43 protein-coding genes (2 of these 43 only partly in view) are annotated in these 57,671 nt (G+C 41.5%); 15 read left to right on the top strand and 28 right to left on the bottom strand.

Features of this window, described 5'->3' with window-relative positions; genetic code table 11:
- The 12 genes from BGP15_RS07840 to BGP15_RS07895 all read right to left on the bottom strand — a co-directional run.
- Positions 1–268 carry the beginning of a purine-nucleoside phosphorylase gene (locus BGP15_RS07840; RefSeq protein ID WP_286769160.1) on the bottom strand. The gene continues 548 nt to the left of window position 1, outside the view, so the window shows 268 of its 816 coding nt (coding positions 1–268); its start codon is at positions 266–268; the stop codon falls past the left edge of the window.
- Between the two features lie 119 nt (positions 269–387).
- The gene (locus BGP15_RS07845; RefSeq protein WP_115046435.1) at positions 388–1,878 is read right to left on the bottom strand and encodes a sodium:solute symporter; all 1,491 of its coding nucleotides are present in this window, start codon (positions 1,876–1,878) and stop codon (positions 388–390) included.
- 37 nt (positions 1,879–1,915) lie between these two features.
- Entirely contained in the window at positions 1,916–2,728 is an 813-nt protein-coding gene (murQ, locus tag BGP15_RS07850; protein WP_286769161.1) for an N-acetylmuramic acid 6-phosphate etherase, read from the bottom strand.
- A gap of 22 nt (positions 2,729–2,750) precedes the next feature.
- Positions 2,751–3,386, bottom strand: coding sequence for a polysaccharide deacetylase family protein (locus tag BGP15_RS07855; RefSeq protein WP_254667640.1), 636 nt, complete (start codon positions 3,384–3,386; stop codon positions 2,751–2,753).
- A 59-nt stretch (positions 3,387–3,445) separates the two neighbouring features.
- Positions 3,446–5,272, bottom strand: a complete 1,827-nt coding sequence (locus BGP15_RS07860; RefSeq protein ID WP_286769162.1) for a glycoside hydrolase family 9 protein — start codon at positions 5,270–5,272, stop codon at positions 3,446–3,448.
- A gap of 42 nt (positions 5,273–5,314) precedes the next feature.
- On the bottom strand, positions 5,315–7,174 hold the full coding sequence (locus tag BGP15_RS07865) for an outer membrane protein assembly factor BamB family protein (protein WP_286769163.1): 1,860 nt from the start codon (positions 7,172–7,174) through the stop codon (positions 5,315–5,317).
- 143 nt (positions 7,175–7,317) lie between these two features.
- Complete coding sequence (locus BGP15_RS07870) at positions 7,318–9,159, bottom strand: RagB/SusD family nutrient uptake outer membrane protein (RefSeq protein WP_070561302.1); 1,842 nt, start codon at positions 9,157–9,159, stop codon at positions 7,318–7,320.
- A 13-nt stretch (positions 9,160–9,172) separates the two neighbouring features.
- Positions 9,173–12,664, bottom strand: a complete 3,492-nt coding sequence (locus BGP15_RS07875) for a SusC/RagA family TonB-linked outer membrane protein (RefSeq protein ID WP_159333453.1) — start codon at positions 12,662–12,664, stop codon at positions 9,173–9,175.
- 51 nt (positions 12,665–12,715) lie between these two features.
- Entirely contained in the window at positions 12,716–13,960 is a 1,245-nt protein-coding gene (locus tag BGP15_RS07880; RefSeq protein WP_286769164.1) for an exo-beta-N-acetylmuramidase NamZ family protein, read from the bottom strand.
- A gap of 444 nt (positions 13,961–14,404) precedes the next feature.
- On the bottom strand, positions 14,405–15,052 hold the full coding sequence (locus tag BGP15_RS07885) for an N-acetylmuramoyl-L-alanine amidase (protein ID WP_286769165.1): 648 nt from the start codon (positions 15,050–15,052) through the stop codon (positions 14,405–14,407).
- A gap of 54 nt (positions 15,053–15,106) precedes the next feature.
- A complete protein-coding gene (locus tag BGP15_RS07890; RefSeq protein ID WP_286769166.1) occupies positions 15,107–16,879 on the bottom strand; it encodes a SusD/RagB family nutrient-binding outer membrane lipoprotein in 1,773 nt (590 codons plus the stop codon).
- Positions 16,880–16,886: 7 nt separating this feature from the next.
- Complete coding sequence (locus tag BGP15_RS07895; RefSeq protein WP_286769167.1) at positions 16,887–20,045, bottom strand: SusC/RagA family TonB-linked outer membrane protein; 3,159 nt, start codon at positions 20,043–20,045, stop codon at positions 16,887–16,889.
- 526 nt (positions 20,046–20,571) lie between these two features.
- Between BGP15_RS07895 and BGP15_RS07900 the strand changes: the two genes are divergently transcribed.
- The gene (locus BGP15_RS07900) at positions 20,572–20,718 is read left to right on the top strand and encodes a hypothetical protein (protein ID WP_286769168.1); all 147 of its coding nucleotides are present in this window, start codon (positions 20,572–20,574) and stop codon (positions 20,716–20,718) included.
- Between the two features lie 15 nt (positions 20,719–20,733).
- On the opposite strand, the gene BGP15_RS07905 is transcribed toward BGP15_RS07900, so the two are convergent.
- The 3 genes from BGP15_RS07905 to nagA form a co-directional block, all read right to left on the bottom strand.
- Positions 20,734–21,288, bottom strand: a complete 555-nt coding sequence (locus BGP15_RS07905) for an acyl-CoA thioesterase (protein ID WP_046672667.1) — start codon at positions 21,286–21,288, stop codon at positions 20,734–20,736.
- A gap of 180 nt (positions 21,289–21,468) precedes the next feature.
- Positions 21,469–23,094 (bottom strand): glycoside hydrolase family 10-like protein, encoded by a 1,626-nt coding sequence (locus tag BGP15_RS07910; RefSeq protein ID WP_286769169.1) that lies wholly within the window; start codon positions 23,092–23,094, stop codon positions 21,469–21,471.
- Between the two features lie 94 nt (positions 23,095–23,188).
- Positions 23,189–24,295 (bottom strand): N-acetylglucosamine-6-phosphate deacetylase, encoded by a 1,107-nt coding sequence (nagA, locus tag BGP15_RS07915; protein WP_286769170.1) that lies wholly within the window; start codon positions 24,293–24,295, stop codon positions 23,189–23,191.
- A 147-nt stretch (positions 24,296–24,442) separates the two neighbouring features.
- Here nagA and BGP15_RS26930 point away from each other — a divergent pair, with 147 nt between their 5' ends.
- The 9 genes from BGP15_RS26930 to lipB all read left to right on the top strand — a co-directional run bounded on the left by BGP15_RS26930 (position 24,443) and on the right by lipB (position 36,524).
- On the top strand, positions 24,443–24,574 hold the full coding sequence (locus BGP15_RS26930) for a DUF6728 family protein (RefSeq protein WP_312128511.1): 132 nt from the start codon (positions 24,443–24,445) through the stop codon (positions 24,572–24,574).
- 12 nt (positions 24,575–24,586) lie between these two features.
- Positions 24,587–24,973, top strand: coding sequence for a RidA family protein (locus tag BGP15_RS07920; RefSeq protein ID WP_046672670.1), 387 nt, complete (start codon positions 24,587–24,589; stop codon positions 24,971–24,973).
- Between the two features lie 3 nt (positions 24,974–24,976).
- Entirely contained in the window at positions 24,977–25,900 is a 924-nt protein-coding gene (locus BGP15_RS07925; protein ID WP_286769171.1) for an EamA family transporter, read from the top strand.
- 436 nt (positions 25,901–26,336) lie between these two features.
- Positions 26,337–29,396, top strand: coding sequence for a SusC/RagA family TonB-linked outer membrane protein (locus BGP15_RS07930; RefSeq protein WP_286710261.1), 3,060 nt, complete (start codon positions 26,337–26,339; stop codon positions 29,394–29,396).
- 96 nt (positions 29,397–29,492) lie between these two features.
- Entirely contained in the window at positions 29,493–31,163 is a 1,671-nt protein-coding gene (locus BGP15_RS07935; RefSeq protein ID WP_286769172.1) for a RagB/SusD family nutrient uptake outer membrane protein, read from the top strand.
- Between the two features lie 305 nt (positions 31,164–31,468).
- Positions 31,469–31,894, top strand: a complete 426-nt coding sequence (locus BGP15_RS07940; RefSeq protein ID WP_070561326.1) for a hypothetical protein — start codon at positions 31,469–31,471, stop codon at positions 31,892–31,894.
- Positions 31,895–31,958: 64 nt separating this feature from the next.
- On the top strand, positions 31,959–34,064 hold the full coding sequence (gene recG / locus BGP15_RS07945) for an ATP-dependent DNA helicase RecG (RefSeq protein ID WP_286752755.1): 2,106 nt from the start codon (positions 31,959–31,961) through the stop codon (positions 34,062–34,064).
- Between the two features lie 510 nt (positions 34,065–34,574).
- Complete coding sequence (gene hflX, locus BGP15_RS07950) at positions 34,575–35,765, top strand: GTPase HflX (RefSeq protein ID WP_286769173.1); 1,191 nt, start codon at positions 34,575–34,577, stop codon at positions 35,763–35,765.
- Positions 35,766–35,828: 63 nt separating this feature from the next.
- Positions 35,829–36,524, top strand: coding sequence for a lipoyl(octanoyl) transferase LipB (gene lipB / locus BGP15_RS07955; protein WP_286769174.1), 696 nt, complete (start codon positions 35,829–35,831; stop codon positions 36,522–36,524).
- A gap of 183 nt (positions 36,525–36,707) precedes the next feature.
- On the opposite strand, the gene BGP15_RS07960 is transcribed toward lipB, so the two are convergent.
- From BGP15_RS07960 to BGP15_RS07970, 3 genes are all read right to left on the bottom strand, one after another.
- The gene (locus tag BGP15_RS07960) at positions 36,708–37,928 is read right to left on the bottom strand and encodes an SH3 domain-containing protein (protein WP_286769175.1); all 1,221 of its coding nucleotides are present in this window, start codon (positions 37,926–37,928) and stop codon (positions 36,708–36,710) included.
- Positions 37,929–38,145: 217 nt separating this feature from the next.
- The gene (locus tag BGP15_RS07965) at positions 38,146–38,526 is read right to left on the bottom strand and encodes a hypothetical protein (RefSeq protein ID WP_070561333.1); all 381 of its coding nucleotides are present in this window, start codon (positions 38,524–38,526) and stop codon (positions 38,146–38,148) included.
- Between the two features lie 26 nt (positions 38,527–38,552).
- On the bottom strand, positions 38,553–38,969 hold the full coding sequence (locus BGP15_RS07970; protein WP_070561335.1) for a hypothetical protein: 417 nt from the start codon (positions 38,967–38,969) through the stop codon (positions 38,553–38,555).
- A gap of 186 nt (positions 38,970–39,155) precedes the next feature.
- Here BGP15_RS07970 and BGP15_RS07975 point away from each other — a divergent pair, with 186 nt between their 5' ends.
- Entirely contained in the window at positions 39,156–40,391 is a 1,236-nt protein-coding gene (locus BGP15_RS07975) for a hypothetical protein (protein WP_159333465.1), read from the top strand.
- 43 nt (positions 40,392–40,434) lie between these two features.
- On the top strand, positions 40,435–42,126 hold the full coding sequence (locus BGP15_RS07980; RefSeq protein ID WP_286769176.1) for a HEPN domain-containing protein: 1,692 nt from the start codon (positions 40,435–40,437) through the stop codon (positions 42,124–42,126).
- Between the two features lie 99 nt (positions 42,127–42,225).
- Here the strand turns inward: BGP15_RS07980 and BGP15_RS07985 are convergent, their stop codons facing one another.
- Together BGP15_RS07985 and BGP15_RS07990 are read right to left on the bottom strand one after the other, a co-directional pair.
- Entirely contained in the window at positions 42,226–42,864 is a 639-nt protein-coding gene (locus tag BGP15_RS07985; RefSeq protein ID WP_286752761.1) for an NAD-dependent epimerase/dehydratase family protein, read from the bottom strand.
- A gap of 76 nt (positions 42,865–42,940) precedes the next feature.
- The gene (locus BGP15_RS07990) at positions 42,941–44,518 is read right to left on the bottom strand and encodes a Na+/H+ antiporter (RefSeq protein WP_286752762.1); all 1,578 of its coding nucleotides are present in this window, start codon (positions 44,516–44,518) and stop codon (positions 42,941–42,943) included.
- Between the two features lie 174 nt (positions 44,519–44,692).
- Between BGP15_RS07990 and BGP15_RS07995 the strand changes: the two genes are divergently transcribed.
- Together BGP15_RS07995 and BGP15_RS08000 are read left to right on the top strand one after the other, a co-directional pair.
- Positions 44,693–45,064 (top strand): hypothetical protein, encoded by a 372-nt coding sequence (locus BGP15_RS07995; protein WP_286769177.1) that lies wholly within the window; start codon positions 44,693–44,695, stop codon positions 45,062–45,064.
- Between the two features lie 2 nt (positions 45,065–45,066).
- Entirely contained in the window at positions 45,067–46,482 is a 1,416-nt protein-coding gene (locus tag BGP15_RS08000; protein ID WP_286752764.1) for an aminotransferase-like domain-containing protein, read from the top strand.
- 192 nt (positions 46,483–46,674) lie between these two features.
- On the opposite strand, the gene BGP15_RS08005 is transcribed toward BGP15_RS08000, so the two are convergent.
- From BGP15_RS08005 to BGP15_RS08035, 7 genes are all read right to left on the bottom strand, one after another.
- Positions 46,675–48,318, bottom strand: coding sequence for a PepSY-associated TM helix domain-containing protein (locus BGP15_RS08005; protein ID WP_286769178.1), 1,644 nt, complete (start codon positions 48,316–48,318; stop codon positions 46,675–46,677).
- Positions 48,319–48,324: 6 nt separating this feature from the next.
- A complete protein-coding gene (locus tag BGP15_RS08010; RefSeq protein WP_046672687.1) occupies positions 48,325–48,603 on the bottom strand; it encodes a hypothetical protein in 279 nt (92 codons plus the stop codon).
- 10 nt (positions 48,604–48,613) lie between these two features.
- Positions 48,614–48,946, bottom strand: coding sequence for a hypothetical protein (locus BGP15_RS08015; protein WP_075994512.1), 333 nt, complete (start codon positions 48,944–48,946; stop codon positions 48,614–48,616).
- A 29-nt stretch (positions 48,947–48,975) separates the two neighbouring features.
- Positions 48,976–51,390: a TonB-dependent siderophore receptor gene (locus BGP15_RS08020; protein WP_286769179.1), complete on the bottom strand. Its 2,415-nt coding sequence runs from the start codon at positions 51,388–51,390 to the stop codon at positions 48,976–48,978.
- A gap of 121 nt (positions 51,391–51,511) precedes the next feature.
- Entirely contained in the window at positions 51,512–52,228 is a 717-nt protein-coding gene (locus BGP15_RS08025; RefSeq protein WP_286769180.1) for a DUF4198 domain-containing protein, read from the bottom strand.
- 387 nt (positions 52,229–52,615) lie between these two features.
- A complete protein-coding gene (locus BGP15_RS08030; protein ID WP_046672690.1) occupies positions 52,616–53,428 on the bottom strand; it encodes an MBL fold metallo-hydrolase in 813 nt (270 codons plus the stop codon).
- 76 nt (positions 53,429–53,504) lie between these two features.
- On the bottom strand, positions 53,505–54,932 hold the full coding sequence (locus tag BGP15_RS08035; protein WP_286769181.1) for an L-serine ammonia-lyase: 1,428 nt from the start codon (positions 54,930–54,932) through the stop codon (positions 53,505–53,507).
- Between the two features lie 215 nt (positions 54,933–55,147).
- On the opposite strand from BGP15_RS08035, the gene BGP15_RS08040 reads away from it, so the two are divergent.
- Positions 55,148–56,695 carry a glycoside hydrolase family 10-like protein gene (locus BGP15_RS08040; protein ID WP_286769182.1) on the top strand — a complete coding sequence of 516 codons (1,548 nt, stop codon included), beginning with the start codon at positions 55,148–55,150 and terminating at the stop codon, positions 56,693–56,695.
- 95 nt (positions 56,696–56,790) lie between these two features.
- Here the strand turns inward: BGP15_RS08040 and BGP15_RS08045 are convergent, their stop codons facing one another.
- Positions 56,791–57,671, bottom strand: the 3' portion of a protein-coding gene (locus tag BGP15_RS08045) for a glycoside hydrolase family 3 protein (protein ID WP_286769183.1). 826 nt of this gene lie beyond the right edge of the window; 881 of the gene's 1,707 nt are visible here — the last part of the coding sequence; the start codon falls outside the window, past its right edge — the gene reads right to left on this strand; its stop codon occupies positions 56,791–56,793.

The following is a 57,671-nucleotide window of genomic DNA, read 5'->3' on the forward strand; positions in this document are numbered from 1 at the left end:
GCATATCGTAACCTTCATAATAATGCAACCTCCCCTGCATAGCAACCACATTGCGGCCACTCAATTTTCCAAAAATGAGCTTACCAGAATGAAATTCAACAGTCGAAATGGGGAAATTTGGTATATTGGAATACATCAGCTGATACTCGACTTCGATTTCATCCACCAACTTACCTAAACCAGTACCTAGGATGATACCGAACTCTGGAGTAAAATCTCCAATTTTTCTACGGATAAACTCCGTAGTCTCATTTATGCTATGATACATACGTACAGAAAAACTAAGTATATCAAACTTAACTTAATTTTTCTGTACGTACAAATCAAAATCAATACTTGTATTTACATCTTCTCACCAATGGAGAAATTTTTTATAGCCGAAGTGCATTAATTATGGGACAATGCTTTTTCACTCGCTTTACCTGGAGAACTGATCAAAAGCATCACAAACGTGATAAAACCATTAATAATGATCAAATCCAATCCGATAACATAAGGTGTATACACTTCAATAACATAGGTTTTAAGCAAAAATAAGACGGTAGGCGAAAGTACACAGATATAAGGTACAGCGTTATCCCGCACGGCATATTTTGTGAATATTCCGAAAACGAATAAACCCAATAAAGGTCCATAGGTATAACTCGCCGCAGTAAAGATTGCATTGACGACCGAGTCATCATTGATCAGCTTAAAGACCAGAATAACCAACAGCATCACAATGGAGAAACCAAAATGCACATAATTACGCTGCTTGATCAGCGCTGGATCATTGGGATTTTCTTTTTTATTGAAATTTAGAAAGTCCACACAGAAAGATGTTGTCAATGCCGTTAGCGCACTATCTGTCGTTGCAAAAGTAGCAGCCGTTAACCCCATCATAAAGATGATTGCAGGAACAATAGCCAAGTGGTTTAATGCAATTTCTGGGTACAAATAATCGCGTGTTGCTAATTGAGTCACATCAATTCCGTTTTTAGCCGCATAGATATACAGCAAAGCACCGACAGCTAAAAAGAAAATATTAATGACCACAAAAACACTTGTAAAAGTGATCATGTTCTTTTGGGCTTCTTTAATGGTCCCCATCGATAAGTTCTTTTGCATTAGATCCTGATCTAGCCCCGTCATCGCAATGGTCACAAAAATTCCTCCCAAGAATTGTTTCCAAAAATTTGCTTTACTGCCGACAAAATCATCCCAGAAAAAGATCTTGGAATAACTACTTTCTTTTACAGCCTCGAAAGTATCGACGATACCAAAATCTAATCCTTTGGCCATAAAATAGATAGAGAGAATTACTGCGGTCACTAAAAAGGTAGTCTGTAGGGTATCTGTCACAATAATCGTCTTTAAGCCACCCTTGTTTGTATACATCCAGATTAACACCAAACATATAACGACCGTAATCGCGAAAGGCACATTCCAGGCATCAAAAATAAAATGCTGCAATACGATTGCGACCAGATAAAGACGAAACGCCGAACCGATCGTACGGGAAACCAAAAAAATAGCAGCACCGGTCTTGTACGTGGTGTGCCCAAAACGTTCTTCCAAATACGTATAAATGGAAGTCAAGTTCATTCTATAATAGAGCGGAAGCAATACATAGGCAATAATGACAAAACCAACGGCGTTCCCAAGAACAAATTGAAAATAGCTAAATTCAGACGCACCGACTGCGCCGGGAACCGAGATAAAAGTTACGCCGGAGAGCGCGGTACCGATCATCCCAAAGGCGACCATATACCATTTAGAGTTCCGGTTTGCGACAAAAAAGGTAGAGTTATCGGAAGCTCCCTTCGAGGTGAAGTGAGCTACAGCAAGCAGAACTGCAAAATAGATTATTATAAAAGATAATAATATTACTGGTGACATAGTTTGTTTTTAAATAGGTGATTTTAATAGGTTATGCTCAATGGGCATCCTGATAAGCTTCGATTGCCTGTCTTACATTACCAAATTGCTCAAGCAAAGCCGCAGCTTCTTCTTCAAGCGCCCCGGTCTGATCCATAATGATACGTACACCACGACCGACCAGCTTATGGTTTGACAATTGCATATCGACCATCTTGTTCCCCTTTACCCTACCCAATTGGATCATCACTGTGGTACTGAACATATTTAACACAAGTTTCTGTGCTGTACCCGATTTCATTCGCGTAGACCCGGTAACAAATTCTGGCCCAACAATAACTTCAACCGGATACTGCGCTATTTCCGCAATCGGGGACCCTCCGTTACAGACAATACAGCCCGTCACAAGCCCTTTCTCGTTTGCCGTTTTCAATCCGCCGATAACATAAGGTGTGGTTCCAGAAGCCGCAATGCCGATAACAACATCGTTTTCATCAATATCATACGCTTCCATATCTTTCCATGCTTGCTCCAGATCATCTTCTGCAAATTCAACTGCTTTTCTAATTGCAGTATCACCACCAGCAATCAACCCAATGATCCATTCAAATGGAACGCCGTATGTCGGAGGTAATTCAGACGCATCCAGCACGCCCAAACGGCCACTTGTACCAGCGCCGATATAAAAAGTTCGACCACCAGCCTTCATTTTCTCCACAGTGACTTTGACTAATGCTTCAATCTGAGGGATAGCCTGCTCTACAGCAAGTGGCACAGATTTATCCTCATTATTGATATTTGTCAATAACTCATGCACAGACATCTTGTCCAAATCCTGATAATTCGAATCTTTCTCCGTTGTATTTACCATTATTAGTATATATTGTATTTCTTTATTTCAATAAATCGGGTACATCCACAAGTTGATACCCTTTCCCCTTTAATATGCTAATGATATCATCCAAATGATGATACAGCTTATCTTTCCGCCGATCATCAGTTCCCATATGAATCAATATCAAAAATCCATTGAGCCCATATCGAGCTTCGTAAGACCAGAGATTGTCGAGAATCGCTGTCGACGATAAATAACGCCCCCCCATTTCAGGATAGGTATAATCAGCCGCAGTCCGTATTCCTGGTGTATAATTAACCGAATTTAGACCAACTGCCTTTGCCCAGTCGACTGTTTCACTATTATACCATTCATAAGAAGGAATATAATAGGACAGCTGCTCTCTTTTGACACCCGCGCCTTCCAGTGCTTTCAGGTTTGCTTTTAGATCAGCGACAAAAGAGTCACGTTTGACCAAAAGCACCTCCCTACTCCCCCAGTCACTCACCAGAATATGTTTATCGGAATGCCCCGAAATCCAATGGCCATCGCTTAACATCTGACGGACATACGGCTTAAAACCTGGAGTTCTGAGATAATCGCCTGTCAGGAAAAAAGAGCCTTTAATGCCATTATGCTTTAGACTTGCTAATACCTCAGCAGTACCCTCAGATAAATCATGACCGGTAAACACCAGGGCCACCTGCCGTTTTGTCGAGTCGCCCCGGACAATAGCTCCAAAAACATCCCGTGTTACTTTTTTCCGGTAGGCTCCTCCATGGCCTTACCCTCCTTTGAAGCCAACAGATAAATCAACGAAGCGGTACCATCCATTGTCGGCTCATTCGTACTATAATCTCCGTAGTCGTCATGATAGACCGCCAGATCACTTTGAAACTCCGCATAGCTATCCGGATTATTCAACTTGATACCAATCAGATTGCGGTACGTGGATGCCATAATGGGCCCATCAACCAATCCGCCGTCGATCGGATGCTTTCCAAGAAAGGTAAACGCCGAATGCGGATTGACAGGTGTATCGCCTCCAGCCGGAAGACCATATACCATACTCGTGCCCCAAGGGTTCGCCCCGAATAACCAGTCAAAATTAGCTTGGGCTAGCTCATCAAAATGTGTATCTCCTGTCAATTCTTTATACCAGAGACATTGGATCGCAAAGGATACCGTTAAGTTGTTGCTACACCAAATAAAGGGAACTCCCCGAAAAAAAGCGTTTTTCTCAGCTCTCCGATTGACTTGCTCAATCCCCTGTTTATAATACGAAACAATCTCCTCGCGATCTTGTCCTTTTAATCCTTTTGCCAACTCATAATGCCCAAGATTGATAAAAGGATACCACTGATAATGTGCAGCAGTATCGCTATCCATCCAAGGTGTAATCTTTTCTTGCCGGGCGTAGCGTAAGGCTTCTCGTGCAAACTTTTCTTTGTTTGTCATCGAAAACCCCATTGCAGCGGCCAACTGCATATCGTCTACCCAATTATCTTCGGCATAAATATAGGGCGATTTCACAGAAACTGTCTGTGTCACGCCTGGTTTTATATTGGCATAAGCATAGGCTGTTTCCGATTTCTTCGAAAGCAGCGTTGCATATTTCCGATCCTCTTTGTCAAACAACATCGCCCCCAGGCGAAAAGCACTACTAAATTTACCAGCAGTAGAGCTTGTCCCGGTTGTATTGTTCATAAACTTGCCACGCTGCTGTGGCTCGCCATCGATAAAATACACCGGTCTCTCAAATCCACGACCATAGTAAGGATCTTCCTTTGGCATCCGCATGCTGGCATGATCCCGGTCATCACCAATCTGATTGTACATTTGGTTGGCCTTGGGATGCATTTTCAACAGCCAATCCAAGCCCCATTTTGCTTCATCGAGCACATCGGCCCGGCCATTTTTTCCATCAAGACCATTTGCTTGCTTTAAATCACCAAACACCTTTGGAAAATCGCGGTAAGCCGCTAACAGATGAAATGTTGCATTTGCCGAAGTTGTCGCATATTGCAAATAATCAGAAGCATCATGCCAACCGCCCCCCGCATCGATACGGGAGCTATCGGGAATGCCAACCTTTCCTGCATACAGCGCAAAGCCATCGTGTGTATGGCAGCTATCGTTCAGAAAAGGGTTGAACAATGTCCGTTGTTGCCGCATATAACGCAGTACAAAATCTGCCGCTCCTTTATAAACGTCCCGAGCGATTCGGAATGTTGGAGACTTCACATCTCCGGCCTGAACAAAAAAGCGTCCTGTATCCTGCATGGAAGAGAAATCAAAACGAAAGCTCTGAACAAAAGGACCATAAGCCCCATAATCTTTTCCAACAGGATGTACATAGACTGTTTTACCCGTTTGTGCGTTTTTAATTTCAAAAGAACGAAGCTGCCTGATTGTTTTCCCACCCCATACCGCGACCTTCTTGCCCGCTGGAGTATAGCCCAATTGGTTTATTCTAATCCAAGCATTTTGCTGTGCTTTCGCAAAGTTACAAACAAAACATGCAAAAACAAGCAAAAAAGCTTGACGTAAATTTAAGAAGTTTAGACATTTTTTTATCATATCAAGGCATTTATTTTCAAAAAGATCATTTCAATCGATTGCTTAAAACTGTAATGAAACTATTTTGCCATCCATCGTACTCGCTATCACGGTATTTCTCCCATTTAGTGCAACGGGATTAACCATTCCATTGGATATTTTATATTGCCATACTACCGCGCCTGTTTTTGCGTCAACTCCAGATAGCAAACCCGAATGACTCGGCACAAAGACCAACTTGCCATTGGATGTAATTGCAGAAGGTGTCAATTCGTAGGGCAATTTAAGTTTGGACTTCCAGGCAACATCCATACGATCACCAGCAACCGAAATACCTAAAAGATCCCCATCCATCGTCTTCACATAAACCAATTTATGATCTGCAGCCAACCCCATAGACTCGCGCACCCGAATGGTATCTTTCTTTTCCCGCCAGATGACCGCACCGTTCTTCGCATCCAGTGCTGTCATAAAACGATCCGGTGCAACTACAAAAACACGATTGTTTACCCCCACCGGATTGCATGCCGCAGCAGAAAACATCCGATTGGCCTGTCCATTATTCCACTCCCACGAAAGCTTACCCGTTTTGGCATCCAAAGCATAGAATCCATTGCTCCAGGAACCAAAAATTACATTCCCCAAATAATACGTTGGCAGCGTCGATACAAATCCTTTGACCTGGTCAAAACTCCACTTTACAGCTCCCGTCTTGATGTCCAGCGCTCTAAACTTACCATCCGAGCTACCGATAAAAGCCACGCCATCATGTAGCAAGGGTGAACCCAAAACCGCCTTCTCAGTCTCCACCTTCCACAACAACTTGCCATTACCGGCATCTACCGCATAAATTGCATGATCCGATGATCCCGCCACGACAATCCCTTTCCACACAGCAGGCGTAGAATAAACTTTACCGCCGGTACGGTATGCCCATAGCTTTTTGCCAGTTTTTAAGTCAAGCGCAAAGATATCGCCCGCGGTATTTGATGTAATCACGCTATTTTTGTAAACGGCTAGTCCCGCCCCGATATCGCTGGCGTCTTCAAACGTCCAATTAACTTTAACCTGGTCCGCATATTTTGCGTTCACAGCATAACTTGGTCTCAGGTAGCTTATCGTTTCATTTTCATAATGATGGTCGAACATTGGAACAACAACCCAAGGTTTCTCCTGCATTCCTACACCGGGATTACGCTCTTGATAACTGGCTTTGCCATCGGCGATGGTCACGATATTATAACCCCCAACCGCTTTATTCGCACGCAGATTAGACCGTCCCATCACCCCCGGAATTCCTTCCCAATCGTATAATTTATTGGCATGACCATGCCCACAAAGCGCCAACTGGACATTCCGCGTTTTAACTCTTTTCAGTGCGTCAAACCAGTTATTTAACGATGAATCCTGTGGATAATGATTAATATAGATCAATGGTAGCTGTTTATCCGGATTCGCTGCAAAAATGGAATCCATCCAAACCAGGTTTTCCCGAGGAATTTGACCAGGACTCATGCGCATATTGGGCCCTGAATTGGTTCCAATGAATGCGTAGCCTTTATGCTTAAAGAAAAAGGTTTCGCCACCAAAAACGGTGCGAAACGTGTTGGCTCCATTTTCTGACCAATTGCCATCGTGATTTCCCGGAATCACATACCAAGGCAGCTGCAAACTATCTAAGATTCGCTTCGCAAGCTTTAACTCATGATCAGCACCAAACTCGGTGATATCTCCGGAGACTATAACAAAATCAATATCTTTCAATGTATTCAGGTCCTTTACAGTACGTCGCAAATCCTCCTCACCTGTTGCACCACCGACATGCGTGTCTGTTACGTGGGCAAATTTGAAGGACTGCTGTGCTATCGCAACGTTAAAAACGCAGGATAATGCAATAAAAAAGGTGATAATTGGAAACCTCATGCGTAATGTTTTCTTAAAAATAGCGTTTTTATGCATAAAACAGAAATGATATTGCATTTTTATGCATCTTCATGTAAATCAAAATTCATTATGTATTAAAAAGCCTTTCTGAAATTCAGAAAGGCCTTTTAATACAATGCTATCTATTGCCAGCCTGGCGTCTGTGTTAAGATATAGCCCAAATTTGCATATTGTTGAATCTGATTCAGTCCAACAGGAGCCAAGTACGACCGATCGGTAAAACTTACCCTGTTTGCAAATTTCGGAACAACGTAATATCCCACCATAGCATCGGCGTTTTTACCATTGTACGTGATTGTATTTCCTGCTGCGTCACGGACTTTCAAAACACCTTCGTAAGCTTTTGTCAAACGATTTGGAAGGTCCTTTTTGATATTTACCCAGGGACCCAATGAATAATCGACATTGCGTGAAAAGTTCATATAATCCAATTTTTTCCAGCGACGGATATCATTCAATCGCGCATACTCATATACAAATTCCATTCTTCGTTCACGTCTGATTTCCCACATCAACGGCGATACATCCGCATCGCGGCTTGGATCGTTCGGCAGGGAATTTAATGTCAAAGGTGCCGTTTTCTTTACCCCTTTAGCTATGGCATCTGCGTCTAGCGGCCTATTCCGTACCGCATTGATTGATTTATCCAAATCACCTTGGGTAACAGCTGCTCCACCAAAAAACTCCGCAAGAATCTGCCTTGCCTCAATCCAATTCAACACAACCTCACCAAGACGCACAATCGGAGCATCATTTGTATTTGTATTACTACTCCATTTTGCTGGATAAGTTTTTCCAATATACGTCAAGGCTTCTCTAGCAGCAAATTTATGACCGTAAGCAAATGTTGATGAAGCTGTATTAACGGTATCCATCAACGAAGCTTCAAACCGTGGGTCTCTCGTTCTCGCCAAAGATTTCATCGAAAAGTCCGAAGCATTTGTAAGCGCTGAGTTTTGCCAAACCTTTCCATCGTTACAGATAAAAGATTTCAACAAATCCAAGTTAACGCCCTTCTGCCCTTCAGTACCATTACTGTAAGAACCTACGGCGTGCGTTACTTTCAAGGCATCATTATAAGTTCTGAAGAAAATTACCTCTGGATTGCTTGAAAGATCTTCAGATGCAAACAGGCTTTTAAAATCACTTCCAAAAGACCACTTTCCACTATTCATGACAACTTCGGACGCTTTAACCGCAAGCGCGAGATACTTTTTCGCACGATCTTGATCCAAGCCATGGTATTTTTCCCAGGAACCTTCAAACAACATGAGGTTAGAAATAAGTGCCGCTGCTGCATATTTATTTACATAACCTTTTCCGTCATCAGCACGCATATTATCAAGCACATACTCAAAATCTGTATAGACTTTATCCATGACCTCCCCGCGCTTGGTACGTTCCTTATACATTGTAGCCTGATCCATCGGATCAACTTCAACATCAAAATAAGGCACATCACCAAACACAGAAACTAACCTACTATATTCGTAGCCTCTAAAAAAACGAGCTACTGCAGTCCAGTGCTTATACTCAGCCTCTGACAATTTTGACTTGGCCTTTGTTTCAATCCTGGTCAACATCACATTAGCCTTTCTAACCCAGTAAAAATTCCAGGTCGGCCCTGAGTAGGTCGTCAACATATCAGGTGTCACCGTACTCGCACCTCTACTCGTCGGAACAACTGACTCAAAGCCACCTTGCGTTCCTTCAGAAGTAAAGTCATCTGCATAGTTATATCCCACTAAGGGAGCATAGGCCGTACCATAAAAAGTATTATAGCCAACAAAATAATTTAAATAAAAATCATTTGCATACAAACGAACATCAGCTTCATTTCTCCAAAAGTTTTCATCGATTACTTTAGTTTGATCAGGCCTATCCAGCACATCCTTACTACAGCCTACCCCCAATAACATAGCGGAAAGCATGATAGATCCAATTTTTATTCTATTTAATTTCATCTGTCAAATTCGTTTAAAAGTTTAACTGAACACCAAATGAGGCACTCTTAAATGTTGGTGTTCCAACACCTGTACGTCCACCGTTGTAATTCGTTTCATTAAAAATCGAGAAGCCTTCCACCTCTTCCGGATCAATCGGTAAGCCACGAAGCTTATCCCAAGTGAAGAAATTCTCCAACGAAACATAAACACGTAAGTTATTTATCTTAGCTCGTTGCACGATATGCTGAGGAATTGTATACCCTACAGTTAGGTTCTTAATTCTCAAATACGACATATCCAACAGATAGCGGGACTGAACTTGCATATTATTGACATTCGCACTACCGCCGTTGTTGAATGCAGCCGGATAGAATGCTCCTTGATTATCTTTCGTCCAGTAATCGTTTACAAAGCTTGCAGGCATTGCTCCATCTGAAGTGTTAAATCCTGGAATCGCCAAGAATCCTGCTCCCCAAACTTTACGTTGTCCCACACCTTGGAAAAATGCTGAAACATCGAAGCCTTTCCAATCAGCACCAAATCTAAAGCCATACTGATAACGAGGCGTCGAATTACCAATGATCTTCATATCGCCAGGATTATCGATCGTACCGTCACCATTATCGATCTCGCCGTCACCATTCAAATCTTTGAATTTAACATCCCCAGGACCAAAATAGAAATTAGTTGAATTTTGGAATCGTGGCTGATAGACAGGCTTTTCACCATTCGGCCCCTCTTTCAAGAGATAGACGTTATCTGTACTTCCATAATATTTGGTCATATCTGCATTTGGTTTTACCAACTGCGGATTGTTATTTCCATCCAATACAAAATCATTGTATTGGTACAGACGGTCTGTCTCATACCCCCAAATATCACCATATACCCGACCATTATAATTCACACCGGTAGTGCGTAATGACGTATAGCCACTAAAAACAGATTTAGAGTCATCCAAATTAGCCCTAAAATTAATACCCAATCCATTCTCAAATCGGTGATTAAAATCGATGGCCAATTCAAAGCCTTTGGTCGTCAAGGTACCGAAGTTACCCCAAGGCGCCGCAGAACCCAAGGTCAGTGTTGTTCCTTCCAAAGGAGCAAACATATTTTTGGTCTTCTTCTGATACCAGTCAAACGTCAAACCTAATTTATTCTTGAAGAATCTGGCATCCGCACCGAAATCCAGGGTTTCCAGATCTTCCCACGTAACGTTTGGCCAATTCAGTTTTGGCGTGCCCACAGAATTCAACAATGCGCCATTGACGATGTAATTAATCTGACCCGCATCCATGTTTGAAACATAAAGATCAGAAGGTACCGTTTGATTTCCGATAACACCCCATGAACCTCTAAACTTCAACTGATTTAATGTAGCCCTTGACCAGTCCATGAATTTTTCTTCTGAAACTACCCAGCCTGCTGAAAAGGATGGAAACCATCGCCATTTCAAATCTGTTGGAAACTTGGAGGAACCATCATAACGGATATTACCTTCAAATAGATACTTATTCTTATACGCATAGTTCACACGGCCAAAATACCCTAATTGTGATTCCCAATACTCACCACCGCTACCCGTAATTTGGCCCACAGCCAAATCAAACTGAGGATTTGTGATATCCAATAAATCAGCACGCTGTGTCCAATGGTAAGAACCATCGTTTGTTACTCTATTTAAACCAAGGATAAATTTAAAGTTATGATCATCATTCAAGTCGAGCTCATACGTTGTAAATGCATTGACAGTATGCTTATGTTCATTTTGTGAACGCATATAGATATGATCTTGCGCAGAACCATTCGCTGTATACATATCATTGGAAAGATCATAAGCTAAAGTTGCATCAGCATCTCCCTTATTGACAACAGCTCCTTCTTTATTGACATAAACTGGATTTCCTTGTGCATCAAACCGTTGTTTAGCTGCTACCCAAGAATTGGCTGCTGTATATCTCGTCCCGTTTTTACGCCAGCTATAATCCTCATTGGTAAATGTATAGTCTACATCTACTTTCCAATTCTTCATTATATTAACTGTAGCACCAGCGCTTAAATTAATATAATTGCGAAGCATGGAAGCTTGGTTTGCCGCCTCATTTTCACTCCATGGACTCCTTATTGGGTTGTTATTTTCGTCATAGCCCATTGGATAAAGGGAACTCCAGCGATACATGTACAACCATGGATCGGCCGTTGTTGAGTTTGTCGCATAAGGATAGATCTTGTTCCGTTGTGCAAACATCGCTCCACCCCTAATAGTCACATATTTATTCAGTTCGGTATTTAGTCTTAATGCAGCATTATACCGTTTAAACTTATCCGAATCGCCGGCCTTTAACATACCGCTTTGGTTTAACGAACCAAATGAAGCTGTATATTGTGTCTTCTTAATGGTACCATTTAAAGACAAGTTATGTGTTTGTGTGGGAGCCCACTCGCGCACCATATAATCATATGGATCATACGTTCTAACACCGTACTTTTTCGTCGGCGACCCCGGATCTACATACCAGTCTCTGCCATATACCGTTGGATCATCTTTCCCGATTGAAGATCCATATTTTTTATCCCACTCCACTGCGCGTTCATAACTTTCTCTATTTACTTTATAGAAAGCACCAGTTTCGGTTCCGCCAACTCTTTCTAATGCGTCAATGGTATATTTCAAGGCATTAACACGTCCCATTTCCAACTTTTTATATGGATTTTGGAATGAGAAGTTATTAGAATAATTTACGGTAACCTTTTCCGCACTTCCACCTGTTTTCGTCTTAATCAATACGACACCAAAAGCAGCTTTCGCACCATAGATGGACGAAGAGGCAGCATCTTTTAATACGGTGATCGACTCAACATCATCCGGATTTACATATTGGATACTCGGGATTTCCACATTATCCACCAAGATCAATGGACTACTATTCCCTTGAATGGAAGATATTGCACCACGAATACGCATGGTAGGATCAGATCCAACCTCACCACTCGGTACAGTAACACTAAATCCTGGCGTCGTCCCTTGAATTGCCCGGCCGACATCGGCGATCGGACGACTCTGTAGATTCTCCTTCACATTGATCGACGAAACCGCACCAGTAAGGTTACCTTTTTTCTGCGTACCGTAACCGACAACGACCACTTCGTCCAACGCTTGATTATCGTCAGCTAGCGTTACATCAAGCGTAGCTGAAGTAACGGCAACCTCCTTTGTCACGTATCCTACAAATGAAAAACGCAACTTGCTCCCCACGGCAGCTGTAATTTTAAAATGCCCCTGAGCGTCAGTCTTAGTTGACGCAGTACCGCCAATCACAGACACACTTACCCCAGAGACTGGACCTTTTCCATCCTTTACAGTACCTTGCACCGTATTTTGAAACGCATTTTTTGCAGAAGAACTCAGAAAGGCGCTTGTTAAATTGTCGCGATTCAAAGCACCTTCTTTTTTTGCAAAAGAATAGGATTCAGAAGGAAAACTCAATCCAAGAGCAACAGAAAATAGTACAAATTTTCGCATTGATTATAGAGTTTTAAAATAAATGATTCTAGTTAATATTGTTAGTTATTGCTATTCGAAATCAGTATAAAGCAGATACTTTTTACGCATTTGCTTATAGGCTTTCAGGTCATCGGACCAAGAAGCACGAATCTGAGCTTCAGATTGTCCGGCAAGGATTTGCTTACGTAATTGATCTGTCCCCGCAAGCTTATCAAAAAATTCAGGCCGCGCGAAGAAAGTGGATTTATCAGGTGTCTTTTGATAAAAGTCCAACAGATATTTTAAGGTAAATTTTTGATGATCAGCATCCAGACCGCGCAAATCAACACCATAATTGACTGTTCCTTTACCCTCCACATGTTTGGACATACCGTGACGTTCGCCCGGTGTAAACGTAAAAGAGCCATAGACCGGATTTGTATAACCTAATACCTGGAACGGCCAATCCGTACCCCGACCTACCGAAATATCCGTACCTTCAAAAAGACATAATGAAAGGTACAACCGAACAGAAAGATAATTTGGCAGACTTGGCGATGGGATGACCGGCAGCTCATACCTGCTATTATGATTCCAATTTTTGACCTGTACAATCGTTACATCGGCCTGGCGGCCATGCTCAAGCCAGCGCTCTCCATTGATCATCTGCGCCAGTTCGCCGATTGTTAAACCATGGATCATGGCTATTTTATGCCAGGAAACATCTGATTTAAACTTATCATCATGCCTTACAGGTCCATCCACCTGGTCGCCATTTGGATTTGGACGATCCAGTACAATTAATTTTTTATTATGCTTTGCACATAATTCCATTACACGGTGCAAAGAAGTGATGTATGTATAAAAGCGTGCCCCGACGTCCTGCAGATCGAAGATCATCACATCAATTGAATTGACGATAGAATCTTGTTTCTTATTACCTCCATACAATGTAAACAGCGGCAAACCAGTCTTTTGATCAATATCATTCCCAAACTTCTCACCACGTTCAACGTTCCCGCGGAAACCATGTTCAGGCGCAAAGGCAAACTTCAAATCAACCTTATTATCGATCAAGACATCGACAAGATGTTTTTTATCAGCCCCTACAATGGAAGTTTGATTTCCCATTACTCCCACTTTCTTACCTTTTAGTTGTGGTAAATACAACGTAAGTTGATCTGCGCCCGGAACAACAACTTGGCTCGTTACCCTGCCGGTCATGCTGTTTACTGCGGTTTTGCTCGCTTGCGTAGACTTCAACGAATTCCCACAGGAAACCCAAGCAACAACAGAAATTAAAAAGGATAGCTTTAATAAGGCATTTTTCATCATAAATAGACTCTTAGATCATGCACAAATTGCAGTTTTATGCACGAATAATTGAAAATCAGAATAAAAGTAAGTAGAACTTTTCGTTTTTAAAACTTAAAGCAACATAAAAACGCAAAAGAAAGTAAGTATTCACTTACAAATTAGTTCTGTAACAGGAATTAAACCGCAATATATTAGTTGAGACTGAAAGCAAAAATACATTACAATAAATTGAAATACAGTTGATTACAATAAATCAGGCGATTAAAAAGAAAAATAAGTAAGTGTGCAGAGCACACGCTCACGTAACAAATCAAATACAATTAACATTTTATTAACAATACAGCAAAATACAGCAAACCAGCAAAATATATTGCAAAACGATCACCAATTGCACACTTATTACTTATTCCTGTAGGAAAACGCAATTTACCTGCAGAACGAAATTTTTCGATTAGGCATGATTTAAGGTAGGGGGTTCAATTTCAGATCGACAAGATGCTTTCTTAGCTCATGCATAAATTTATCTCCCGGATCATCTTTACCCGTGATGTAATTGGGATCAGTTTCTTTCCACCAGCTTGTTTTCTTAAAACGTTGGTACTCATGGTGACCTAAAACAAATTCGATGGGATATTTTTTACTGAGGTAACGGATAAGCTCTTCATTGGCTTTTAGTTGCGCATCAGTCAGTGGATTCTGACGACTACCTATATTTTCTATCCCTATTGCACAATAATTGAGACCTATGGTATGCCGCGCAAAAATAGAATCTGGTAAAAACTGATAAATCGTACCGTCACGATCGATGACAAATTGCGAAGATACATTCAAGGCACTGGCCTTGGTCAGTTCCGGACGCCCCGGAAGCCGCGTAGGATTGAATGTATTAAAGGTCGCTTTCACGCTGTTATTCGCGGTCCAATGCACTACCACCATTTTGGGATGGATAACCGGAGTCGACTGCGATAGACCGTGCCGATTTTTGAGGTACTCCAATGAAAGTTGAATACGGTTCTTATCCCAGGTAATCGGTTTTTGAATAATTTTGGGTGATTGTGCAAAAAGCACAAATGGTATAAAAAGAAGAAGGAAATTAATACAATATTTCATAACAAAAAACAAACTAGATAAAGAAAGCCGCAGTTGCGGCTTTCAAATTTAAAATTATTCTTTGGTATCCCACCAAACCGGGAATGACCATATATCATCACTTAAAGCATTAGGATGTGATGCCATTAGACTTTGAGCATTATAGTTGATCTCATGCGACACTTGCCTAACACGTCTAAATTGCTTACCATCGGGTATTTTAGTTTTTGCGGCCGCTGTAACCGTGTACTCATAGGGAACGCTCCAGCCTGGATATACATTAGCACTAAAATCGTACCGCCGCATGTCATTCCAATTCTGTTGCGTAAACGACATCGCTATAAACTTTTGCGTCATAATTTTCGACAGTGTAATATCCGCAGCAGTTCCGATTCCTTTTTTGATAAATTCATCAATTTTACTTTGAGCCATCGGAGATTTGCTTTGATTGACGTTACCATAAGTAGCCAACTTAAGATTCATAAGATCGATGTGCCCTTGTATAGCGGTTTTATAAGCGGCAAAAGCACCAGCCTTATCACCTTTTTTAAATAACACCTCTGCCTTAATAAAATTCATTTCAACAGCCGTCAAGAGATGAGTCGGTGCATCAGGCCTTGAATAAAAAGTGCCACTTGCAGCAACTACACCATCGTCCCATTTATAAATATCTGGTGTTTTCTCTGCCTTTGCATTCGAGGTACTTCTGAACGAAACATATACTGTATCACCCCATCGGGCAGTATTCGCTGAATTGATATACCAACTATGCGGTGCCACCGAACGATTATTACTTGTAATAGCAACATCTTTGGCATTATAAGAAGCGACAATGGGACCTGATTTCATACGAATATCAGACTGCATATCAACTCCTTTAGAACGCGTCATTTTCTTCGGAATACCATATTCTGCCCATGGAATCAACTTATCTGCTCTCGGATCTTCGACATTTTTGTTATCAAAATTAGTTAACAAATTCTCATACCATTTGGTAACCAGAATATTGGAATTCATCCCCACATTATCATAAACAATGGAAGTCTTCACTGGATCTGCAAACAAAATATCACCAAGATTATCTCCCTGCACATCAACATGATTTACAATTGTACTTTCATTAATGGATAATGGCGCATTATTTAATGCAGCCAAAATATCGTCGGGCTTATACAAACTTGATTTTTTCGATAAGTTATTTAGCCAGCGCGCTTTTACCCCATAACACATCTTTATCCATTTCGAAACATCTCCACCGTTCCAGCTATCTCCCGCTGACAAAGCTGTAGCTGTGGCAGGCTGCTCCATTTTGAGATAAGCAATAGCCTCATCAATTTCCTTTAAGCAACCTTCAAAAATAGTCTTTCCGTCATCAAATTTAGGCGTAATTGCGGTACCTAATGCCTCTGTATACGGCATTTCCCCGTACCAATCCGTCATAAGCATAAAACCCATGGCACGAATAGCCTTCATTGCACCAATATAGTGATAGGCATTTTCTGCTTTGGCTTTCGCCTCTAAATCAGAGAAATTGGCGCCTGCTCCAACAAAAAAGAATTGATAAGGCGTTGTCGACATCCCAGCTATGGGATTCCATCCTGCGATCATACTATTGGATGCAGTGCTACTCGTAAAACTCAACTGTTGCGTCACAAAACCCGCTCTTGCACCAGCAGTACCTTGGGCATATAAATAATAATGCTGAATCCATGCCAATCGACTATCAACTGACGCCACAGTGCTAGAGGGTGTATTGGGATCCACATTGATATCTAACCAACCCTTACTACAGGAAGAAAGAGTCGCCACCCCTATCAACAAGGCCAATAAATATTTTGATTTTTTCATAATGTGCTTAGAATTTTAAATTAACACCAAAAGTTACACCTGCAGTACTTGGCACTCCATTATAATCAATACCAACGGAACTCGAACCTGTCACTCCCGATCCTGCCGCGCTAGCTTCTGGATCAAGCCCTTTGTAATTGGTCAAAAGCCATAAATTCGTACCTGTAAGCGTGGCTGTCAATCCTTTAATAACTTTGGAAACATTAGATTTTTTAAGTAAAGAATTTCCGAAATCATAAGAGACGGAAACAGTGCGCAATCTCAACCAGTTGGTGTTTTTCATAAAATTGGCACTCTCTTTCACATAATGTATCCCCCAATAGTCTTGAATAATCTTTTTACCACTTGTTTGCGCTCCACTCACCAAATAAGATTCATTTGCGTTGAATGTAAATGTTTTATCCTCATAAACTGGAGCTGCAGCTGTCCCAGTATTCACAACACCAGACAATGTCAATTCATCACGTTCCAATGTACGCATGCTCAATCCATTAAGTGTCATCGCATAATCGGTTCCGTTATAAATATCACCGCCAATACGATAGTCCAACAAGAAGGAGAGGTTGAAATTTTTATAGGTTAAACTATTATTTAAACCTCCAATTAATTTCGGCTCCCGATTTCCGATATTATACGTAGCTGAATTATCACTCGTTGGCATACCCGTATTGGCATCAAGAATCAACCTACCATCCGGAGTGCGTGCATATTTCGATCCAGAAATACCCATAAAACTTCCGCCATTGAATGACGCAGCCTTAGCATTACCAACTTGCACATCTGTAACATAAAGAATGTCTACGCCAGAAATCAGGTTATCTACTGTTCCCTTATTTCGAGACATATTTAAGGTAACATCCCATTCAAAATTTTCTCTTTTAATAGGTTTACCTGTTAAGGAGAGCTCCATACCTTTATTGTAAATATCGCCAGCATTGACCGAGACGAATATATAGCCCACAGACTGTCCTAAACGTGGTGAAAGGATCTGATTATACGAATTATTGGTATAATAAGCGTAATCTAAGCCCAATCGACCGTTTAAGAAACGTAGTTCAGCCCCAACTTCAAAAGATCCCGTAGTTTCTGGTTTAAGATTTGGATTCCCTTTTGTCCAGCTATTTCCTGTTGCAATTATTCCGCCCAGGGATTCTCTAGGTGTCCACAGATAGGTATTTGTAGCATATGGTGTAGCATCTTTACCAACACGTGCCCACGAGGCACGCAACTTACCAAAGCTCAGCCAGTCTAGACCTTTATCTTTCAACAACTCCGTAAAAACAAAACTTCCTCCCACAGATGGATAAAAATAAGATTGATTGGCAACCGGAAGCGTGGATGTCCAATCATTTCGACCGGTTACATTTAAGAAAAGGAAATTTTTATAGGAAGCCCGTAATTCACCATATAGGCCATATAACCTCTTCTTGGAGGTAACTTCATCAAAAAGCTTATTTGCTTTATCAATATTTCCAAAACTATAGAAGTTATTAACGACAAAATCATACCCCATCCTTCTATTTGTATTCACCTTGGTCTCTTCAGCAAAATAACCGATCATAGCCCCTAAATCAAAATCACCTATTTTCTTATTGAAATTTGACATTAAATTGGAAGACCAATAGTTGAATTTCAAATCATTCTCAGACATCATACCGTTTTGCCAAAGCTGTTTAACAGCCCCTTTTTCAGCAATTAATGTAGAGTTTTTTGTTAAATAACTATCCATCCCGACGCGATAAGAGACATTCCACCAATCAAAAATGTTCATATTGGCATTAATACTTCCCGTAATCCGTTCTGTATTATCGGTCAATTTATTTTTATTAATCGTCCAATAAGGATTTTCAACATCATCCTGAAGCTCCTGCAAGCCTTCGAACATCCGATACTTAGTTCCATCATCGTTTAGATATTTCTTCATATCATCACTTCTTGACCAACCGTAAACTGAAGAAATTGCCCCGGCTCCCCCAGAACCATACAGCCCTGCCGAAGTTAAAGTCTTATCGGTATTCGCTAAAGTATAGGCCACATTGGCTCCCACACTTAATTTTCCAAATTTTTGATCACCATTAAAGCGAAAAGCCGTTTTTCCATAACCAGTTTCTGGGATAATACCCTGTTGATCAAAACGTGATCCAGACAAATAAAAAGATCCATTCTTGTTTCCCCCAGTAACATTGACTGTGTTATCAAAAACGGTAGCCGTCCGGAAAAAGTCTCCAACGTTATCATACACCTTGTCTCCTGGCTTGAATGCCTCTCCCCAAGATTGTGTTGTATAAGTATCTAATGTCCCCGCGCTATTATAGTAGCCACGCTTGTACTTACCTTGTTGTTCTGGTAACCGATTAGCCCAATTTGCAGAAAAACGATTCGAAAAGCCTATTTCAACGCGCCCTTCACTACCACGTTTCGTCGTAATAACAACAGCTCCAGCCGCTGCACGTGATCCATATAACGCCGCTGCCGCAGGGCCTTTTAACACGGAAACATTTTCAATATCTTCTGGATTAATATCCATGACACGGTTGCTATTGGAAGTTGACGTAGCCTGCATTCCATCAAACCCACTATTTCCTCCAATGGGCGTTGAATTATCGTAGATAATACCGTCGACAACAAACAAGGGCTGGTTATCCCGCTCAAGTGAAGTACCCCCGCGAAGGATAATCTGCGCACCTGCACCTGCTGCTCCAGAAGATTGTGTTACATTAACCCCTGCAATCTTCCCTGCCAATGAATTGACCACGTTAGCCGTCTTATTCTTCATCAACTCATCCGATTTTATGTCCTGAACAGCATAGCCAAGCGCCTTTTTTTCCTTCTTAATTCCCATGGCCGTCACAACCACCTCTTCAAGCGCTTCCTCACTGCCAGAAAGCGTAACATTGATCGTTGCATTTGTCCCAACCAGTTGTTGTCTTTCCTGAGAACCCACGGCTCTGAAAATCAAAATATCGCCTGGCTCCGCATTGATGGTGAAACTTCCATCAGGCTTGGTCTGTGTACTGACAGATTTACCTTTGATGCTCACGGTTACATTAGGCATTGTACCACCATCAGAAGCATTCGTCACTTTACCCGTTACAGTTTTGGTCTGTGCCCATAAACTGGTTGACAGCATCACCCCTGAACAGAATAAGAGAATTTTTTTATTCATGGTTTTTAGTTAGTTGTTAATAATTTTCCATAACGGGCGGTTCCAACCCTAAGTTTATATCAATTACTACACAATAGTATGAAAAGCTTCCTATTTTTGCAAGCTTATGCATAATTATTTGAAAAAGAAATAACAATAAACACATTAACGCACAATCTGACAGCAAAAAAACCATTAATCCCTATAAAAACAGATACAAAAACGCACAGCACAGCAAAATAAAAACCAAAACATCTTATAAAAGCATTTAGCAAGGCCTTTTCACCGAATTTGATAGCAGAAAACAAACATTAGCACAACAAAACCACCAATAGCATGCAGCATCCAACACATAACAGCGTGCTTACGCAAAGGAATAACCCCCAATCCCATTTCAACACATACATTTCAGGTAGATGAAGAGACAGGAACATTTACACTCACCTGGGAATATGATGCAAATACTGTATCACAACATAACATCAGTTCAAGTGATTGCCGTTTGCTACTATACAATCCCGATGAGTGCGCTTTCACAAATGAAAGCATGAATCCTCTTACGCATAAAACACAGACAGCTATCCTGTCCCGACAGCAAACCGTCGGCAACTATCATGTCTATGTATTTTTCTACAAAACAGACGGAAGCGATGAATGCACAGACAGTAAATATCTAGGGACATTTGAATGGTAAGAAAGGAAAGAAGGCCTAGGAGCTCAGACTGATCTTCACATCAAAATGCTGCTTGATATAGGCCTGCTGCTCCGCAGAATCTGTCTCCAGATCATGAATAGCACGGTCTCTTTCTTTGTCGACTTCCATCTTCACCACACAGCGGTAGAAACGAAATACATCTTTTTCGGTCTCCAATATTAACCTTGGCACCCGGGCGGGCTTGCCTGTTTCATCTTTTGCCACCATCGTAAAATAAGAGGAATTACAATGCTTGGTTTCGCCCGTCTGAATATTCATGGCTTCTACCCGAATACCGACTTCCATAGAAGAGTTACCTACATAATTCACAGAAGCGATCAATGTCACCAATTCGCCCACCTCAATAGGCTTCAAAAAATCAACTTTGCCAACGGAGGCCGTCACACAATAATGTGCAGAAAATTTAGATGCCACCGCAAAAGCGATCTGATCCATCAAAGATAAAATATAACCGCCGTGAATTTTACCGCCAAAATTAGCATTGGAGGGCAACATCAGCTGTGACATCCGAATCACAGATTCGCTTACCGTTTTATAGATTTCTTCCATACCCATAAATTTACTTTGGATAGATTACAATTCAAAACAAAACCTGAATGAATCACATGGGCTTACGTACACGCGCCAACAGAAGGTTCGTCCTGACCATTACCGATAGATAATGATACAAAAAAGGGATATCCAAAATTCAGATATCCCTTTTTTACGCGTTGATGAAACAACAGCTCGTTATTTTATCTTCTCTGCGGCATAAGGACCTTCGTTGCTCAAACGGTCAACAGCCTTTACCGCAACATACTGCAGTTTTTTGTTGTTCAATGTCGTTGGGATCTCCTTACCTGTAACCCCTGGATCCAAAATCTCATATTGCCATACGCCACCGTAGTTGAGATACAATACCCATTTTGCAACCTGATCAATTTGCTGGTGCTGCCATTTCACAAAAGTAGTACCACCCTGTGGAGTTACCAACAAAGTCGGTTTCAACAAAGGATTTGCATTCAACCAAGGACTTGTTGGCACCAATGCTTTCACCTGATAAGGCCCATCGACCAAAGCTTGTGTCATAGCCGGATTTTTGATAAGCCCTGCCAGACTCCAGTGGATCACCCCTTCCCGGTTATCAGGCAATAGTGTACGTGCTGCCTCCACTTGATTAACAATTTCCTGAACATATTCCGGACCACGTCTGCCAACTGTATTGATGCCCGGCCAAAGGTGGCGTCCCATGGTATTCTCACTTTCCCACCATTTTAACAAAGCCGTATAGCTTTGTCTGGCTGGCTGTATAGGCCAATACAACTGGGGAGCAAAATAGTCTATCCAGCCTTTGTTCAACCATAATTTAGCATCTGCGTAAAGCATATCATACTGGCTAGATCCCTGGATTCCTGACGGATAACCCGGTTTCCAGATACCAAAGGGGCTGATACCGAATTTTACAAAATTCTTCTCTTTCTTAATATCCTTATAAATCCGTTCGATAAAGGTATTCACACTATTTCTGCGGAAGTCTCCGCGTGATAGATCCCCGCCATTACGTTTGTATTCATTGTAACTATCCGAATCCGGGAAATCCTGTCCACCATTATATTCCGCGTAAGGATAGAAATAATCATCGAAATGCACACCATCGATATCATAACGCTTGACAATATCCATAACCACACGTGCAGCGTGGTCCTGTGTAGATTGTTTAGAAGGATCAAACCAATAATAGCCCTGCTTCAATTTGACAACCGACTCAGGCATTTTACGTGCCATGGAAGCTGAAGTAACAGCACCGCCAGCAGTATGATGGGCACGGTAGGGGTTCAACCAAACATGCAGCTCAATTCCTCGTTTATGCGCCTGCTCAACCCAAAAATCAAGCGGGTCATAATAAGGGGAAGGTGCCTGTCCTTCTGTACCTGTCAAAAAATAAGACCAGGGTTCAAGATCACTTTTATAAAATGCATCGGCTGATGGACGCACCTGAAAAACAACAGCATTAAAATTATTGTTTTTCAAAAAATCCAAAATACCAATTGCTTCCTGTTGCTGCTCGGCGGTACTCAGGTTATTTTTGCTCGGCCAATTGATATTGGCAACAGAAGCCACCCAAGCGGCGCGAAACTCGCGCGGTAACACCGGAAGATCGACAACAATTTCCTTCTTCCTTTCTGCAACCGGCTGTTCTTTTGTTTCAATTGTATTTTTCACCCGTTCGCGCTTGGGTACCGAAGGTGGATCTTTTTTTACAATTTCGACATTTGTAGTTGTGGTATTGACAGGCTCCTGTTTCTTATTTTTCTTGGATGAACAAGAAGATAAAACAAAAAGTGCTGTCGCTAAAAATAATAGGGAACGTTTCATCAAGCTATAGAATAGTGTTTTTTCAAAATAACGAACGAAGATACATATAATATTAGTCAATCACGGCCAATCGGTTAATCTTCTCCGACATAGATCAACGCTTGAACTCTCCATTGAAGATCACCTGCTCCAGCTTAAAGTCGTCGTTAAAGACAATGACATTCGCTATGCTCCCCTTATTGAGGTTTCCAATATCCGTCCTTTTTAAAAGATTTGCGGGATACCGTGTTGCCATTCGGATCGCTTCATCAAGCGATATACCAACTTTTTGCACAGCATTTTTTACCCCCTCAAGCAAGGAGATTGCCGCTCCTGAAATGGTGCCATCAGGCAGGGAATAATAGCCATCGTTCAATACGTGATGATAGATGTCTTTATCGCAGGCGGCTACCGCATCTGTAATCATAAACAGCCGCTCAGCCATCTGACGTTTCGCAATTTTTACGGCTTCAAAGCTGACATGATGTCCGTCTACAATAATACTTGCTTGTGCTGTCGGATGATTAAAAATTGCGCCGACCAACCCGACTTCGCGATGATGTAAAGGCGACATGGCATTAAACAGGTGAGTACTTGTTGGAATTCCCAGATCATAGCCGTGGGTACCTTCCTCAAAAGTCGCATCACTATGCCCAGCACTGAGCAATAGATTATAGCCCTGCAAATGCTGTAAGATATCATCAGCGATACATTCTGGCGCAATGGTCATCATCTTGACAACCTGATTTCCGGCCAAAAGATCGTCAATCTTTTCCTTTGTAGGCTCGATGATTAATTCCGCGGGATGTGCACCTCGTTTTTTAGAATTCAAAAAGGGGCCTTCCAGATGCAATCCTAGAAATGCATCGTGCCGAAAGCCTTCTGCCACTCGAATGGCATCCTTAAATACGGGAATGGTATTGGTCGCTAAGGTCATCATAAAAGAAGTTGTGCCTTTACGGACCAAACCCTCAGCGATGCGTTCCAAAGATGCTACACTACGTTCGGCAGAATACAAGTCCGATCCGTCACCATACAATTGAAGGTCAATCAGCCCAGCACAAATATTAGACCCGCCGACTGGATAACTGGTATAATCTGCAGGCACCTCATCATCATGGACAATCGCTACAATTTTACCTTCGCTGATCAGCAATGCTCTTTGCTCCAAAATCGACTCACCAGTGTATATTTTGCCACCAATTAATGCTATCTTATTCATATAAATTCTATTTCATTACCAAGTTACCAAAATTCAAAAAAAACCTGTCACTTGCATAAGATTTTGTTTTGTAGTCTACAAGAAATCCGTTCAAAGTTTTTGATCTTTTCATTTTCACTTTCTAATTTACTGTTGTAACTTAGTTCCATGTACTTCTTTAGAAAGCGTAACGCCGATCGCCCCACAAATGGCAGCATAAAAGCTATGCATATTATTAATGCAACGGCCATTATTGTCTTTTTATTGGGCCTGATCTACAAAATATTTTTTACATCCTAAACACTGTTATCCATGTCAAAAAAAGAAATTTTAAATACCGACAAAGCTCCTGCTGCAATAGGACCATATAACCAGGCAATCAAAGCCGGTAATACATTATATGTCTCTGGACAAATTCCTCTGGTTCCCGAAACAATGGAATTAATTTCATCGGGTGTGAAAGACGAAGCGCATCAGGTACTAAAAAATGTAGAAGCTATCTTGACCAATGCGGGATATACTTTTGAAGATGTTGTCAAAGCTTCGATTTTCTTAAGTGATATGGGTAATTTTGCCTTAGTCAATGAAGTCTATGCCGAATATTTTAAGGAAGCGCAACCAGCGCGTGAGTGTGTTGCGGTAAAAACCCTTCCTAAGAACGTAAATGTCGAAATTTCGGTCATTGCCTGGAAAGATTAATCCGTGGAAAATAACAACGAAACAGCAAGCCGCGGAAAATATCTTTTCGCGGCTTTTTTGGCCCCTTTTATCTGGGGATTTATGTCTATCCCTGTACGCTGGATACGCGGCTATCCGGCGGAGGATATTCTCTATTTTAGAATAATAACTGCACTTCTAGTCCTTTGGATATATCTGCTGCTGTTTCGAAGAAAAACCTTTAAAGCTGATATTCTTAAGTTTCAGCTTCTACCTCGAGTGGGCAAGATCCGTCAAATTTGTCTTACCTTCCTCGCTTCGGCGTTAATCTTTGGCAACTGGTTTACTTATATCTATGCGGTCAACCATATTAGCATTCAGTCTGCGGCATTGGCTTACCTGACCTGCCCCCTGATCACGGCGGCGGGTGCCTATCTCATGCTCAAGGAGAAGCTAACGAAATGGCAAAAAACAGCGCTTTTTATTGCCTTTGGCAGCGTTTGCCTCCTTGCAAATGGCTCGCTTCATGATGTCCTTTGGGCTATCACTATTGCCACCTGTTACGCTTTTTATCTGATCGTACAAAGGGTATCTACGGGTTTCGATAAACTCAATCAATTGGTGGTCCAGCTCAGTATATGTGCATTATTTGTGATCCCCAAACTAATCTATAATCATCATGCAATTCCTTCAGACCCCATATTTTGGGGCACCATAGTTCTTATCGCATCGCTATTCACGATTATCCCCCTATTCCTGAGCATGTATGCACTCATTGGCATTTCATCAACAACGACTGGCGTTCTGCTCTATATTAATCCACTGATCGCTTTTACTTTGGCTGCAACCTATTTCGGAGAACCCGTTTCTCCAATCAAATATGTCGCTTACGGAATTATACTAGTTGCGATCATGCTATTTAATGCTACAAACATCAAACAGGTTTTTGCAAGGCCATCACGCGGTTAAGCACAATGATACCCAATGCAATAGGAAACTTCATCCAAATGGAATGGCCAGTTTCTAGCAGAAAACAGTTATTTTATTCATATCCACCAACCAGCTAAAATTCGACAAAAAAAATGACAAAACACAAAATACATTGATTATCAAAATATTAAACACTAAAAACAATTAAAGTGTATCATTTTTGTTTCATAAAATTTTTGATTTTTGCTCAACTATAGTAAATTAGATCTTTATTAAGGGAAATCATACCACTCTTTCTTCTTATAACAGGTATTGAATAGCAAACACACTATTACAAATAATCACTTATTTTGCCCCCCGATTATTCAATATCTTCTCTTCTAACCAAAATGCTAAATGGAATTAGCCCATTTCATTAAAATTTCACCGTTATGAAAATATGTATATAAAAAACTGAATATAACACATATACTATATGAATAACAAATTATACTCTACATTAAGGGTGTTAGGTATTGTTCCAACAATACTTTTTTCAGCATCTTTATTGCACGCGCAAACCAGCCAAGTAAAGGGAACGGTTGTAGACGCTAAAACCAAAGCTCCTATTCCAGGTGCCACAATCAAAGTATTGGGCACTTCCAACGCAAGTTCTACGGATGTTAAAGGTGCATTCCAGATCAATGTCGACGACAAAAACCGCATATTAAACATCAGTACGGTCGGCTATGAAAACAAAACGGTAACACTTGGTCCTGGCGAAACGACAGTGACGGTAAGTCTGGACGAACAGACACAGCAACTGGAAAGTGTGGTCGTTACTGCTTTGGGTATTAGCCGTGCACAAAAATCATTAACATACTCTACACAACAGGTCAGTGGTGACGAATTAAACAAAGTTAAAAGCACCAACTTGGCGAATAATTTAAACGGTAAAGTTGCAGGTGTTAACATTGCTTCCAGCTCTTCTGGACCAGGTGGTTCAGCAAAAGTTATTTTGCGTGGTAACAAATCGGCTTCCGGTAACAATCAAGTGCTTTATGTTGTCGATGGTGTTCCAATCAACAATCAGACATTAGCAAGCCAGCCAGACAACGTTTTCGGCGGACAACGTGATGGTGGCGATCCTATTTCATTGATCAACCCAGAAGACATCGAAAATATCTCCGTATTAAAAGGAGCATCTGCGGCGGCATTATATGGTAGCCAAGCGGCCAACGGCGTTATCTTGGTAACAACGAAATCAGGTAAACAAGGTCGCACAACGATCAACTTCTCCTCAAGTGCACAGATCGAACAAGCTGTATCGACACCGAAATTCCAAAGCCAATATGGTCAAGGTTCGGGTGGCAAAAACAGTAACACCAGTGTATTTAGCTGGGGCGACAAAACCAATGGTGCCGACTATGATAACTTAGGTGAATTTTTCCGTACGGGTAGCAACTTCACCAATTCATTGACTTTGTCAGGTGGTAACGAGAAAAACCAAACGTATTTTTCTTATGCCAATACCCTTGCAAAAGGTATTCTTCCAGAAAATGACCTGATGCGTCACAACTTCAATCTCAAGGAAAGTGCTTCATTCTTTGATAATAAGCTGACCGTTGAAGGAAGTGCCAATTACATTACCCAAAAATTAGATAATGCACCTACTTCAGGTTTCTATTATAATCCATTAGTTGGAACCTACCTATTACCTCGAAGCTTAAATATTGCGGATTATAAAAATTTCGAAACGTTCAACACAGGCCGTAATCTTTACGATCAAAACTGGTTTACGCTTTCGGACGACGAAACCACCCAACAAAATCCTTGGTGGATTATGAACCGTAATTCTACACGTTCAACACGTAATCGTTTGCTCTTGAATGGTAGTGCGAAATACAAAATTGCACCTTGGATCAGCGTGCAGGCCCGCGGTAGTGTAGACCGTACCAGCGAAGTATGGGACCGGAAAGCTTATGCCGGCACACAGCACATTTTAGCGCGTGAAAATGGAGCTTATAGCTATACCAATACCACGATCACCCAACAATACGGTGATTTAACGGCCAACATGAACTTTAATATTGGCGATAAATTACAAATTACAGGATTGGTTGGAACGAGTATCACCGACTGGAAAACAGAAGGTACAGATTTTACCAGCGGCAAAGATGGACTCAAAGTTCCCAATCAGTTCTTTATCCAAAATACGACAACTCCGGTCACTTCGACATTGTCTGCAAACCGAAGACAATTGCAATCGGTATTTGCATCGGCTAACTTAGCCTATGACAACTGGATTTATTTGGATCTGACTTCGCGTTGGGATTGGTCGAGCACATTAGCCTATACACCGCAAAACCCATACGCTTATCCGTCGGTCGGTTTGGGCATCGTTTTGAACGACAAGCTTAATCTACCTGAATTTGTGAATATGGCCAAAATTCGGGGTTCATACGCAAAAGTCGGAAATGATCTTCCTCCTTACACTACCTTGCTTACCAACCGGGTAGACCCATATGCGGTACTAACCGTGAATGATATTGCCTTTTTGAAGGAATTAAAACCAGAAAAAACGGCTTCCTTGGAGATCGGTACGGAATGGCGCATGTGGAATAACCGTTTGAATGTGGATGTTACTTATTACAAAACAAACACCACCAATCAGTTTTTCAAAATTGCAGCTGGAAATGCATCCCTCAACAACATGTATGCAGTTAATGCCGGCGACATTCAAAATCAAGGGGTAGAAGCATTGGTATCATTGGATGCGATCAGAAATGACAATTTTAAATGGACAACCAGCCTCAACTTTACGTATAATAAAAACAAAATTGTAAAACTTGCAGACGGTATTTCTGAATTTACCCTAACAGGTGAGGGACGTAATAATTTTGCATCTAAATTGCAAGTAGGTGGTTCTTTCGGAGACATCTATGGTCAAGATTTTATACGTGACGACCAAGGAAGGATTCTTATTTCCGAGGACGGTATTCCGCAGAAAAACAACACCTATACCAAACTCGGGAATTCGAACCCAATTTGGCAAATGGGCTGGAACAACAGTTTCAATTATAAAAATTTCAACTTAAGCTTCCTGATCGATGGTAAATTTGACTACGAAGTGATGTCCGTGACGCAAGCGTTGCTTGACGGTTACGGTGTCTCGAAAGCGAGTGGCGACGCCCGTGCCAATGGCGGTGTTAGCATCAATGGGGTTACACCAAGCGGTAAAGCCGTAACAACAGTGGACGCCGAAAAATGGTACACTTCCACGGCTGGTATGGGTCCCGTTAGCAGCCAATATATTTACGACGGAACGGTTGTGCGGTTGCGTGAATTGACTTTCGGTTATGACTTCAATATTAAAGACAGTTTCTTCAAAAAACTTCGCGTAAATGCTGTAGGAAGAAACCTATTCTATATTTCGAAAAAGGCTCCATTCGATCCTGAAGTAACGATGTCTACAGGTAATTCCTTAAGTGGGGTGGATATCTTTATGATGCCGGCAACACGTAATTATGGTCTTACACTAAATGCGACTTTCTAAACGACCAACAATGAAATATCCCTCGTTAAAAAACACATATATCGGTAAAAATGACGAGGATATTTTATATAGTCTTAAAATACAAACGATTAAAAGATGAAATTTAACATAAAAAACATATCCAAGTTCTCACTCGCTTTTTTAATGCTTGGCGGCACCTTAAGTAGTTGTACCAAGAATTTTGAGGACTATAACAAAAATAACATTGGCGTTACGGATGAGGATTTAAAAGGTGATGGCCAAGATCTTGTCATTTTCTTGCGAAATGCACAGATGTCTATTTACAATTTCTCGGGCGCGGGCGATCCCAATTCCTATCAGGTACAACAGAATCTAAATGCGGATGTATTTTCAGGTTTCTTCATGTCTCCTACTCCGTTTAATAGCGGGCAGAACAACCTGAATTACGCCATGGTAAATGGATGGAATGGAGAACCATTTAAAGTACTTTATTTGAATGTTATTAAATCTATTGAAAAGCTAAAAAGCAATGGACTTGCAGAGACTTACCCTGCATTATGGGGTTCGGCTTTGGTGATCAAAGTAGAAGCTGCCAGCCGTGTTACGGACATTTATGGTCCTATCCCCTATAGTAAAGTAGGCACCTCCAATACCGTTCCATACGATAAACAATCCGATGTATATGCTGCTTTCTTCAAAGAGCTCGATGAGGCTGTAACAGCATTAAAATCATACAAAGCGGATAGCCCAATGGCTGCTAAAATAGACCAGATCGATTTGGTATTTCCGAATACCGATAATCAGGTCAGATTTAAAAATTGGCTAAAAATCGCCAATTCGTTACGTCTTCGTTTAGCGATGCGTTTGGTTAAAATCGATGCAACTTTAGCAAAAACACAAGCTGAAAAAGCATTGGATCCAGCAAATGGCGGTGTATTGGAAAGTAATAGCGAAAACTTCAAGATCACTGTACCAGCAGATGGAACCTACAGCAACCCACTTTGGTTTATTTCCAAAAACTGGGCTGACACGCGTATCAATGCGACACTTTCGTCTTATATGACCGGATTGAACGACCCTCGTATCTCTAAGTATATGTCCCCCGTCATTAAAGACGCAACAATAACAGCTTTCGCGGGAAAATATATCGGAATCCGTACAGGAGCAGACGGCATCGAAAAGGATAAATACCAAAAGCTATCGGCTTTGAATACCGAAGGTACAACGCCAACTTTCGTAGCGACTACAGCACCGATATTAATGACTGCTGCTGAGGTTTACTTCCTCCGTGCCGAAGCAGCATTGAGAGGTTGGAACAATGCTGGGGGAACAGCGCAATCACTTTATGAAAAAGGAGTGGAAACGTCCTTTACACAATGGGGTGTATCAGCTGGGTTAAGCACTTATCTCAATGATAATACAAGTAAGGCAGCGGCTTACGAGGATCCTTTCAACGCGAAGAATAACGCAGCTTCACCTAGCGCACTGACCATCAAATGGAATGAGGGCGCTACCAACGAAGAAAAATTGGAACGTATCATTACGCAAAAATGGTTGGCGATCTTCCCTGAAGGACAAGAGGCCTGGAGTGAATTCCGCCGTACAGGATATCCGCGTCTATTCCCTGTTGTGGTCAACAATAGCGGTGGACTGATCGATACTAAAATACAGATCCGTCGTTTACCGTTCCCACAAAATGAATACAATACAAATGCAGCTGAAGTACAATCTGCAATCTCCTTGTTGGGCGGACCTGACAACGGCGGTACCAGACTTTGGTGGGATGTAAATAAGGGTAATTTCTAATCGAGAGATTAGCCGAGATAAATCTCAAAAAGGGGCAATCCAGTTATGGATTGCCCCTTTTTTATGATATCTTGAAAGTTAATCAAAGTTTCCAGCTTGTTGTAACTATATTACAAAGTCAACTAAATAATGTTGTTTTAAAACTACATTTTTACCAACATATTGTTGTTTCAAACCTACAATACAACAGAAATCATCCACAAAAGATTTCAAAATCAAATTTCTCTTAACAAAAACTTAATAGAAATCTGCTGTAGCAGAGGCAAAGAATTACCCGTTCAATTAAAAAAACCAAGAAGAATATTATGAAAAATCTCTCAATCCTGGGTTTTATCACCCTCCTGGCATGTTGCATGCTATTTGTTGTTTGTAAATCAGAATCACATTTAGAAAATCCCTACAAAGACAAAACAGAAAAGGAACTCGAATCCCTATCCGATGAAAAATACAGTAAAATCATTGCCTTTGCGAGCCCTAAAGCATGTAGTGATGCCACAGAATGGGAAATGATAGAAATACGGACAGTATGTGGAACAAGTTACCTCCCCTATCATAAATCGGTAGACAAAACAACCTTGCAAAACATGATCAATGACAACAACCGACTAATGGAAATATACCAACCAATGATGGCGCCCAAAATAAATTGTATATCTTATCGCAAACCATTGGGCGTGATCTGTAAAGAAGGAAAAGCGGACATTAAATATGAAGAATCTGCTTCAAAATAGTTACTCGAGCCTAAGAAACAGCTCCATAAACGCATAAATTTTCGTAATTTAGCCATCAAGAAGAATGGCTGAATTACGTTTAATTACTCCAATAGAATACCTCAAAGGTGTAGGTCCACAAAAAGCAGATGTACTCAAAAAAGAGCTACAGGTATTTACCATTGGCGATCTATTGACACAATACCCTTTCCGTTATATCGACCGTACGGAGTTTCATAAAATCAGGAAACTTCACCCCGATATGATGGCTGCACAGGTGCTGGGCCGTCTGGTTTCTTTACAGCTCGTGGGCGAAAAGAGAACGAAACGTCTTGTTGGCTCATTCAAAGATGAGACCGGCTCCATGGAACTGGTCTGGTTTCAGTCCATCCCCTGGCTTCAAAAATCATTGAAAGTCGGATCCGCCTATATTATATATGGCAAGCCGAGCGAATTCAATGGCCAGCTATCCATTACCCATCCCGAAATGGATCTGTATAACCCGCAGGTAAAACAGATCGGCAATATGAGTTTACAGCCGGTTTATTCATCGACAGAAAAACTCAAAAAGTTTAATCTGGATACCAAGGGAATCCAACGCTTACAACAGACTGCATTGGAAACCGTATTCCGTAGTATTGACGAATCGCTTCCCCAGGATGTGCTTGCTAAACATGGTCTCATTTCCAGGCAACAGGCTTTCGCTTCCATCCATTTTCCAAGCGATCAAAAGGAGCTGAACCAGGCCATCAAACGCATCAAATTTGAAGAGCTATTTTTTATTCAGCTGAAGCTGCTCAACAACAAGCAGCTCAACACACAGAAATTCAGAGGCCAGCGGTTCAATAAAGTCGGTGAAAAATTCAACACGTTCTTTAACGAGCGCCTTCCATTTCCTTTGACAGGAGCGCAAAAGCGCGTTGTGAAGGAAATCCGCATGGATACCAATACAGGTGCGCAGATGAACCGCCTGGTACAGGGCGATGTAGGTTCCGGGAAAACAGTTGTTGCCCTCATGAGCATGCTGCTTGCTGTCGACAATGGATTTCAGGCCTGTATGATGGCTCCTACAGAAATCCTGGCGACACAGCATTATCATGGACTAAAGCAGCTCGTGGGCGATGACATCGTCAATATCAAGCTACTTACAGGATCCACAAGCACAAAGGAACGCCGTTTGATCCACCAGGCACTGGAAGATGGCAGCTTAGATATTTTAATTGGCACCCACGCCCTGATCGAGGATAAGGTACAGTTCAAGAACCTGGGCTTCGTTGTTATTGACGAACAACACCGCTTTGGCGTGGAACAACGGGCCAAACTCTGGCGCAAGAATGTCATTCCACCGCATATGTTGGTCATGACAGCGACACCAATTCCACGCACATTGGCCATGACCATGTATGGCGACTTGGACATCTCTGTAATTGACGAATTACCTGCTGGGCGTAAACCGATTAAGACTGTTCACTTTTTTGAAAGCTCCCGTTTACGGATGTTTGGTTTTATGCGTGAGGAGATCGCCAAGGGAAGACAGGTCTATGTGGTATATCCCCTCATCAAGGAAAGCGAAAAACTGGACCTGATCTACCTTGAAGCAGGTTTGGAGAACTTACAACGTGAATTTCCATTACCACAATACAAGATCAGTATTGTTCATGGCAAGATGCCTGTAAAGGACAAGGACTTTGAGATGCAGCGCTTTGTCAAACACGAAACACAGATTATGGTTGCCACTACCGTTATCGAGGTGGGCGTTAATGTTCCCAATGCATCGGTGATGGTCATTGAAAATTCCGAACGATTTGGACTATCCCAGCTGCATCAATTGCGTGGTCGTGTAGGCCGTGGTGCTGAACAGTCTTTCTGTATTCTGATGTCGGGCAATAAGCTGAGCAAAGAAGGACGATTAAGGCTGGATACCATGGTGCGTACCAATGACGGATTTGAAATTGCAGAAGTCGATCTACAGTTACGTGGCCCGGGCGACATCTCCGGCACGCAACAATCGGGTGTACTTGACCTCAAGATGGCGAATCTGGCGACAGATCAGGCATTGCTTACAGAATGCCGCAACACGGTCATTGCTATCTTCAAAGAAGACCCAACGCTACAAAGCGAAAAGAATCAGTTGCTGCGAAGCTTCCTCGCCAGAAAATCAGATGGCATTGCCTGGGACAAGATTTCTTAATCGCATGTCATTTTCGAAATAAAAAGCGGGGCCAGCAAATAAATCGATAACGTGTTTAAGTGAATAAATAGAGCGCATTGGGATCTAAAGGCCACTCGTCAACATAAATAGGATACGAATTGTTTTTATTAGTTCTTGAAGACAATTTATCTTTTTTGTATATAAAACCAAATTTATTTACTTTTGCATCATTATGAACATGATATAGAAAAATATCCCTTCTTTTACTAGGCAAAAGATGGCGACCGAACGCTTACATATTTTGAGTTGCCCTGGTAAGCAAATCATAGGAAATTTATTGGTTAATGGAGAATTATGTCATAATCGGCATCAGTCTTGTGTGGTGTACAAACGCATAAATTCTTAAATTTACCTTTTCAAACAAAAACCGGGCTTACAAGCTCATTGAAAATAATTTAAAAAGTGAACGTATAACAAGAGGTAGGCAATAGCATACATTGCAAAGCTTAATGACCTCCCTACTTCACTTGAAAGACTTAATAGTACAAAATGGCCAGAATTAAAATACACGATACAGCAATAAAACCCGAAACAGCCGTCCTGGTGAGTGTGATCACGCCAAGTGTGACGGAGACAAAAGCAAAGGAATATTTGGAGGAACTTGAATTTTTGGTACAGACTGCCGGTGGCGAGACCAAAGGCATGTTTACACAGAAACTGGGCTTCCCAGATCGCGCTACATTTGTCGGCAGTGGAAAGCTGGAAGAAATAAAAGCATACGTTGAAGCGGAGGAAATTGACATCGTTGTTTTCGACGATGAGCTTTCACCTTCGCAGCTGCGTAATATTGAGAAAGAATTGAAACGCAAGATATTGGACCGCTCCAACCTTATCCTGGACATCTTTGCCCGACATGCCAAAACTGCTCAGGCAAAGACACAGGTCGAATTGGCACAGCTGCAATATCTATTACCACGTCTGACCCGTATGTGGACCCACTTGGAACGTCAGCGCGGGGGTATTGGTATGCGTGGTCCGGGTGAGTCACAGATCGAGACCGATAGACGGATCATCCTGGACAAGATTTCCCTGTTCAAAGAACGCCTAAAAGCAATCGACAAGCAAAACGAGACACAACAAAAAAACCGTGGCGAGATGATCCGTGTAGCTTTGGTAGGTTACACCAATGTCGGAAAATCAACGATCATGAATATGATCTCCAAGTCTGATGTACTGATCGAGAATAAACTTTTCGCAACATTGGATACAACGGTACGTAAAGTTGTGATCGACAACCTTCCTTTTTTGCTTTCAGATACCGTTGGTTTTATCCGCAAACTACCGCACCATTTGGTGGAATGTTTCAAATCCACATTGGATGAAGTTCGGGAAGCCGATGTCCTGATCCATGTGGTCGACATCTCGCATCCGAATTTTGAAGATCATATCCAGGCGGTAAACGAAACATTGAAGGATCTTAAAGCACTTGACAAACCGGTGATTACAGTGTTCAACAAAATTGACCTTTATAAACCGGCCGTCGAAGAAGGACACGATGGTGAGGAAATCGAGGTCACGTTGGATGATTTTCGTAATTCCTGGATGGCAAAAAATTCTGATCCAGCAATCTTTCTATCAGCAACGAATAAAACGAATATCGAAGAGTTCAAACAAAAACTTTACGATATCATTGTGAAGATGCACAATGAACGTTACCCATACAATAACTTATTGTATTAATTTTGAGAAACAATGCTGTGAATGGGGCCTTATGTTCCATTCACAAGCTTAAAAAAATACGAAATGAACAAAGAGGTGCAGTTTCAAGATTGGGGGCTTGTCGATTATCAGGAAGCCTGGGACAGACAAGAATCCATCTTTAAGGGCGTATTGGACATTAAACATGACAATAGGGTCAACGCAACAGCAACCAGTACCCCGAACTACTTGATCTTTACAGCACATCCCCATGTTTATACCTTAGGGAAAAGCGGGCACGAGGAGTATTTGCTGTTAGATGAAAAAGGACTGGAAGAGAAAGAGGCCAAATTCTATAAGATCAACCGGGGTGGCGACATTACCTATCACGGTCCGGGACAGATTGTCGGTTACCCGATCCTGGATCTCGACAACTTCTTTACCGATATCCATCTGTATCTGCGTACACTGGAAGAGGCCATCATACTGACCTGTGCGGATTATGGTATCGAAGCAGGGAGATATCCCGGGTTTACGGGAGTATGGATAGAACCGGATAAACCAACTGCACGCAAGATCTGTGCAATGGGCGTGCGTGCTTCACGCTGGGTGACCATGCATGGCTTCGCATTCAATGTCAATACAGATCTTGATTATTTCGGCAACATCATTCCTTGCGGCATCGACGATAAGGATGTAACGTCTTTAAAACGGGAGCTTGGCAAAGAAGTTGATATGGAAGACGTGAAAGGGAAACTTAAAGGCCATATTGCCCAACTCTTTGAAATGCAAATAGTGTAATTTAAGTTTTCAATAACATACAAAGGCCCTTTGAAAGCGGAATTTTAATCTCCTTTCAAAGGGCCTTACTTTTTTGAGCATCCCTGTTCCTCATGGTTAATAAAACCCCTACTAAAGACACAAACGAGGGACATTTTCAGACACTTGGAGGTCTTTACGTGACCCCGACGCTATTTCCGAATATCAACAATAATACATACACTCATAGCTGGCGAGTTTCCCATCAACAAATCTGAAAATAAATAATCCTGCATCGCCATTTTGAATATAGAAAGTATGTGGCGTTGAAATCCAGTCTGCCGAAAGCAGTTCACCAAAGTGGTTTACAAAGTCTCTTTCCGCATAATTGGCATCCATCCGCTGGTCCCCCAACACAATAGCTTCACCCGCACTAAAAAATAGCTTATACAAGGTTCCGACCACTTTGCCTTTATAATTTTCTTCAAAGGCAACGATCATATTCGGTGTTTTATAATAATACTGCGGCTCCCAGCCACATTCGGGCATATCGGGGATTTCGGTAACCCGCTGCAGCGCCAGTTGCTTCATTTGTCCATCTGTGATTTTACCATCAAATAAAGACACTCCTTTCCATTCGAAATGGAAGTTTAAGGCCTTCAGTTTCTTTGTGTACACTTCGGACTGGAACTCATGTTGAAATTTATCGGCCATTAACAGTTCAAAATCGACATCAACCTTGGGGTCCACTTTTCCCGCTTTGTCGTAAGATTCCTTCCAATAGGTAAGCGCCTGTTTTAACTTGGAATACTTCGTCCAGCCGATTTCACGTAGACGGCCTGCCTGTATCAGTTCTTCCTCCTGGTCCTTCCCTTTGACAGCCAAATATTCTTTAAGGACCTTGTCATAGCTTAACTCAGCACCCAAAAATTTCATCTGAATGTACTCCGGATTTTCATGGAAGTGGTCTCCGATGTAGACCCATCCATCTGTGTAGAGCGGCACATAATCGATACATACCATTTCATTGAGCCCCGCCCTACGCACAGCGGTACTTGTGGTATTGGGTGCCTTACGCACGCGCAATTGCGAGACCTGTACATAGAAATGTGGGCATTGAGCGCCTTCTGTTCCGCGATAGAAATATTGTTGTGGTTCTCCGGCAGACCTTTTTCCATCCATGGCACTTTTCAGAGGCTGACGGTCTATAAAACCGATATCCCCATTATTCACCTGCACTTTGTACTGCGTATTGGTGGAATCCAACAGATACACAGGTGCCTCTGTTGGAAAAACTCCCAAGAGGTCTTTATTATTTCCTGCTTCACGGAAAAGGTGCCCCCATGTTGAGGTATAAAGTGGCCGTTGACCCGCTGGCTGTCCTACTGCGTGATGCACAAACCAACTAACAAAAAAGCAGAGTATGAGTAATCCTTTTTTTGGCATAAAATTAATTCTTTGAATACATGACTACTGGTCGCTCCATTGCGATCAAAGCAGGGCACGAGACATCTATAAATGCAATAGAAACTTTTCCTGGCTACCGGTCAAACACGCACCGTTGCAATAACGAAATTAAAACAAAAAGGAGGCCAATGAAATCACCGGAATCAGGTATTTTTTTGGGCAGGAGATTGTTTGGTTTCTAAACTACGCAATGTGGCTATTTGCGCTGTAATAAACTTACCTGACCTTCCAATGAGAGGATTGTTTTTTCCTGTGCCTTGACCGTTTGCTCTAAGGCATTGACCAGCTGTTTATAAATACCAAGACCTTCGGCAGTGACATGAGCTGTTTCGGCAGGTAGAGCACTGAGTGCCCCCTTCTCATCCTTTCGCATCATAGTCCCTTCACCCATGAGCAACCAGGCTGGGCTAATGTCAGGATGTTTGGATAGTATAGCCACCATAGCATCTGAACTGAGTGCAGTATTTTTCTGCCCTCCCTTAAAGTTTGCATAGGAAAGTTGCACATCTTTGAAAAATTCGGTTTTACTGATGCCTTTGGTTTCAGCGATCAGCAGCACACGTTCCTTTACATTCACTTTTTTCCTTTTTAAAAATCTGTGGTTTATTTATTTCTTAACGATTTTATTTCTTGCTCTTGAATTGACAATAATCGCTCCAACGAAATAATTGTCTTCTCCTGAGATTTAATTGTGATATTTTGTGACGATATAACCTGTCTTAAGGAGTTGACAACGGCATTAGTAACGCCCTCAATTTCATTTGTCACATAACCCTCCTTTTCTTCTTCCTGAGCAAGAACGGGCTTTAGCATCTCACCTTCGCCTTTTAACAACCATTCGGAAGAATATGCAGGATATTTTTCAACAATACTAACTAACCATTTCGCCTGTACATCTGTATTGTTGGTTAAGGCACGTGTAAATACGCCTCTACTAGCTCCAACGGCAGTTTCAAAGGCTGTCACGCTCAGTCCTTCTCGATCTGCAATAACTTTAATTCTCGTTAAAAAAGAACTCATAATCAATAATTATCAATATAAAATTTGATTAATTGAAAATTAGTGTTTAAATTAGCTTAACTATTGATAATTATAAACACATCATTCACCAAAAACTAACAAATGAAACCAACAGGGCTATAGATCAGTGCACAGATCATTATGAGCCCAAGCAGCAGTTTCATCAACTTTAAAACATATAATCTGATGAAAAATACGCAAAAGAAACTAAAAGCGAAACATTTTCGCTATTTAACCCAAGAACACATCGACGATCCGATGAAATATCTCATTGGGTTCTTTGAAAGCGAAACATCCATACGTGACTGGTTAGCGGACCTAAATACGCTAATTAACGCGGCTTCAAACGCAAAGATGAACCCACCACGTTCCTCTACCGGATATCTCACTAGAAAATTAATTGAACAGGTGGAATTGGCCTATGTTATTTTTAGGAAATGTAAACTAAAAACAATAGAACAACCGCTGAAGTTCAACAAAGGCGTTTCAGACTACTGGAATCAGCTATTAGCAACAGACTCATCGGCAAGCAATATTGATACTGCAGCAGACAGCATTAGCCGTTTTTTTTCTTATGAGTCTTTACAACAATGGTACAACATTCTTGATGATTTATGGATAAGTTTAGGAGACAGAGATAATGGCTTTTTAGGCGACAATGGCCATGAAATTCTTGCTATAAAAGAATTCCTACTGCGCCTAGCTGCTGCTCTCGGAAAGATCTATGAAGATGCAATTCTGCCGAATACCCCTGAATCTTATCAGGAAAAAAATGTAAAGAGCGAAATTTCTGAAAATTTAGCGGAAGAAACTCCAACATCTGAAAAAATCAACACATTGACAGGTGAAATAAAGAAAAGTCCACAAAAGACCGAGACCCTCCAAAAAATCAAAAACATTTTGGGAGGAGAAGATCTACAGGACTGGCAAGCATTCATTAACAGCCTATATATATCAGCAGAGAGGGACTTTAAAAGCTGGGATAATGCGTTCAAAGTATATATTCCTGAAAGTAGATTTTGGCTATTTACCCAGTCAATAACACTCTTAGATATTTTATACGAGGAAGTCTTTTGGTTTGTTGATAGAGATGCAGAAATAGCATTAACTCCACGCCGAGAGGTCTCCTTATATTATATATTCCGGGACAAAAATACAATTGGAAATTTCACAGCTCTATCACTACTGGAAGCGAGTTATCCAGAGTACTATCTCATTAAAATGCTATTTACCTATCCAATTTTCGATTGGCGCGACAACCTTACAGATCTCATGCACAGAGGATTCGTATTGAACAAAGGCACAGTATACTATGGGGATCTGGATATCCCTGAATTCCTCCTCAACTTTCAAAAATTGATTGAGCTCTGCTATCTCCTTACCAATAAAGATGAAATAAAATTTACCAAGGCGATCGCTTAGGAAATTTGTAAAACTAAATACAACCATTTATTCAACCCATATTATGAATACCGATATTAACCCTATTATCGAGGCAATCCTTCGTTCTGTTGCTGTCGATGAAATCTACCAATGGACTTTTGACCACGATGGTAAAAAGTATCAGATGCTACAGGTCAATCTTACCTCAAATGCCGGAATTCGATTTTCCGACGCCAACAGTCTGATAAACAAAACTGTTGGCTCCTATCCCAATGTGTATATCAATGTGAACTTCACGCACGAAATACAACAAAAAGTGGATCAAGGTTTAGGCCGGGCCTATCTTATTTGCCAACCTGAAAACCGCATTTATCAGAATCCTGTGCAAGAGATTCCCCTTGTCTTACCCAATAATAAAAGTGACGAAGTCATCGAAAAAACACGGACATATATCGAAAAGGAAAAGAGCAAGATTCGATCTTTTATTGATGGCTACAATTTCTATTTTGAGCATAAAAATTATGCACACGCAGCATTCATGCTACATCAAGCTTTAGAGCTTGCATTTCGAACAGCCGAAAATATCCTCGTTGTTGAGGATAAGAAGTCCCATTCCTTAAAAAACCATATAAACTATCTCAGAGCTTTCGACGATCGCCTCGGTACACTAGCCGATAATAACGAAAAAAAACAAGCTTTGGAGAAAATTAACAAGGCTTACATCGACTATCGATATCACTTTGATTATTTTATCGATGAAGATGTATTAGAAACAGCCTATCAGATTGCGATCAATACATTAAACTGGATATACGATTATTCCAATCTTCTCTACGAAGAAATAAGGGTAAAACTAACCATTCTTCAAAATAGTAATAACGAAGTTGAAAATTACAAAAATAACAATGATATATACAAACAAACCTATTGTAACTCCAACTATCGGGATCTTATTCTTAATGCAATTGAATGTTATTGTACACCTGCTTTGGTTGCTTGTTTTGGTTATGACTCTGATTATCACAGATACCATAATGCGCTCCAAAGAGCCAAAAAGGACCACATCACCCATTCCTACTATATTTTTGTTGCTTATGAGACTTTAAATGGCGAACTCAATAATTTAACACAACTCATTGCGGATATGCTTCCCAACAATGTGTCGCTCACGCTGGCCCTGGAAAACTCAGCCGTTTTCAGCAAACAGTTTTCAAAGGGTCATCCCTTTTTTCTTTCACTCCTGAAAGCAGGTGACATCTGGTTGCAAAATACATCCATGGCCAATATCGATCTGGAAAGCATCGTTGCCCCACAGCTAAATCTAGATTATGTACGTCAACAATGGAAGACGCGCTATAATAATGCGCGCACATTATACTTGCCTTATGAGGAATACTGCTCGGCAATAAGCATAGAGGCCGTATATTTTATGCTATCTCAAGCGCTGGAACAAGTTTGTCTTGGCGTAATCAATACCGTACTTCAATACAAACCGCAACGGGTCAACCTTACTTTCCTCATGCAACTCTGCAAATTGATAGTTCCTGATGCCTACTTCATATTTTGCTTGGATCATCAAGATCAGCTTAACGCCTTCAAAAACATTACGGAAGCACAGCAGGAATTTAGATATAATGCAAATTATAAAGGAAATCCACTAACAATTATAGAATTGCAAAAACGCACAAAAACGTTTATAGAAAGGTGTAACCAAGAGATGGAAAGCTATTTCGAGAAAATTTCTAGCCAACAGCTGGTCGAACAAGTTGAATAGAAGGCCGATTATGAAGGAATAAACCAATTATAATTTTGTCAAATAATTTGCAAATAATCGGGATTATTCCGATTGCTATATAAATATTTAACTAAGCGGTCAAGCAAGGGCCCGAATATCTTTAATCTCCAATATATTCTTAACGTTATCTCTTTCCACGGCATGTATCATGGCACGTCCGACTTCATGTAGGGAAAGTACTGCTGAAGGGGCAAAAAATTTGATTATTTTGGCCACAAAAGCAAAGGGATTGGCATGCTTTTGCCCTGAAACAGTCGTCATTGCTCCTGGTCTAAAGTTATACTCCTTTTTGAACGGTAATTTGGCAAGATCATTCTCTGTTTTACCCTTAACCCTAGCCCACATCACTTTGCCTTGCTCCGTACTATCGGTGCTTCCTCCGGAAACATAAATAAAACTGATCTCCGAATTGATTTCCAGCAGAGACTTTGCAAAAGCTAGTGTTGTATCATAAGTAATATAACGGTACTTGTCTTCTTTCATTCCCACAGAACTCACGCCAGCACAGTAAAAGCAGGCATCATAGCCTGCAATCGCATCTCTAAATAGCGAGAGTTTAGTAAAGTCTTCGACCAAAAGTTCCTTTAATTTTGGATGCTGAATGGCAGCAGTCCGGCGGGAAATGCTCAGCACGGCTGTTACCTTTTCATTTTGTAGACATTCCAGCAAAACGCCTTCGCCAACCATTCCGGTGGCTCCTGTTATAATTACCTTCATATTTCAGCATGGCTCCTCATTGGAACCTTTAGTTAAAAATACATTATTGCCCTGAGGCATTTATAAAACCCTATGACTAAATCCGCCGCAACCGCTCTTCTTCCAAGTCCAGTTGATATAACTGCGAACGAACAATCCCCTCGTCAATAGTCGACTCGCAGTTTAGCTTCTGAAGATACTCCCTTTGTACATCCAAAAGCTCCATAAATATCACTTTCGTTTTTTCATTCATCCACGAATCATCGGCCGCATTCACCTTTTCTTCCCAATGTTTCAAAATGCGGTCCATAACATCACGGTTGTGCAGCTCTTTCTCATGTTTATCTTTCAGAAATTGGTAAACATGATGTTTCAACCCTTGCTTCATGCGACTACGGACCTGCTCTTCGGGCTCTTCTTCAAATGTTTCGAACAGCCTAGTCCTTCTGATTAAGTAGGGCAAGGTAAGCCCTTGTATCAAGAGCGTGGATAAGATCACGACAAAGGTGATGAATAAGATCAGGTTTCGCTGCGGAATAGCCACACCATTCATAACGACAGGAATGGATAATGCTGCTGCCAATGACACCACACCACGCATGCCGGTCCAGCCCAACAAAAGAGGCATTAGAAAACGCTGATTGGTAGATCTCGATCTTGGCGCCACACCCGGGCGAAAAATAAGGGTAGCAATCATGGCTGCATACGAGCTGATAATACGAGCAAGGATCAATACTCCCGTTACCAAAAGACCGTACCCGATGGCTTCTAACAGCGACGTTCCATTGGACCGCAAACCCGCAACAATCTCCGGAAGATCTAATCCAATAATAAAAAATACGATACCGTTCAGGATAAATACAAAACTCTCCCAGACACTCAGCCCCCGCACCCGGCTCGTACTATTGAGAAATGTCAGCCGCTGACCGGACATCAAAAGGCCACCGGCAACGACAGCCAACACCCCTGAGCTATGAAATTGCTCTGCGATCCAATACATAAAGTAAGGTTCAATCAAGGTAAGTGCAATATCCGAGGGCGCATCTGTCGGTAGACGCTTGTGTGCCTGTATAAAAAACCAACCCAATAACAGGCCAATACCCACACCACCGACCAGCATCCAGATAAAGGATACCGCAGCTTGTCCCCATACAAATTGACCTGTCCCAACAGCAATAAGAGCAAAACGGACTATGATCAATGATGAAGCATCATTTAATAGGCTTTCGCCTTCCAGGATCGCAGAGGTAGCTTTGGGAACTTTCACAAATTTCATAATCGCTCCTGTGCTGACAGCATCTGGCGGTGACACAATGCCTCCCAGCAGAAAGCCCAACGCTAGTGTAAAGCCCGGTATATAATAATTGGCAACAACCGCGACAGAAAGTGCCGTAAAGAATACAACCAAGAAGGCAAAACTCCCGATAATACGCCACCATTTCTTCATCTCCTTAAACGAAATTGACCAAGAAGCCTCGCAAAGCAAGGGCGGTAGAAAAATGAGAAAGATGACGTCCGGATCAATCGTCACTACGGGCAAAGTGGGAATAAAACTAATGAATAGCCCCGCCAGAACCAAGAGAATGGGATAGGCTACCCGTAGTTTGGTCGCCCACATTTCGATCAATACGATGATCGCAATCATTGCGATAAATAAAGGAAATAAGCTGTGCATACTACTTCATAATTTATAGATCCGGAGATATCCTTTTCGTAGTGTAAAGATCTCAAATGGAAATTACAAAAATCACCGGACAACCTAATTTTTTTCTGTACCCCTATTTTAACGGCACTCTGTACCTAAACAGCATCCTGTACCCTTCTTAAATTAGCAAAAAGATTTATTCTTATGGCGACAACTGCACATCAACCGTATCTGATCAGACAAGTGGATCTTTCTGATTTAGCGCTTATCAAAGAAATACAAAACAAAAAGCAGGTAGATACAGCACGCATAAGCATGCCTTTCCTGGTGCTCGACCAAGGCAATCAATTAAAAGCCTTTTCGTCTGTAATACTCTGCAGAAAGACTTTACTGTCGGTCGAAATGACCTACGACGGTCCTATTTCGGATACGCTTTCCAACGTATTTATGAACAAAGCGCAATCCTTCTTTGAGCAACAGTTGATGAACCTATTTGGTTCGGAAGAATCGCTCATAAAAGGAATCCGCCGATATAATAACTGGTTAAATCAAAACAGAAACAGTAAATTAGCATAAGGATGGAACAGCAACTGTTATATAAAAAAATAGCCAATATTGTTGAGAACCAGATCAAAAATGGTTCCTTGGTCTATGGCGATCGTTTACCTTCTGTCCGCAGCGCTCAGAAATTATACAATGTAAGTTTAAATACGGCAAAAAGTGCCTATATGGAACTAGAGAGTCGATCGCTCATTGAATCACGCCCCAAATCAGGCTATTTCGTTAGCCGATCCGGGCTTCGTCGGATGGCTATCCCGTCCATTTCTACCTTCAAAATCGACGAAAAGAAACAAGATCCCGCGGCATTGATCGATAAAGTTTTCCACTCCCTGGAAGACAAGGAAATTACACGCTTTTCACTGGGTTTACCCAGTGCATCATTACTTCCGATTCAGAAACTTAATCGATGCATTATAGAGTCGGTTCATGAGCTGCATGATTACGGTGATCAATATGGACAGGTACAGGGAAGTCCAAGCTTACGGAAAGAAATTGCCAAATGGTCATTGGTACTTGAAGGAAAAATAAGTGACGAGGATCTTATTATCACTTCGGGCGCCATGAATGCCATCTACAGCTGCCTTCGTGCCGTCACTAATCCCGGCGACACCATAGCGGTAGAAAGCCCCCTTTACTTTGGCTTTATTCAGGCTTTTCAACTACTGGGCCTCAAAACCATCGAGATTCCGACCCACCCTATTACGGGAATTGAATTGGATGCCCTGAAAAAAGTTATTCATAAAATTGATGTCTGTTGTTTTGTCACCAACTTTAGCAATCCATTGGGCGCACTCATGCCTGAGGAGCACAAGAAAGAGCTTGTCAAACTGCTCGCACACCACCATATTCCATTGATTGAAGACGACCTATATGGAAACATCTATTTCGGTTCGTCACGGCCCAAACCATGCAAATATTTTGACGAAGAGGGACTGGTGATGTGGTGTGGATCATTTACCAAAGTATTAGCCCCAAGTTTTCGGCTCGGCTGGGTTGAGCCCGGGCAATACAAAGATAAGATCCTAAAACAAAAGCTCATACAAACGATTTCGCAGCCTGCAATTTACCAGGAAGCTGTTTCCAAATTCTTACAGATCGGCCGGTACGACCATCACCTCAATAGCTTCAGAAAAAAACTGTACAGCAATTATGTCAATTTTAGAAACAGCATTGAGGCCCATTTTCCGGAAAATACCAAAATGTCGCAGCCCGAAGGTGGCTTTGTACTTTGGTTAGAGCTGGACAAAAAGATAGACTCAACGGTGCTATACGATTATGCGCTCAGGCAAAAGTTGAGTTTTGCTCCGGGAAGGATGTTTACACAGCACGATCAGTTTAAGAACTGTATTCGGCTAAACTATGCTGTGGACTGGAACGAAAAGACAGCACAGGATCTGATGCGCCTCGGCCGATTTTTTAAGGCTGTATTGTAAGAGGAAATTTCCGCGATCATCAGTATGGTATCCTTGGATAAGAATTGCTCTGCGCCATGAGGCGTTGTCTACCAGGATCTGACCTTAAAGGTATTTAAGCCGTACCCTATAAACGTTCCAAGGGCACCTTGTGAGCACCCTTGGAATTAAAAAACAAAGTGTATACACTTCGCAGAGAGAAAAGAATCTTTGTTAACGAATCGTCTCAAAGAATTTTTTAGTCTTGTTATAGGCGATTACACCAATTATACCGATCATCAGCCATAAAAAGTCGACGACGAAAATATCCCGCTGTCCATTGCGGAAGGTATCCCAGATCCAGTTACCAGTCATAAAACCATTGGCAAGTGGAATAAAAAATGCCAATATGCTTCCAACCAGTAATGTTTCGCGATTGGTTCTGCGTATGCTTCTCCGGATAATGTAATACAGTGAAAATAGGAGCCAGCTATAGAAATAAACGCGGTATATAAAATCCTGATTGACCTCAGGGCACAATTTAATAGCAATGAAAGTCAATGCTGTGACAGGCAACATCGTCAGACATATTGCCGTGAAAATGTTGGCCGCCCAGAAATTGAATTTTCGTTTTCGTGGAATTACGTTGTTTTTGTCACGCGCTACCAACCAGATCAATATACCCGAGATAATAACCAGACAGCCCATAACTCCCAAAATAAAGTACACCATCTTAAGCGGGTAGCCGCCATAATCGCCATAATGCAGCCGGTATATAATGCTGCGTACCCCATCTGCATAGCTAGCATCGCTAACTGGTGATTTCTCGGCAACAACTTTATTGTCGGCCGCTCGCACAGACAGCAGACCCGATCCAGCAAAGCTTTTGTTAAAATGCGGTTCCAGCTCCATGATAACATGCATATTGGAGTCTGCGTAGTTTTTGATCGTAATGCGCTGAAAATCGGCTTCCGGCCATTTGTGCTTTGCCAGATCTAAAAATGGAGCGATATTAATGTCTGCATTTAAAGGTTTGTAGGTATAAGGAAAATTGGTTTCGGCACTAACCCCCATCTCCTGATACATTTTTTGCTGATCACCATCATACAACAACTTGCTCAGCGGCAAAGCGAGTACTGAATTGATGATCAAGAACGTACCTGTTACCGCGAAGATAAATTGAAACGGAAAACCAATGACGCCCAATGCGGTGTGCATATCGGTCCATACCGTTTTCCATTTACTAAAGGGTCTGAACACAAAGAAATTTGAGACGATCTTATCCCAATGCAGCAATAACCCGGTAATAAGGGCAAACAGAAAAATAAAAGCGGTAATACCTGCAATAAGATAACCAAATGGCGCTATGCCTACCCGAATCGGCACCTGATTGAGCTGGGCCAAGAAATGCAAACGAAATAAAAACTCGCCCATATCGTAATTCTGCACATAATCTCCAGCCTTTTTCTTGGCAAAATTATAGGTAAAGTTCTTTGAATCATCATCTCCACCCCTTCTGCGGCTATTCTTTTTTGCAGCTTTTTGTTCAGGCGTGATCTTCGCCAGGTTTTCTTTATTGAGAATACTATCGTTGGATGCACTCAAGCCCACATAGGCTGAACTCCCTTCCCGGTGCATATAAAAGGTAATATCGCGTCCATGCAAATTTGTTTGTCCTCTGAGTGAGTCGAGCAAATGATCAACGTTTTTATGATCTTCGCGATAGGTCTTATACGACGTGTTATTCTGCCAGGCAGCGATTTCGTTTCTAAAAAATGCAAATGATCCCGCAAAAAATATCACATAGAGGATGGCGCAGATGATAATGCCGCTAATGGTATGTGTATTGAAGTAAATATTATAATTTCGGTTATTCATGATGACTTACAGTTTGAAGAAATAGGGCAGGGAGAAAAGGACAGCCAACACTAAATATATCCCCCATATTTTCCATCCACTCTTAGCAAGAAAGGCCAACAAGAGCAGTACTGCCCATAGGAGATAGCCCGTGAAGCAAGCCGTGGCAACAACATCCTTTTTCTCAAAAATATGAGTGACCAAAACGTGGAAAGAGATCATGACGACATAACCACCGATAAATCCGGCTGTAATTTTCAGGAACCGCTGAAAGGGCGTACTGAGGTATTTTTTATTAGCAGGCATATTTAATCGGTTAGGAAATCAATAATTCAACACAAAGGCTAAATACATACAATCCCACAATTGGGTATAATTTGAAATAGCGATAAGGATTCAATAGCACCACGAGACACATCATGCACATGAAATAGGCGAAAAATGCAAAAAAGCCCGCGCCAAATCCTTGCATATAGAGAACAGTGCCAAATGGAAAGAGCAGCAGCAATATGCTCAAAGTGCGCACAAACTTAGTTTGTGCGCACAGTTTTTCCAGCCATTGTGGCCTAGGGCCAAATTTCACCTTTTTGCTCGTGTTGTAAAAAAGGTATGCTCCAAAGAGTATAACGATTAGTAATGTACTATACATCGATTCTATAATTTATCGAGATCGTTTATTTAAAACTTATAGGTAACCCCCATACGGAAATTACGTCTAGCTTCTACGATATAGGTGTAATAACTAACACTTTCTGTAACACTCGCATTTTTTGCAGTTGTCGAACCTGAGGTCAGCAACTTCCTGTTATCTAACAAGTTATTTACCATCACAGAAATACTATATTTCCCACTTTGATAGCTGATTCCACCATCCGTTCTTATATAATTCTTAAAGTTACTTTCTTTTGTCGTACCAATAGCACGATCGAACATTCCCTGAACGCTACCTGTTAGCCCCAGTCCTTTCAATGGTCCCTGCTGCAAACGGTAGGTTAACCAAGCATTTGCAGTGTGTTTCGCTGTATTCGGTGTGATATTTCCGATATTTTCTTCTTTTCCATCTTTCGATATTTTGGAATCTGTCAATGCATAGTTGGCATTAACATTTAATCCCTTGACAATTTCACCCGTAATATCGAACTCTATCCCCTTACTTGTCGTTTCGCCAAGGGCGATTTTAAAGAAACTATTACCACCTGCAATTGGATGGTCCAGATCATCTGTTAAAGCATTCTTACGTTTGATCTGGTATGCACTCAACGTAGAAATCCATTTTCCATTACCCCACTCTTTCTTAATACCTGCCTCTAGATCATTACCTCTGACGGGCTTAAAAGCATTTCCTTCCCAATCGGTACCAGCCTGCGGAACAAAAGACTGGTCAAATAATCCATACACACTTGTTGATTTGTCTATGGAATAACTTAATCCAACACGTGGTGTAAATGCTTTATCCGTCCGATCCGCTACAGCCGTTTTCCCTACAGTTTGGGCTATTGTATAACGTAAGCCTAAAGACAAACGTAGTTTTTCTTCCAAAAATGCCATTTCATCATGTACATACAAAGACGAATACGATACCGAGTTAACATAATTTTGTCCCCCTGCCCTTACTTTAATACTTTTGGATCTGTCGGGATTAGGTATTGCCGCTTCCGCGATTCCATAAACAGGATTATAGACATTCAATGGTTTTGTGACCAATGTATCTTTTGCCAGTGCCGAAAAATCACCCCAGAATTTTTTAGTACCAAAGTCAGCACCAGCCAAAATACGATGACGAACGCTACCGGTATATTCTTCTCCTGTAAACGAGAATTGGCCAAATTTGTTTTCCCCTGCTTCATCAGCCATATTATAGGTTCGAGACATGTCACCGTTGGCACGCATCGCACCCACCCACGAACTGGTAGCGATCATTTTAAAATTAAAATAAGCAAGCTGCCCATGGAAATTCCATTTAGAATTTAGTTTTCGATCAAAATATACGTATGCACTATGATCTTTGATTTTATTTGGCGCAAATGAAGGATCTCCTGCAAAAAAATCATTTGAAATACCTGGATCGGCGAATCCTTTTGGCGAAAATGCATAATTACCATTTGACAAGTAGGTAGAACCTTGATAGGTATATTCAAATGTCAATGAAGTTAATGAATCCATCTTGTAAGTCACGACAGGAGCAATCACAATACGGTCACTATAGTTATATTTTGTATAGAAATCCTTCTGTTGACCAGCTACATTCAGACGGTAAAGTAGCTTTCCATCTTTCCGCAATTTACCATCTAAATCAAGAGCAGCACGATACGTACTAAAACTACCTGTATTCAGCGTCACAGATCCCTTGGTATTTCCTGTCGGTTTTTTAGTTACGACATTATAAAACCCGCCAGGTTCACCGTTTGCAAGCATAAAACCCGCAGGCCCCTTTACAAACTCGATCCGCTCGATCATACTCGCATCTTCGGCTGTAGGTCCCCAAGAAGCTTCGATATTCATCCCGTTACGGAATGCTGGGATCTTAGAGCCACGCATACGTATATTGGCATATTGGTTGTCCCAATGGCCTTGACGTGTAGCCCCGCTAATATTACGCGTAATACCATCCACAATATCAAAAACTTGCTGATCGGCCATTAAATCAGCAGAAATAACCTGTATATTTTGAGGTAACTCTAAGATTGGTGTTTTAAGACGTAACGATCCGGAGATACTGTCAAACTTATAATGCTCATAGTATTTACCATAAACCGCAACTTCGTCGATGGCCTGCGATTGGTCTTTTACGATGATGGGCCCAAGGTTTGTCACCTCATCTTTTGCATTCACCTCCATCGTATGCTTACCGTAACCGATCGCTTTAATCTCGATATGGTAGGTTTTGGATGAAAGCTTATGAAAAGCGAAATGCCCCTCACTATCTGTGCTGGTGGTCACACCTGTATTAGTTAATTTTACTGTCGCTCCTGTGATAGGTTCGGATTTTTCATTGATAAGAATTCCTTCAATGACTTTGTTCGTCTGTGCTTGTGCAACAGAAAAGACCGAACTAATCATAGGAATAGCCAAAAAGGATAAAGTTTTATTCATGAATGTAGTATGGTAGATGTTTTATTATAGTAGATTTTTCTTAGATATTTTTTTTGTAAGGACCAATTGGTGTTGCCATCGTTTCAGATAGATCCTTATGTTGTCTGCGCTATAGCTGCGATTATTTGACGGTAATGAAAGTTGTACTTCCCTGCCATGCCGAAGCATAGGCTTTCCCTTCATGTTCACCTACAGTTTCAGCAAACGTACTTGCTTCCAAGACGTATGGACCAGCCCATATTGCGTCAAATGTCAGGATGCCATGCTCGTCCGCAACAAACTCTTTTCCCCAACCGGTAGTCGAAAAAACAGAAACTTTGGCCTGTGGAACAGCTTTGCCGAAGCTGGTGATCTTTGCTTGTATACGTTGCCCCTTTTTTGCGTTAGCCGCACCAAGCAACTCAATTTGCAATGGGCTTTTTACATTTTTATAATCGAGTGTTGCAGACTTTCCTACGATAACAGGCACTAAGGAAGAAAATTCATATTTCGTTTTACCGCCTAGATCTTTAGGTGCTTTAACAATGGATAGGAAATAGGTTCCGGCTGCTGTAGGTTGGAATGAACCGCTAAAGTGATCGCCTTGATTCGTCAATTGAAGCTTGACGGGTTCCTGTCCCGGGGCATGCAACATTAATGAGAAGTCCTTCACGTCGGAGTACCATTTGTCGACCTGATCTCTTTCATTCGTTGCAAACTCGCCGTAATATACCTTGACTTCATGGGATTGGTTTAACGTTCCATAAGAAGATGATTCAATCCAAAGGGCATGGGCATGACTAGAGTGACTACACAGTAATACCGTAAGGAATGTAAAAAATGAAATTAAAATTTTCATAATATGTTGATTGATGTTTAGTTTTCTTCAACTTATTATGGGAGAATTTGCAGGTTTTGCATATGCTTAACAACGAATAAAAGAATAAAATTCGTTATCTTGCAAGTTCTTCCATATCGTATATCGGGAGTAACTGACACAGCGTGCTGTTTCAGTCATCTACATGCAGTTGCCGCTGTATGTAGATTAACGCCATGTGATAGATTGCCGTCTATTACATGGTGTTTTTTGTTTCTTGTTGTCCAATAAGCATAAATATGTTATTTAGACTGATTAAAAACAAAGCAAATATAACAGGAAATCTTTTTAAAACAACTAATTTTTTCATTTTACAGTATTCTTACGCTTTAACTGAAGAAATACAGCGAACAAAAAGAGCCTTGTTAGTTAGGAAGAGAGTGCGGAAAGGATTGAAAAAGATGCCACATGGTTTTCCAGCACAAGTTTCAGGTCGAATAATTCTGTTTCCTGGTAACGTGTCGCGACATGCAGCTGGATACGTTCGCAATGTGGTTCGAAAGTTTGCTGTACCAGATCGACTGTATTATTTTCTCCGGAGAGGTGAGTGAGGATAAGATGTTTAAGACGGTCGGTTTTATAGGCGTTAAACAGCTCGACGGCAACACGATTTGACAAGTGTCCCCAACCACTGCTGATCCGATTTTTCAGGAAATACGAATAGCGTCCTGTACGCAACATCTCCTCGTCATAATTTGATTCCAGGAGCAAAACATCCGAATGTTGAATAACATGCTGCACATTTTCGCAAGGTCGTCCAATATCTGTCAGGACACCGATATTGTATGTTCCATCTGAGACAAGAAAGCTGCATGGTTCTTTGGCATCGTGATATTTGGGAATACCGTACACCTTAAGTCCTCCAATTTCAACAACCTCATCAGGAGAAATGATATGGACCAAATGGGATGGAAGATGCAAACGGGTGCCATCGTAACTTCCCTTGGTAATATAAACCGGTAAATTATATTTTTTGGCAAATACAGATAGGCCCCTAATATGATCAGAATGTTCATGGGTAATGAAAATTGCTTTGATCTGAGTCGGTAAAATACCCAGATTGTACATCCGCAGGTGTATATGCTTGCTGTTGATTCCAGCATCTATCAAGATAGCAGAATCATCTTTAGCGACATAATAACAGTTCCCATTACTTCCGGAGGCGATTGCACAATATTTCATTCGTTTATGCTCTTTATAAGAATAGATCTATTTTACCGCGTCAAAGATACGAAAAACGAGAAAACTTCGGCAGTCATTAACATTCCGGCAAACTCAATGGAATATTGACGGCCAATCCACCATCTGCTGTTTCCTTATATTTGGCATTCATATCCAAAGCAGTCTCCCACATGGTTTTAACCACTGTATCCAAACTTACTTTTGCTTTATCCGGATTCGATTGCAGTGCCAATTGTGCCGCAGTAATGGCTTTAATGGCTCCCATTGTGTTGCGTTCGATGCAAGGAATCTGCACCAGTCCACCGATTGGATCACATGTTAATCCGAGGTGATGTTCCATGGCAATTTCAGCAGCCATCAGCACCTGGCGCTGTGATCCGCCGAGTACTTCTGTCAGCGCACCGGCTGCCATCGCTGATGAAACGCCAATCTCGGCCTGACAACCGCCCATTGCGGCTGAAATGGTTGCATTTTTCTTAAATATCGATCCGATCTCGGATGCGGTAAGAATAAATTGGATAATTTTATTTTCAAGCATTCCGTCGTGGAAAGTAATGTAATATTGCAACACCGCTGGGATAACGCCTGAGGCCCCATTGGTAGGAGCTGTAACCACACGTCCGAAAGAGGCGTTCTCCTCATTTACGGCAAGTGCAAAACAACTTACCCAATCCAGAATATATTGAAAGTTTTGGCCGCCCTCGCGAATGGCCGCTACCCAGGACTCATAATCTTGATAACTTCGTCCCTGCATTAACTTCTTGTTTAGCTTGGCTGCTCTACGTTCGACATTTAAGCCCCCAGGTAATGTCCCGCCAGTATGACAGCCGCGGTAGATACATTCATGTATTGTTTTATAAATATTCAAAACGCCTGCCACGGTTTCACTTTCTTCACGCCATGCACATTCATTTTCAAGGACCAGCTCCGAGATTTTCAGACCCGTTTTCATCGTCCAATGCAAGAGTTCCTGTGCAGTATCGACAGGAAACGGAAGGTCCACTTCAGACAAAACACCTTCAGTATCATTTTCCTGCACCACAAAACCACCCCCTATCGAATAATAGGTTTCGGTCATTGCCTTACCATTGGATAGGAATGCCTGAAAGGTCACTGCGTTGGGGTGAAAAGGTAAACTTTCCGCATATAGAAACAAGAGGTCTTCCGGATAGGAAAAAGGAATCGTCCGTTCGCCAGCGACTTCCAGTTCGCCGACTGTCTTAATATGCTCGACTTTGGGCATCACGCTATTGACATCAAAGGTAACCGGATCATCTCCACTTAGTCCCAGGAGCACAGCAATATCGGTACCATGTCCAGCACCGGTTTTGGCCAAAGAACCATACAGCAGGATTTTGACTTGTTCGACTTCATGCAAGACACCTTTTGACCTAAGAACAGCTGTAAATTGCTGGGCTGCACGCCAAGGTCCTAAGGTATGCGAACTCGAGGGCCCTATACCAATCTTAAACATGTCAAAAACGGATATTTGTTCTTTGCTCATAATCTTTATTATTGTGGTTAGCCGATCAAGCCATTGCTTTTGTGAAAACCGCATCTAAATTAGCACAAATAAAGTACAATGTTACTTGTATTTGCATTATTATCAATTTGAAAACCAAGCTCAGGTTCTTTTAACAAGTATCCAACAAACATCTTACATTTTTTAGGGAAAAAGTAAGAAATGCTTCCCTATCTTTGTTGGCTATAATTTATAGAATGACGGGAAAAACATATTTATATTCTTTTTTTACCATTGTTATCTGTTTATTTTCGATTAGAACGTATTCCCAGCAACTACCTAAGCGGGAGTTTCGTGGCGTGTGGGTTGCAACCATAGGTAATATAGACTGGCCCTCTGTCAAAGCGGGCAATAATGTCGCACAGCAAAAACAGGAGTTTATTGATTTATTGGACCAGCACCGCAGCGCGGGACTGAATGCCATTATTTTGCAGGTACGTCCGGCTGCCGACGCATTTTACGCGAAGGGCAGAGAACCATGGAGTAGATATCTAACCGGGAAACAGGGATTACCACCTTCGCCATTTTATGACCCCTTGGAGTTTGCCATCACCGAGGCCCACAAGAGAGGAATGGAACTCCATGCCTGGTTCAATCCGTATCGTGCTTCGACAACATTAAATCCGGCCCATTTTTCGGATGAGCATATTACCAAGCGCCACCCGGAATGGTTCTTCACCTATGCTGGCAAGAAGCTTTTCAACCCCGGTATTCCGGAAGTTCGCAAATATATTATTGATGTCATCATGGATGTGGTCAAAAACTACGATGTAGATGGCATTCATTTCGATGATTATTTTTACCCCTATCCCGATAGCAGAAATACACCGGTACCGGATCAGATTACCTTTGGTCAATATAATAATGGGATCGAGAAAATTGACGACTGGCGACGCAACAATGTCAACGTACTGGTGCACGATCTTGGTGTTGCCATCAAAAAGATAAAACCATATGTCAAATATGGCATTAGTCCTTGTGGGGTATGGGACAACAAAGAAAATAACAGTGCCGGATCAGATACCCGTGGTCTGAGCGCTTACCGGGAACTGTATGCTGACGGTGTCAAATGGATGCAGGAAGGTTGGATCGATTATATCAATCCACAGATCTACTTTCCATTCAAAAATCGCGCAGCAGCCTATGAGATCTTGGTTGACTGGTGGCAGAAACACACCTATGGCCGTCACTTTTATGTCGGGCATGGAGCTTATCGTGTTACCGAAAATAAAATCGGCTGGACAGACCGTAGTCAGATCCCCAGACAGGTACGCCACTTAAGGGAGGAGCACGATGTGGAGGGAAGTATTTATTTCAGTTCCAAATCACTCACGGACAATCTTGTTGGACTGCAGGATTCCATGCGAAATGACCTGTACCGTACACCGGCTTTACCCCCTACAATGCCTTGGTTAGATAGTATCCCACCCAATGCCCCCTTCGGTCTTCTGGTGAAAAATTCGGCCAATGGTAAAATGAACACCTTATTTTGGCAAAAACCCGATGTGGCCAATGATGGGGAGTCGGCTTATGGCTATGTGATCTATCGCTTCAACCTCGATGAAAAAGTAAACATTAAAGACCCTGGAAAAATCATTTTTATCACCTTTGATGGGGATAAGCTTCAATATACCGATGACGATATCAAACAACATCAACAGTATAAGTATGTTGTGACAGCGATTGATCGCATGAAAAATGAAAGTAAGCCCTCCGATAGCAGGACCGCCAATGAAGAGATTTAAGTGCTGCTAAAAAAATACCTCTTCCGAAATGGCTTTGCAATTGCAGCGAGGCCATTTTTGGAAGAGGTACCGTGTTAGTGTGATTTTAAAATACGTTATTTCCCCTGTCCGTATTTAAATTTTTTGTTTATCGTAACAGGGAGTTTTCCTTTCGGCGTATTTTGCCCTAAAATAGTTTTCACTGCCGCTTTCTGCATGAAAGCATCATTTTGATAGGCCAGCAAAATTGTTTTTGCTTTTTTGGATGCTTCAAATCCATCCACAGCATAGGCATTGGTAAATAAAGTCAGGATTGATTTTTTTGCAAATTTCTTCATCAGGCCCTGAACATCTTTATTTAATACCATGGTCGGACGTGGACGAAGTCTCGTATCGTGTACGGCAATAATAAATTGTTTGTTCTTCTTGATTTCTTTGGTAAGACGTTTGATATCATCCTTACTTGTGCTATCCGTGATGAAATATTGTGTTTCATTTGTGAGTGCACTAGCCAATTCATTTTGGAAGGTCTGATTGGCTGTAATACCAATGTTGATAATAGCCGTAGGTAAATCCTTTTTGAAGGATTTTAATTTTTCTACCGAGTTCAAAGCGGTGATCGCTGCATCGGACAGTTCGTCAATAAGCTGAACTGCTGAAGCACGATGTAAATCATGGTATAGATTCTGTTGTACAGTTGCCTGATATTTATCTAAACCAAGCCAGAGCTTAGCGGCAAGCACTCGTTTTACCCGCGCATCAATATCGGCCTGCGCGATACGTCCTTCTTCAATAGCTTTTACAATCAAATCGATCGCACGCTTGCTATTCTCGGACACTTCAAGTAAATCATGCCCCGCAATAATTGCCTGTACGTCGGCTTCTCCATTTGGAAAAAACTTCTTTACACCTTTCATATCCATTGCGTCAGTGACTGTTAGTCCTTTAAAGCCAAGTTCGTTGCGCAAAAGATCGGTTACAACCTTTTTAGAGATGG

Source organism: Sphingobacterium sp. 40-24, assembly GCF_001899705.1.
GTDB lineage: Bacteria > Bacteroidota > Bacteroidia > Sphingobacteriales > Sphingobacteriaceae > Sphingobacterium > Sphingobacterium multivorum.

What these genes read in the sequence shown, in the direction of transcription:
- BGP15_RS07845 (WP_115046435.1), bottom strand. Translation starts at nt 1,878, where the DNA reads ATGTCACCAGTAATATTATTATCTTTTATAATAATCTATTTTGCAGTT.
- murQ (WP_286769161.1), bottom strand. Translation starts at nt 2,728, where the DNA reads ATGGTAAATACAACGGAGAAAGATTCGAATTATCAGGATTTGGACAAG.
- BGP15_RS07860 (WP_286769162.1), bottom strand. Translation starts at nt 5,272, where the DNA reads ATGATAAAAAAATGTCTAAACTTCTTAAATTTACGTCAAGCTTTTTTG.
- BGP15_RS07865 (WP_286769163.1), bottom strand. Translation starts at nt 7,174, where the DNA reads ATGAGGTTTCCAATTATCACCTTTTTTATTGCATTATCCTGCGTTTTT.
- BGP15_RS07870 (WP_070561302.1), bottom strand. Translation starts at nt 9,159, where the DNA reads ATGAAATTAAATAGAATAAAAATTGGATCTATCATGCTTTCCGCTATG.
- BGP15_RS07875 (WP_159333453.1), bottom strand. Translation starts at nt 12,664, where the DNA reads ATGCGAAAATTTGTACTATTTTCTGTTGCTCTTGGATTGAGTTTTCCT.
- BGP15_RS07880 (WP_286769164.1), bottom strand. Translation starts at nt 13,960, where the DNA reads ATGATGAAAAATGCCTTATTAAAGCTATCCTTTTTAATTTCTGTTGTT.
- BGP15_RS07885 (WP_286769165.1), bottom strand. Translation starts at nt 15,052, where the DNA reads ATGAAATATTGTATTAATTTCCTTCTTCTTTTTATACCATTTGTGCTT.
- BGP15_RS07890 (WP_286769166.1), bottom strand. Translation starts at nt 16,879, where the DNA reads ATGAAAAAATCAAAATATTTATTGGCCTTGTTGATAGGGGTGGCGACT.
- BGP15_RS07895 (WP_286769167.1), bottom strand. Translation starts at nt 20,045, where the DNA reads ATGAATAAAAAAATTCTCTTATTCTGTTCAGGGGTGATGCTGTCAACC.
- BGP15_RS07900 (WP_286769168.1), top strand. Translation starts at nt 20,572, where the DNA reads ATGAATCCTCTTACGCATAAAACACAGACAGCTATCCTGTCCCGACAG.
- BGP15_RS07905 (WP_046672667.1), bottom strand. Translation starts at nt 21,288, where the DNA reads ATGGAAGAAATCTATAAAACGGTAAGCGAATCTGTGATTCGGATGTCA.
- BGP15_RS07910 (WP_286769169.1), bottom strand. Translation starts at nt 23,094, where the DNA reads ATGAAACGTTCCCTATTATTTTTAGCGACAGCACTTTTTGTTTTATCT.
- nagA (WP_286769170.1), bottom strand. Translation starts at nt 24,295, where the DNA reads ATGAATAAGATAGCATTAATTGGTGGCAAAATATACACTGGTGAGTCG.
- BGP15_RS26930 (WP_312128511.1), top strand. Translation starts at nt 24,443, where the DNA reads ATGTACTTCTTTAGAAAGCGTAACGCCGATCGCCCCACAAATGGCAGC.
- BGP15_RS07920 (WP_046672670.1), top strand. Translation starts at nt 24,587, where the DNA reads ATGTCAAAAAAAGAAATTTTAAATACCGACAAAGCTCCTGCTGCAATA.
- BGP15_RS07930 (WP_286710261.1), top strand. Translation starts at nt 26,337, where the DNA reads ATGAATAACAAATTATACTCTACATTAAGGGTGTTAGGTATTGTTCCA.
- BGP15_RS07935 (WP_286769172.1), top strand. Translation starts at nt 29,493, where the DNA reads ATGAAATTTAACATAAAAAACATATCCAAGTTCTCACTCGCTTTTTTA.
- BGP15_RS07940 (WP_070561326.1), top strand. Translation starts at nt 31,469, where the DNA reads ATGAAAAATCTCTCAATCCTGGGTTTTATCACCCTCCTGGCATGTTGC.
- recG (WP_286752755.1), top strand. Translation starts at nt 31,959, where the DNA reads ATGGCTGAATTACGTTTAATTACTCCAATAGAATACCTCAAAGGTGTA.
- hflX (WP_286769173.1), top strand. Translation starts at nt 34,575, where the DNA reads ATGGCCAGAATTAAAATACACGATACAGCAATAAAACCCGAAACAGCC.
- lipB (WP_286769174.1), top strand. Translation starts at nt 35,829, where the DNA reads ATGAACAAAGAGGTGCAGTTTCAAGATTGGGGGCTTGTCGATTATCAG.
- BGP15_RS07960 (WP_286769175.1), bottom strand. Translation starts at nt 37,928, where the DNA reads ATGCCAAAAAAAGGATTACTCATACTCTGCTTTTTTGTTAGTTGGTTT.
- BGP15_RS07970 (WP_070561335.1), bottom strand. Translation starts at nt 38,969, where the DNA reads ATGAGTTCTTTTTTAACGAGAATTAAAGTTATTGCAGATCGAGAAGGA.
- BGP15_RS07975 (WP_159333465.1), top strand. Translation starts at nt 39,156, where the DNA reads ATGAAAAATACGCAAAAGAAACTAAAAGCGAAACATTTTCGCTATTTA.
- BGP15_RS07980 (WP_286769176.1), top strand. Translation starts at nt 40,435, where the DNA reads ATGAATACCGATATTAACCCTATTATCGAGGCAATCCTTCGTTCTGTT.
- BGP15_RS07985 (WP_286752761.1), bottom strand. Translation starts at nt 42,864, where the DNA reads ATGAAGGTAATTATAACAGGAGCCACCGGAATGGTTGGCGAAGGCGTT.
- BGP15_RS07990 (WP_286752762.1), bottom strand. Translation starts at nt 44,518, where the DNA reads ATGCACAGCTTATTTCCTTTATTTATCGCAATGATTGCGATCATCGTA.
- BGP15_RS07995 (WP_286769177.1), top strand. Translation starts at nt 44,693, where the DNA reads ATGGCGACAACTGCACATCAACCGTATCTGATCAGACAAGTGGATCTT.
- BGP15_RS08000 (WP_286752764.1), top strand. Translation starts at nt 45,067, where the DNA reads ATGGAACAGCAACTGTTATATAAAAAAATAGCCAATATTGTTGAGAAC.
- BGP15_RS08005 (WP_286769178.1), bottom strand. Translation starts at nt 48,318, where the DNA reads ATGAATAACCGAAATTATAATATTTACTTCAATACACATACCATTAGC.
- BGP15_RS08010 (WP_046672687.1), bottom strand. Translation starts at nt 48,603, where the DNA reads ATGCCTGCTAATAAAAAATACCTCAGTACGCCCTTTCAGCGGTTCCTG.
- BGP15_RS08015 (WP_075994512.1), bottom strand. Translation starts at nt 48,946, where the DNA reads ATGTATAGTACATTACTAATCGTTATACTCTTTGGAGCATACCTTTTT.
- BGP15_RS08020 (WP_286769179.1), bottom strand. Translation starts at nt 51,390, where the DNA reads ATGAATAAAACTTTATCCTTTTTGGCTATTCCTATGATTAGTTCGGTC.
- BGP15_RS08025 (WP_286769180.1), bottom strand. Translation starts at nt 52,228, where the DNA reads ATGAAAATTTTAATTTCATTTTTTACATTCCTTACGGTATTACTGTGT.
- BGP15_RS08030 (WP_046672690.1), bottom strand. Translation starts at nt 53,428, where the DNA reads ATGAAATATTGTGCAATCGCCTCCGGAAGTAATGGGAACTGTTATTAT.
- BGP15_RS08035 (WP_286769181.1), bottom strand. Translation starts at nt 54,932, where the DNA reads ATGAGCAAAGAACAAATATCCGTTTTTGACATGTTTAAGATTGGTATA.
- BGP15_RS08040 (WP_286769182.1), top strand. Translation starts at nt 55,148, where the DNA reads ATGACGGGAAAAACATATTTATATTCTTTTTTTACCATTGTTATCTGT.